General features: G+C 61.6%; 54 protein-coding genes (2 of these 54 running past the window's edge). 37 read left to right on the forward strand and 17 right to left on the reverse strand.

The features are described from left to right. Window positions 1–1,011, forward strand: partial view of an aminotransferase class I/II-fold pyridoxal phosphate-dependent enzyme gene (locus tag IRI77_RS17145; RefSeq protein ID WP_194453257.1) — the 3' portion only. It extends 330 nt beyond the left edge of the window; only the last 1,011 of its 1,341 coding nucleotides appear in the window; its start codon lies beyond the left edge, outside the window; it ends in the stop codon at window positions 1,009–1,011. An 11-nt stretch (window positions 1,012–1,022) separates the two neighbouring features. After that, complete coding sequence (locus IRI77_RS17150; RefSeq protein WP_194453258.1) at window positions 1,023–2,456, forward strand: TIR domain-containing protein; 1,434 nt, start codon at window positions 1,023–1,025, stop codon at window positions 2,454–2,456. A gap of 7 nt (window positions 2,457–2,463) precedes the next feature. Here the strand turns inward: IRI77_RS17150 and IRI77_RS17155 are convergent, their stop codons facing one another. Then, window positions 2,464–2,928 (reverse strand): DUF3291 domain-containing protein, encoded by a 465-nt coding sequence (locus tag IRI77_RS17155; protein WP_194453259.1) that lies wholly within the window; start codon window positions 2,926–2,928, stop codon window positions 2,464–2,466. Window positions 2,929–3,142: 214 nt separating this feature from the next. Here IRI77_RS17155 and rplM point away from each other — a divergent pair, with 214 nt between their 5' ends. The 6 genes from rplM to frr all read left to right on the forward strand — a co-directional run bounded on the left by rplM (window position 3,143) and on the right by frr (window position 7,421). Then, complete coding sequence (rplM, locus tag IRI77_RS17160) at window positions 3,143–3,577, forward strand: 50S ribosomal protein L13 (protein WP_194453260.1); 435 nt, start codon at window positions 3,143–3,145, stop codon at window positions 3,575–3,577. A 26-nt stretch (window positions 3,578–3,603) separates the two neighbouring features. Continuing rightward, entirely contained in the window at window positions 3,604–3,996 is a 393-nt protein-coding gene (rpsI, locus tag IRI77_RS17165; protein ID WP_194453261.1) for a 30S ribosomal protein S9, read from the forward strand. A 188-nt stretch (window positions 3,997–4,184) separates the two neighbouring features. Next, entirely contained in the window at window positions 4,185–5,078 is an 894-nt protein-coding gene (gene rpsB / locus IRI77_RS17170) for a 30S ribosomal protein S2 (RefSeq protein ID WP_194453262.1), read from the forward strand. 87 nt (window positions 5,079–5,165) lie between these two features. After that, window positions 5,166–6,071, forward strand: a complete 906-nt coding sequence (gene tsf / locus IRI77_RS17175) for a translation elongation factor Ts (protein WP_194453263.1) — start codon at window positions 5,166–5,168, stop codon at window positions 6,069–6,071. A 28-nt stretch (window positions 6,072–6,099) separates the two neighbouring features. Then, complete coding sequence (gene pyrH, locus IRI77_RS17180; protein WP_194453688.1) at window positions 6,100–6,819, forward strand: UMP kinase; 720 nt, start codon at window positions 6,100–6,102, stop codon at window positions 6,817–6,819. Further along, on the forward strand, window positions 6,816–7,421 hold the full coding sequence (gene frr / locus IRI77_RS17185) for a ribosome recycling factor (RefSeq protein WP_194453264.1): 606 nt from the start codon (window positions 6,816–6,818) through the stop codon (window positions 7,419–7,421). The genes pyrH and frr overlap by 4 nt, the downstream gene beginning before the upstream one ends. Before the next feature lie 14 nt (window positions 7,422–7,435). On the opposite strand, the gene IRI77_RS17190 is transcribed toward frr, so the two are convergent. Beyond that, window positions 7,436–8,257: a class I SAM-dependent methyltransferase gene (locus IRI77_RS17190; RefSeq protein WP_194453265.1), complete on the reverse strand. Its 822-nt coding sequence runs from the start codon at window positions 8,255–8,257 to the stop codon at window positions 7,436–7,438. Continuing rightward, complete coding sequence (locus IRI77_RS17195; RefSeq protein ID WP_228486780.1) at window positions 8,254–9,825, reverse strand: N-acyl-D-amino-acid deacylase family protein; 1,572 nt, start codon at window positions 9,823–9,825, stop codon at window positions 8,254–8,256. Before IRI77_RS17195 ends, IRI77_RS17190 begins: the two co-directional genes overlap by 4 nt. Window positions 9,826–10,110: 285 nt before the next feature. On the opposite strand from IRI77_RS17195, the gene IRI77_RS17200 reads away from it, so the two are divergent. The 5 genes from IRI77_RS17200 (at window position 10,111) to IRI77_RS17220 (ending at window position 15,263) form a co-directional block, all read left to right on the forward strand. Further along, window positions 10,111–11,406, forward strand: a complete 1,296-nt coding sequence (locus IRI77_RS17200; protein ID WP_194453266.1) for a nickel-dependent lactate racemase family protein — start codon at window positions 10,111–10,113, stop codon at window positions 11,404–11,406. 283 nt (window positions 11,407–11,689) lie between these two features. Then, the gene (locus tag IRI77_RS17205; RefSeq protein ID WP_194453267.1) at window positions 11,690–13,453 is read left to right on the forward strand and encodes a 30S ribosomal protein S1; all 1,764 of its coding nucleotides are present in this window, start codon (window positions 11,690–11,692) and stop codon (window positions 13,451–13,453) included. A 40-nt stretch (window positions 13,454–13,493) separates the two neighbouring features. After that, window positions 13,494–13,811 (forward strand): HU family DNA-binding protein, encoded by a 318-nt coding sequence (locus IRI77_RS17210; protein WP_194453268.1) that lies wholly within the window; start codon window positions 13,494–13,496, stop codon window positions 13,809–13,811. A 54-nt stretch (window positions 13,812–13,865) separates the two neighbouring features. Continuing rightward, on the forward strand, window positions 13,866–14,315 hold the full coding sequence (locus IRI77_RS17215) for an HIT family protein (RefSeq protein ID WP_228486781.1): 450 nt from the start codon (window positions 13,866–13,868) through the stop codon (window positions 14,313–14,315). 30 nt (window positions 14,316–14,345) lie between these two features. Beyond that, window positions 14,346–15,263, forward strand: a complete 918-nt coding sequence (locus IRI77_RS17220) for a DUF1848 domain-containing protein (protein WP_194453270.1) — start codon at window positions 14,346–14,348, stop codon at window positions 15,261–15,263. A gap of 6 nt (window positions 15,264–15,269) precedes the next feature. Here the strand turns inward: IRI77_RS17220 and IRI77_RS17225 are convergent, their stop codons facing one another. Then, window positions 15,270–15,827, reverse strand: coding sequence for an inorganic diphosphatase (locus tag IRI77_RS17225; RefSeq protein WP_228486782.1), 558 nt, complete (start codon window positions 15,825–15,827; stop codon window positions 15,270–15,272). Between the two features lie 286 nt (window positions 15,828–16,113). On the opposite strand from IRI77_RS17225, the gene IRI77_RS17230 reads away from it, so the two are divergent. The 15 genes from IRI77_RS17230 to murA all read left to right on the forward strand — a co-directional run bounded on the left by IRI77_RS17230 (window position 16,114) and on the right by murA (window position 33,820). Next, window positions 16,114–16,509, forward strand: coding sequence for a division/cell wall cluster transcriptional repressor MraZ (locus tag IRI77_RS17230; RefSeq protein ID WP_194453271.1), 396 nt, complete (start codon window positions 16,114–16,116; stop codon window positions 16,507–16,509). Between the two features lie 6 nt (window positions 16,510–16,515). Beyond that, window positions 16,516–17,385 (forward strand): 16S rRNA (cytosine(1402)-N(4))-methyltransferase RsmH, encoded by an 870-nt coding sequence (gene rsmH, locus IRI77_RS17235; protein WP_194453272.1) that lies wholly within the window; start codon window positions 16,516–16,518, stop codon window positions 17,383–17,385. Window positions 17,386–17,419: 34 nt separating this feature from the next. After that, entirely contained in the window at window positions 17,420–17,896 is a 477-nt protein-coding gene (locus IRI77_RS17240; protein ID WP_194453273.1) for a hypothetical protein, read from the forward strand. A gap of 30 nt (window positions 17,897–17,926) precedes the next feature. Then, complete coding sequence (locus tag IRI77_RS17245; protein WP_194453274.1) at window positions 17,927–20,041, forward strand: penicillin-binding protein; 2,115 nt, start codon at window positions 17,927–17,929, stop codon at window positions 20,039–20,041. Then, window positions 20,038–21,534: a UDP-N-acetylmuramoyl-L-alanyl-D-glutamate--2,6-diaminopimelate ligase gene (locus tag IRI77_RS17250; protein WP_194453275.1), complete on the forward strand. Its 1,497-nt coding sequence runs from the start codon at window positions 20,038–20,040 to the stop codon at window positions 21,532–21,534. Before IRI77_RS17245 ends, IRI77_RS17250 begins: the two co-directional genes overlap by 4 nt. After that, window positions 21,531–22,850, forward strand: coding sequence for a UDP-N-acetylmuramoyl-tripeptide--D-alanyl-D-alanine ligase (locus tag IRI77_RS17255; RefSeq protein ID WP_194453276.1), 1,320 nt, complete (start codon window positions 21,531–21,533; stop codon window positions 22,848–22,850). The genes IRI77_RS17250 and IRI77_RS17255 overlap by 4 nt, the downstream gene beginning before the upstream one ends. 2 nt (window positions 22,851–22,852) lie before the next feature. Then, window positions 22,853–23,986: a phospho-N-acetylmuramoyl-pentapeptide-transferase gene (gene mraY / locus IRI77_RS17260; protein ID WP_194453277.1), complete on the forward strand. Its 1,134-nt coding sequence runs from the start codon at window positions 22,853–22,855 to the stop codon at window positions 23,984–23,986. A 6-nt stretch (window positions 23,987–23,992) separates the two neighbouring features. Beyond that, on the forward strand, window positions 23,993–25,306 hold the full coding sequence (gene murD / locus IRI77_RS17265) for a UDP-N-acetylmuramoyl-L-alanine--D-glutamate ligase (protein ID WP_194453278.1): 1,314 nt from the start codon (window positions 23,993–23,995) through the stop codon (window positions 25,304–25,306). 3 nt (window positions 25,307–25,309) lie between these two features. Beyond that, window positions 25,310–26,461 carry an FtsW/RodA/SpoVE family cell cycle protein gene (locus tag IRI77_RS17270; RefSeq protein ID WP_194453279.1) on the forward strand — a complete coding sequence of 384 codons (1,152 nt, stop codon included), beginning with the start codon at window positions 25,310–25,312 and terminating at the stop codon, window positions 26,459–26,461. 25 nt (window positions 26,462–26,486) lie between these two features. After that, entirely contained in the window at window positions 26,487–27,572 is a 1,086-nt protein-coding gene (gene murG, locus IRI77_RS17275) for an undecaprenyldiphospho-muramoylpentapeptide beta-N-acetylglucosaminyltransferase (protein ID WP_194453691.1), read from the forward strand. 74 nt (window positions 27,573–27,646) lie between these two features. Next, window positions 27,647–29,035 (forward strand): UDP-N-acetylmuramate--L-alanine ligase, encoded by a 1,389-nt coding sequence (gene murC, locus IRI77_RS17280; RefSeq protein WP_194453280.1) that lies wholly within the window; start codon window positions 27,647–27,649, stop codon window positions 29,033–29,035. Then, on the forward strand, window positions 29,028–29,921 hold the full coding sequence (locus tag IRI77_RS17285; RefSeq protein WP_194453281.1) for a cell division protein FtsQ/DivIB: 894 nt from the start codon (window positions 29,028–29,030) through the stop codon (window positions 29,919–29,921). The genes murC and IRI77_RS17285 overlap by 8 nt, the downstream gene beginning before the upstream one ends. Beyond that, on the forward strand, window positions 29,922–31,124 hold the full coding sequence (gene ftsA, locus IRI77_RS17290) for a cell division protein FtsA (RefSeq protein WP_194453282.1): 1,203 nt from the start codon (window positions 29,922–29,924) through the stop codon (window positions 31,122–31,124). Window positions 31,125–31,133: 9 nt separating this feature from the next. After that, window positions 31,134–32,486, forward strand: a complete 1,353-nt coding sequence (gene ftsZ / locus IRI77_RS17295) for a cell division protein FtsZ (protein WP_194453283.1) — start codon at window positions 31,134–31,136, stop codon at window positions 32,484–32,486. 35 nt (window positions 32,487–32,521) lie between these two features. Then, on the forward strand, window positions 32,522–33,820 hold the full coding sequence (gene murA, locus IRI77_RS17300) for a UDP-N-acetylglucosamine 1-carboxyvinyltransferase (protein WP_228486783.1): 1,299 nt from the start codon (window positions 32,522–32,524) through the stop codon (window positions 33,818–33,820). On the opposite strand, the gene IRI77_RS17305 is transcribed toward murA, so the two are convergent. The 6 genes from IRI77_RS17305 to purS form a co-directional block, all read right to left on the reverse strand. Then, a complete protein-coding gene (locus IRI77_RS17305) occupies window positions 33,794–34,675 on the reverse strand; it encodes an FkbM family methyltransferase (protein ID WP_194453285.1) in 882 nt (293 codons plus the stop codon). The two genes, murA and IRI77_RS17305, sit on opposite strands and share 27 nt — an antisense overlap. Then, window positions 34,662–35,543, reverse strand: a complete 882-nt coding sequence (locus tag IRI77_RS17310) for an aldo/keto reductase (RefSeq protein WP_228486784.1) — start codon at window positions 35,541–35,543, stop codon at window positions 34,662–34,664. Before IRI77_RS17310 ends, IRI77_RS17305 begins: the two co-directional genes overlap by 14 nt. Window positions 35,544–35,721: 178 nt before the next feature. Beyond that, window positions 35,722–36,585, reverse strand: coding sequence for a hypothetical protein (locus IRI77_RS17315; protein WP_194453287.1), 864 nt, complete (start codon window positions 36,583–36,585; stop codon window positions 35,722–35,724). 31 nt (window positions 36,586–36,616) lie between these two features. Further along, window positions 36,617–37,036 carry a secondary thiamine-phosphate synthase enzyme YjbQ gene (locus IRI77_RS17320; RefSeq protein WP_194453288.1) on the reverse strand — a complete coding sequence of 140 codons (420 nt, stop codon included), beginning with the start codon at window positions 37,034–37,036 and terminating at the stop codon, window positions 36,617–36,619. Between the two features lie 15 nt (window positions 37,037–37,051). Then, the gene (gene glmS / locus IRI77_RS17325; protein WP_194453289.1) at window positions 37,052–38,905 is read right to left on the reverse strand and encodes a glutamine--fructose-6-phosphate transaminase (isomerizing); all 1,854 of its coding nucleotides are present in this window, start codon (window positions 38,903–38,905) and stop codon (window positions 37,052–37,054) included. A gap of 36 nt (window positions 38,906–38,941) precedes the next feature. Further along, window positions 38,942–39,187, reverse strand: a complete 246-nt coding sequence (gene purS / locus IRI77_RS17330) for a phosphoribosylformylglycinamidine synthase subunit PurS (protein WP_194453290.1) — start codon at window positions 39,185–39,187, stop codon at window positions 38,942–38,944. Window positions 39,188–39,343: 156 nt separating this feature from the next. On the opposite strand from purS, the gene IRI77_RS17335 reads away from it, so the two are divergent. Both IRI77_RS17335 and IRI77_RS17340 read left to right on the forward strand, forming a co-directional pair. Next, on the forward strand, window positions 39,344–40,189 hold the full coding sequence (locus tag IRI77_RS17335; RefSeq protein ID WP_194453291.1) for an HpcH/HpaI aldolase family protein: 846 nt from the start codon (window positions 39,344–39,346) through the stop codon (window positions 40,187–40,189). A 228-nt stretch (window positions 40,190–40,417) separates the two neighbouring features. Continuing rightward, a complete protein-coding gene (locus IRI77_RS17340) occupies window positions 40,418–40,972 on the forward strand; it encodes a hypothetical protein (RefSeq protein WP_194453292.1) in 555 nt (184 codons plus the stop codon). Between the two features lie 89 nt (window positions 40,973–41,061). Here the strand turns inward: IRI77_RS17340 and IRI77_RS17345 are convergent, their stop codons facing one another. After that, the gene (locus tag IRI77_RS17345) at window positions 41,062–42,840 is read right to left on the reverse strand and encodes a MutS-related protein (protein ID WP_194453293.1); all 1,779 of its coding nucleotides are present in this window, start codon (window positions 42,838–42,840) and stop codon (window positions 41,062–41,064) included. A 201-nt stretch (window positions 42,841–43,041) separates the two neighbouring features. Between IRI77_RS17345 and IRI77_RS17350 the strand changes: the two genes are divergently transcribed. Genes IRI77_RS17350 through IRI77_RS17360 form a run of 3 tightly spaced genes read left to right on the forward strand, consistent with a single transcriptional unit; the run spans window position 43,042 to window position 49,055 of the window. Continuing rightward, complete coding sequence (locus tag IRI77_RS17350; RefSeq protein ID WP_194453294.1) at window positions 43,042–44,481, forward strand: M20/M25/M40 family metallo-hydrolase; 1,440 nt, start codon at window positions 43,042–43,044, stop codon at window positions 44,479–44,481. Window positions 44,482–44,517: 36 nt separating this feature from the next. Next, on the forward strand, window positions 44,518–47,343 hold the full coding sequence (locus IRI77_RS17355; protein ID WP_228486785.1) for a TonB-dependent receptor: 2,826 nt from the start codon (window positions 44,518–44,520) through the stop codon (window positions 47,341–47,343). Window positions 47,344–47,363: 20 nt separating this feature from the next. Continuing rightward, window positions 47,364–49,055, forward strand: a complete 1,692-nt coding sequence (locus IRI77_RS17360; RefSeq protein ID WP_228486786.1) for a GWxTD domain-containing protein — start codon at window positions 47,364–47,366, stop codon at window positions 49,053–49,055. Window position 49,056: 1 nt separating this feature from the next. On the opposite strand, the gene IRI77_RS17365 is transcribed toward IRI77_RS17360, so the two are convergent. Continuing rightward, complete coding sequence (locus tag IRI77_RS17365) at window positions 49,057–49,821, reverse strand: MBL fold metallo-hydrolase (protein WP_194453297.1); 765 nt, start codon at window positions 49,819–49,821, stop codon at window positions 49,057–49,059. 119 nt (window positions 49,822–49,940) lie between these two features. Here IRI77_RS17365 and IRI77_RS17370 point away from each other — a divergent pair, with 119 nt between their 5' ends. From IRI77_RS17370 to IRI77_RS17385, 4 genes are all read left to right on the forward strand, one after another. After that, window positions 49,941–51,152 carry a PP2C family protein-serine/threonine phosphatase gene (locus IRI77_RS17370; RefSeq protein ID WP_194453298.1) on the forward strand — a complete coding sequence of 404 codons (1,212 nt, stop codon included), beginning with the start codon at window positions 49,941–49,943 and terminating at the stop codon, window positions 51,150–51,152. A 14-nt stretch (window positions 51,153–51,166) separates the two neighbouring features. Next, window positions 51,167–52,003 carry an MBL fold metallo-hydrolase gene (locus tag IRI77_RS17375; protein WP_194453299.1) on the forward strand — a complete coding sequence of 279 codons (837 nt, stop codon included), beginning with the start codon at window positions 51,167–51,169 and terminating at the stop codon, window positions 52,001–52,003. A gap of 8 nt (window positions 52,004–52,011) precedes the next feature. Then, on the forward strand, window positions 52,012–53,325 hold the full coding sequence (gene purB, locus IRI77_RS17380) for an adenylosuccinate lyase (protein WP_194453300.1): 1,314 nt from the start codon (window positions 52,012–52,014) through the stop codon (window positions 53,323–53,325). Window positions 53,326–53,462: 137 nt separating this feature from the next. After that, window positions 53,463–53,882 (forward strand): response regulator, encoded by a 420-nt coding sequence (locus IRI77_RS17385; protein ID WP_194453301.1) that lies wholly within the window; start codon window positions 53,463–53,465, stop codon window positions 53,880–53,882. On the opposite strand, the gene IRI77_RS17390 is transcribed toward IRI77_RS17385, so the two are convergent. The 5 genes in view from IRI77_RS17390 to rpe are tightly spaced (at most 37 nt apart) and all read right to left on the reverse strand, a layout consistent with a single transcriptional unit that may run on beyond the window. Beyond that, a complete protein-coding gene (locus tag IRI77_RS17390; protein WP_194453302.1) occupies window positions 53,875–54,498 on the reverse strand; it encodes an alpha/beta hydrolase in 624 nt (207 codons plus the stop codon). The two genes, IRI77_RS17385 and IRI77_RS17390, sit on opposite strands and share 8 nt — an antisense overlap. A 13-nt stretch (window positions 54,499–54,511) precedes the next feature. After that, on the reverse strand, window positions 54,512–55,012 hold the full coding sequence (locus tag IRI77_RS17395) for a YajQ family cyclic di-GMP-binding protein (protein WP_194453303.1): 501 nt from the start codon (window positions 55,010–55,012) through the stop codon (window positions 54,512–54,514). A gap of 20 nt (window positions 55,013–55,032) precedes the next feature. After that, window positions 55,033–55,608: a response regulator gene (locus IRI77_RS17400; protein ID WP_194453304.1), complete on the reverse strand. Its 576-nt coding sequence runs from the start codon at window positions 55,606–55,608 to the stop codon at window positions 55,033–55,035. A 6-nt stretch (window positions 55,609–55,614) separates the two neighbouring features. After that, a complete protein-coding gene (bamD, locus tag IRI77_RS17405) occupies window positions 55,615–56,895 on the reverse strand; it encodes an outer membrane protein assembly factor BamD (protein ID WP_194453305.1) in 1,281 nt (426 codons plus the stop codon). A gap of 37 nt (window positions 56,896–56,932) precedes the next feature. Then, window positions 56,933–57,451, reverse strand: partial view of a ribulose-phosphate 3-epimerase gene (gene rpe / locus IRI77_RS17410; protein ID WP_194453306.1) — the 3' portion only. Its footprint extends 156 nt past the window's final position; only the last 519 of its 675 coding nucleotides appear in the window; its start codon lies beyond the right edge, outside the window; its stop codon occupies window positions 56,933–56,935.

The following is a 57,451-nucleotide window of genomic DNA, read 5'->3' on the forward strand; positions in this document are numbered from 1 at the left end:
GGAGCCACCAGCATCCTGGATGCCCTTGGCGATGTGCTGCCGCAAGGGATCGTCATCACCTCGGACCCGATGTACTACATCTACGCCGAAGCGATGGAGCGGCGCGGGTTTGAGATCCTCGCTGTGCCGGAAGATGCGGAAGGACCGTCGCTGGAGGTGCTCCGCGAGAAGCTGAACGGCTTGGGCCCCAGGGCGGACCGGATCTCGTTCTTTTACTTTGTTACGGTCAACAACCCGTCGTGCACTCTACTCTCCAACCGCAGGCGGCGCGCCCTGCTGGAAGTCGCGGAGGAGGTATCGCAGGCACAGCACCGCAAAATTCCGATCATCTACGACCTGGCGTATGAACTGCTGCTGCACGATCCGGCAGTGGAACCCTTCAAGTCCGTTTTGCCGTTGGACAGCTCCGGCATCGCCTTCGAGATAGGGACGTTGTCGAAGATCCTGGCTCCCGCCCTGAGGATCGGCTACATCCTGGGTCCGGATGGGCCTCTGATGAATGCGCTCGTGCAGAAAACGAGTGACACCGGCTTCAGCGCTCCGTTGTTTGTACAGGAGATGGCGAGCTACCTGTTGGGTCATAAGATCGAAGAGCAGTTGAGCCAGGTGAACGCGGGCTATCGCCAGAAGGCGCGGGCAGTTCTGGCGGGCATCGCGGAGCACCTGGGCCCCTCGATCGAGGAGTGCCGCGGCGGCAGCGCCGGCTTCTACTTTTACCTCACGTTCCACGAGGTGGAGACTCATCCGAAGTCCGCCTTCTTCCAGTTCCTCACCAGGACGACGGGTGAGCCGGAGGTGGATCAACTCGCGGGCTCGAAACGGCCGCGCGTCCTGTACATTCCGGGCGAGTATTGTGTACACTCCCGCGGCGATCTCGCCGTGAAGGGACGGCGGCAGCTGAGGCTGTCGTATGGTTTCGAGGACGCCCCTCGGATCGTGGAAGCGCTGAGCCTGATGCGGGCAGCAGTGGAGTATGCGAAGAGCTCGCGGCAGGTGGTTTGCCCCGGTTAGGATAGGAAACTGTGCTCAATTTATTCCTGTGTTGCGCCCCCGGGGATCGGGCGATTGCGCAGACGCTTGCGCGTAGGCTGGAAGGCGGAGCGGAGTGCCGGATCACCCTGGAAGAACTGGGGCCGGCCGTTGGATCAACCGTCGCGGAGGCATGGGATGGCGGCGTCGGAAACGACGCGATTCTGCTGCTGCTTTCGAAGGAAGCTGTACCCGAGCGAGCCTCCCGTTCCGACTGGGCCGCTCTGCTGGCGCACGTCGAGAGTAACGAAGATCCGCCGGTGGCTTGCGTCATCGTCGAAGACTGCCCTCATCCGGCAATCCTGGAGCGGAGGCGCTTCTTCCGCTGGAGCGAGGACCCCCTGGAGATGCTGCGCGCCCTGGAGCGATGGGTGGTCAGCCTGCACCCGCGCGACGCGGCGACCCCGTTCTCGCTGGCGCCGCTGCCCGGGTTCAGCGGCCAGGATGAAGAACTGGAAAAGCTCCGGCATGCGCTGGTGGATTGTCGCGGAACAACGGTCATTGGCGGCAAGGCGGCCGGCAGTGGGAAGACCTGGCTGGCGCACGAGTTCGCCCGGCGCCACGGAGCGCACTTCCGCGATGTCCTGTGGATCAACTGCGGAGACCGGCCGTCGTCGATGATTGCCGGGGAAATCGCATGGCAGTTAGGGATCGCCGCGGAAGGAACTCCGGAGAGCCTGCTGGCCACAGTCGGAGTGACCGTGCGGTCGCACCGCGTCTTGGTCGTTCTGGACGACGTGCGTGGCCCTGCACCCTTCGACGCTCCGCCGGAAGGACTGGGTTCCTTGCTGATCACAACCCGGATTAGCGGTCCGTGCCTGGTTGATTTAAAGGCCCGCAAAGATGCCAAACGGGCACCTTTGATGGAAGAAGAGGCGGAGAGGCTGTGGAGGGCGATCTCGCTGTGCCGGGGCGACGGTTTTTCGCTGGAATTGGCCGGCAGAGTGGCGGGCTTGCCGGGTCCGGTTGCGCTGGAATCGGCCGGATGGCTGGTGAAACAGGGCCTGCTCGACTCGCTGGATTCCGGTGGGACCGTGTTCCGCCTCGCCGGCGGAGTGTCGTTGCAACCGGAAGAGGCGTTGCGCTGGCGGCACGCTGAGGCGCTGAACGAGTTCTTCCTCGATTGGCGGGACCAACCGCTGCTGGTTCGCAAAATGATCGCTGAACTCGAGGCAGCACTCAATTGGGCGGTGCTGCAGGACTGGGCCGTGGCGGTCCAGCTCACACGGCGCGCATTTCTGTTCCTCTCGTCAGAACGGCGAAGGATGGAGTCCGCGCTCTTGATGAACCGGTTGTTGGGAATCGCCAGGGAGCGGCGTGACCAGCAAGTGGTGAAGGACTGCGAATGGGAGTTGTCCTGGTTTCAGGACGGCCGGGGCGACATCTACCGGCCGGCCGAGGGCGGAGAGCAGATGTCGCTGTTCTGACAACAACTTAGGCCGGGGATTGCTCGGGGGCCGGTGCGGGGAAACGCTGCGAGAACCAGAAGGAGTGCTGGGTGGCGCCAAGGCGCTGGTAGTGTTCCAGGCGCGCCCTGCCCTCGGCGACGCCGGGCACTTGTCCTGCCGGAACCCACCATAGGCAGTAATGCGGCAACTCCATTCTTTCGAACCACTTGGCGCGGTCGCGAAAGACCTCCACGTGGCGTGAAGAGTAGGTATAGTCACGCAATGCTTCGACTGAGGTCCAAACGGACATGTTGACGATGAGGAACGGGTCGTCGGAGTAGGCAATGTCTGTGGCATTGCCGGAGTCCGATTTCAGCCGCCAGACAAATCTGGGCGAAGATTCGGCGAGGGCGTTGATTTCGTCCAACTGGCGAACGAAACCGGAGATACGGGGATCATCGATCGGGGCGACCAGACGAGCGATGTTGATCTGCGCGAGGTGGAAGTCCATCCAGGGATTATGGGGGCAACCCGGGGAAATCCGTCCTCCTGAGGTAAGGATTTACCGTTCCGCCACTGTCCTGCTATACTAGTTTGGTCTGACTGCGCCTGCCCGGTCATCGTGTGCGCCCGGTCTGTATAGGCTTGGCCTGTCCGGATTGACACACTTCTACTGGGATCCGTAGACTAAAGTTTTGTAGTTCGCAAACGGAGATCGTCTGTCTATGAAGACCGAATTTCCGTCCAAGAGCGAAATCATGCGCTGCTGGTTCGTGCTCGATGCCAGCGAGGCAGCTCTGGGACGGGTCGCCAGCAAGGCCGCCAAAATCCTGATGGGGAAGCATAAGCCGACTTATGTTCCATTCCTGGACACTGGCGACCACGTCATTGTTATCAACGCCGATAAGGCCATCCTGACCGGCAACAAGGAATCACAGAAGCTCTACCGTCGTCACTCGGGCTACCCGGGCGGTCTGACGGAGACCCGCGCCGACAAGGTGCGCGCCACACGGCCAATCCGGCTGGTGGAAGATGCCATCAAGGGCATGCTGCCGAAGACGAAGATGGGCAAGCAGATGTACCGCAAGCTCAAGGTCTATGCCGGCGAAAAGCACCCCCATGAGGCTCAGCAGCCCACCGCACTTGCCGCCGGCAAGTAGGCTCAACCGACGGAGAACAGATTAGAATGGCACTGCTTCAGTATCTTGGAACCGGCCGGCGGAAACGCGCCGTGGCCCGCGTCTTCCTGCGTCCCGGCACGGGCAAAATGACCGTGAATGGCAAGCCTTTGGACGAGTACTTCACCACCTACACCAGCCGCTCGCTGGTGCGCCAGCCGATGGCAACCACTGAGACCGCCGACAAGTTCGACGTTCTCGTGAATGCGACCGGCGGCGGTGTGATCGGCCAGGCGGGCGCGGTCCGTTTGGGCATCGCGCGCGCTTTGATCGAATTCAACCTCGAACTGCGCGGCAAGCTCAAGGGTGCTGGCTACCTCACCCGCGATGCTCGCGAGCACGAGCGTGGCAAGTACGGTTTGAAGGGCGCCCGGGCCCGCTTCCAGTTCTCCAAACGCTAATCCGCTCATTCTTTGGGCGGCTGCGTTCGGACTGCTGTACGAATTTCTGTCATCTGGCCAGCCGCTCCTCCACCGGCAAATTTCGCTTTGGGCGCCGGTGGGTAAGGAGCGGCTGGTCTTGCGTCAACCCCCCGGAAACCCGACCGGATAGCACGGTTCATTTCGGATGAACCTATGAAGGAGCAACCTTGCCCTCAATTTCAATGAAAGAATTGCTCGAAGCGGGCGTTCACTTCGGGCACCAGACCAAGCGCTGGAATCCGAAGATGAAAGAATATATCTTCGGCGAACGCAACGGGATCTACATCATCGACCTCCAGAAGACCTTGAAGCTGTTCAAAGACGCGATGCGCTTTGTCGGCGAGCAGGCGGCCATGGGGAAGACGATCCTTTTCGTCGGAACCAAGCGTCAGGCGCAGGAAGCAATTCTGGAAGAAGCCACCCGCTGTGGCATGTATTACGTGAACAACCGCTGGCTGGGCGGCCTGCTGACGAACTTCGTCACGGTCAAGCAGTCGATTAAGCGGCTCAAGGAACTCGAAGCGATCCTCGACGAAGGCAGCGGAGAGCGGCGCACCAAGAAGGAACTCATCCAGATGGAGCGCGAGCGCAAGAACCTGATGTCGAACCTCGCCGGCATCAAGGACATGGACGGCCTGCCGGACATGCTCTTCGTCATCGACTCGAACAAAGAAGACATCGCCGTCAAGGAAGCCCGCAAGCTCGGCATTCCCGTCGTCGCCGTTGTGGACACGAATTGCGATCCCGACATGGTGGATCACCCGATTCCCGGCAATGACGATGCCCTGCGCGCGATCCGCCTGTTCGCGAACAAGATCGCGGATGCGATGGTGGAAGGCCGGTCCCTGGCCAGCGAACAGGACTTCACGCCGAAGGAAATCGTGACCGAGGACGGCCCGGTGGAAGATATGTCGCAGTTTGCGCACTATGTCGACCCCAGGCTGAACGAGGATGTGCTCACGGAAGGCATCTCGGATTTGGATCTGCCCAGCACTTCCCTTCCGAAGAAGTCGGCCGAGCCCGCCGCCGAAGTCGCAGCCGAAACTCCGGCCGCCAACTAACCCATTCATTCCGGACGTGGCCCGCATCAGCCGGGCCGCGTCCAATCATCCGTCCCCAGCCTGAACTGATCTGAAAGATATATCCCCATGGCAGAAATCACTGCGCAACTAGTCAAACAGCTCCGCGAAATGACCGGCGCGGGCATGATGGAATGCAAGAAGGCCCTGGTCGAAGCCAACGGCGACTTTAACGAGGCACAGGTGATCCTGCGCAAGCGCGGCCTAGCCACCGCCGCCAAGAAGGCGTCGCGCACGGCGAAGGAAGGCCTGATTGGCCTCCATATCAGCCCCGAAGTGAATCTCGGACTGCTGGTGGAAGTGAACTGCGAAACCGACTTCGTTGCCAAAACCGACGATTTCAAGAGCCTGGTTGAGGAAGTCAAGCAGATCATCCTCACGCACAAACCGGTGGACGCGGAAGCCCTGAAGGGGCTGCCTTCGGTTTCGAGCCCCGCCCTGAACGTCGAATCGCTGTTGAAGGAAAAGATCGCCAAGGTCGGCGAGAACATGAACGTTCCGCGCTTCGTGCTGCATCCGGCAGCAGGCGCGCTGGGCAGCTACACTCACCCCGGCTCAAAGCTGGTGGTGCTGGTGGACGTGACGGCGAAGAACCCCGCCACGCTGGAGCGCCCCGAGTTCAAGGAACTGATTCAGGATGTAGCCATGCAGGTGGCAGCCGCCGATCCGAAGTTCCTGACCCGTGACGATGTAACCGCAGAGTACATCGCCAAGGAGAAGGAAATTCAACGTGCGCGCGCCCTGGCGGAAGGCAAACCGGAAAAGATCGTCGACAAGGTGGTCGAAGGCCGCATGTCGAAGTTCTACGAGGAAGTCTGCCTGCTCGATCAGCCCTTCATCAAGGAAAACTCAGTCACCATCTCACAACTGCTCGCCGACAAGGGCAAGCAACTGGGTGACGAGATCGGCGTGGCCTCTTATGTCCGGTTCAAGGTAGGCGAAACCGCTGCGGCGGAAGAGCCTGCCGCCGAATAAGCCCGCCGGCATCATGGAGCAAACAAAGATGGCGCCCCGGTATAAGCGAATCCTGCTCAAATTAAGCGGAGAGGTGCTGGCCGGCGGCGCCAGCTTTGGTATAGACGCCGAGCGCGTACGCGCGCTGGCTGCAGAAGTAGCGGAAGTGGCACATACCGGCGTTCAGCTGGGCATCGTGTTGGGTGGCGGCAACTTCTTCCGCGGGGTCGCCGCCGCGGCCCGCCAGATGGACCGTGTCACGGCGGACTCCATGGGCATGCTGGCCACTGTCATCAATTGCCTCGCGCTGCAGGACGCCCTGGAGAAGCAAGGCATGCCCACCCGGGTGATGACCGCGATCCAGATGCCGCAGGTGGCCGAGCCCTACATCCGGCGCCGGGCGATCCGCCATATGGAGAAGGGGCGCATCGTCGTGTTCGGCGGCGGCACCTCAAATCCTTTCTTTTCCACAGATTCCGCAGGCTCACTGCGGGCATTGGAGATTGGGGCGGAGATTCTCGCCAAGGCGACAGGTGTGGATGGGGTCTACGACAAGGATCCCCGCAAGCACCCGGATGCGGTGCGATACGACCGCGTCACCTACAGTGAAATGCTGGCGAAGAACCTGGCGGTGATGGATGCGTCGGCTGTGGCCATGTGCCGGGACAACAACATGCCGATTGTGGTCTTCAACCTGACCACGCATGGCAATATAATGCGAATGTCGATGGGAGAGCCCGTCGGCACTATTATTGGGAACGCTCTATGAAACCTGGACAACAAACCTCAGTTCCGTCTGGCCAGTTCCAGAACGTGAAAGAAGTGGAAGCTTCCGCCAAGGCGAAGATGGAGAAAGTCATCGCCGGCCTGCAGCACGAGATGACGAGCATGCGCACCGGGCGAGCCTCGGTGAACCTGTTCGACGGCATCACGGTGGAAGCCTATGGCTCGCAAATGCCCATCAACCACGTGGCGACGTTGCACGTGCCCGAGCCCACTCTCATCACGATCCAACCGTATGACGTTTCTCAGATGGGCCTCATCGAAAAGGCCATCCGAAGCTCGGACCTCGGCCTCAACCCGTCTAACGACGGCAAGCAGATCCGCGTGCCCATTCCAACGCTGACGGAAGAGCGCCGGAAGGATATGGTGAAGCATCTTCATCATGTCGCAGAGGAACATCGCGTCCGCCTGCGCAACGTTCGCCGCGATTCCAACGAAGCCATCAAGAAGCTGGTCAAGGACAAGCTGATCAGCGAGGACGAAGACCGCCGCGGCCATGAAGAAACACAGAAGTTGACCGACGCCTACATCACCAAGATCGATCAACTCGCCAAGGGCAAGGAAAAAGACATCCTCGAAGTCAAGTAGCGGCCGGCAGGCTGCTAACGCCGGGCGGTGATCACCGCCTCCCCGCACCAGTCTTTCAGGGGCGGGCAGATGGTGATCACCGCCCGGTCTGTTTTTTCCAGCACGGACACCGCGGCCCTCGCCCAGGATTTCTCGAACTTACCGCGCAGTAGCCGCTTGCCCATCGCCAGCAGGTTCAGATGCTGCACCCGGATGTCGCCGAAGTGCGCCTCCAGCAGCTTCAATTCTTTACTCGAGAGAATGATATCTTCGCCTTGCTCCTCGAGTTCGCCTTCCACGCGTGCCCGCCATTGCCGGGCCGCCTCCAGCAAGGGATTCCCGCCCCACGTCTCACAGAGCACCAGGCGCGCACCCGGCCGCATGATCCGGGCCAACTCCTCCATCGCGCCCGGGTACTTCAGCGTGTGATGGAGCGAGGCACAGGCGAACACCAGGTCGAAGGCATTATCGGCGAACATGTCGAGCGAGGAGGCGTCGGCGGCCACGCCTTTCACCCTACGCGCCGCCCCGCTCGCCCTTGCCCGCTTAAGGCCAAGTTCCACAGCCAGGGGCGAGAGGTCCAGCAGGGTGACTTCGGCGCTCTCCGTAGCCATCCAAACCCCGAAATCGGCCGGTCCGCAGCCGTAATCCAACACGCGTTTGCCTGGAAACGGCTCCGTCTCCAGGGCTTGCATCGACGCCAGGTAGAGGCGGCGGCGCTCATAGAACGGATGCGCGGGGTTGTTGCAATTCCCCACCAGAATCGACCGGTCGATGCGCAAAGCGTGATCGGGCAACTCGAGAAACTGGCGATATTGACGGTCGTAAAACTCGCGTTCCTGATCGGCCGTGATCATTGCTTCACCGCCGGCCCGTACAAAGGCCGCCCCCCCAGTGCACCGGTCATCTTTCCTTGCCGCATGGCTGCCACTCCATTCACCCAGACCGAGTCTACCCCCACTGAGTACTGGTGCGGGTGGAGGTAGTCTGACCTGTCCGAGACCAACGCGGGGTCAAACAGAACCAGATCGGCCTTCATCCCAGGCCCAATCAATCCTCGATCCTGCAAACCAAAACGCCGGGCGGGGAGTCCGCTCATGCGATGGACCGCGTCCTCCAGTGTCAAGACCTTCTTCTCCCTGACGTAGCGGCCCAGCACACGGGCAAAGGTGCCGTAGTTACGCGGATGCGGCATCTCCTTGCCATACGCGGGAATACCTCCATCTGAGACGATCATCGTAAACGGATAGCGGAGGATGCGCTCGACGTCCTCCTCGCTGATGGCATGGTAGATCGCCGAGCAACTGCCCTTCTGCTGCAACTCGATGGCAACTTCAGCAGCGGATTCGGGAGTGGCGTCGCGGCCTTGGGCCCGGGCGATGTCAGCCAGGCTCTTGCCCGCCAGTGACGAATCGAACCCACAACTGGCGATTACTACATTCGCGGGATCTCCGGCCCCGCGATCGTTCAGGATCCTGTCCACAATTTCGGCTTTGATCCTGGCGTGCGATTCGGGAGCGGCCAGTCGCTCCACTAGTGCTTTGCTGCCGCCGGCGAGGGACCACTGGGGAAAGAGCGCTCCGATTCCAGTGGAGGAGGCGGTGTAGGGATAGGCATCGACCGTGACATCCACTCCCCTGCTGCGCGCCTCTTCGACCAGGCGGAGCGTATCCCGGCTCAGCCCCCAATTCTGTTTGCCGATGATCTTGTGGTGAGTGACCTGGGTGGGGAGGTGTCCGTCCTCACCGATGCGGATTGTTTCCCTGACACTGTCGAGAACGAGGGCCCCCTCGTTCCGCATGTGGGAGGTGTGCAGGCCGCCCAGCCTTCCGACGACTTTGCCCAACTCTATGACTTCTTCGGTAGAGGCATAATTCCCGGGGACGTAAAAAAGACCGGTGGACAGTCCGAACGCGCCGTCAAGCATGGCTTGGCGCGCCAAGGCTTTCATCTGGTCCAGTTCGGCCGGTGTCGCCTTTCGGTTCTGGCTGCCCATCACCTTGGACCGGATGGTACCGTGCCCTACCAGCAGACCGAAGTTCACGCCCACATGGCCGGTGATCCCATCCAGAAACGAGCGAATAGGTAACGGCGAGCTGCCGTCGGGACCTTCGATGATGGTGGTCACACCCTGGCGAATCAGATTTTCGGCGGTGGGCGTGGCTTGAATCCCGCGCAGTCCGTGGCTGTGCGTGTCGATAAAACCAGGCGCGAGCGTCAACCCCGTGGCATCAACTGTAAACTTCGCGGACACATCCCGAAGCTGGCCCACCGCTGCGATGCGGTCTCCCTCCACCCCAACGTCACCCAGAAACCAGGGATCTCCGGCGCCGTCCACGATATGGGCGTTCCGTATCAGCAGATCGTACGTCTGTGCGAACGAAGGGAAAGCGAGAAGGTACCAAAGGATGAGCCCGCGAACCATGCAGGCTATTGTAGCGGGACTTTGTGTCCCAAACGGTCACTGGGTGTTTCTTAAACGGCCAACCGGCGACAGAACAGGACTAGCGCTCGCTGCGTGGCGACGAACCAAGCATTGAGAAGAACAGCCCCAGAATCAGCAACGCTGTGATCACTCCTCCGACCAACATAGGCACCCCCGATAAATTGATCATGACGCTTACAGTGCAATTGACGAGCCAAACCGGATTCGGTTCCAGGAATCGGCACTCAAAGGGGAAGTGAATCCATGTTGTGATACGTTGCACATATGCGAACGGATTTCGCCTTCGGCAAGACGGGCCTCAGCGTGGACCTGCCGGAAGGCCCTCAATACCGTGTATTGGAGACCCGCTGGGCAGAGGCCTCAACTGACGAAGCCTCGATGCTGGCAGACGCGCTGGATCATCCGATCGGCTGTCCGCCGCTCGTGGAATTGGCGGCCGGCCGGCACAGCGCGGCGATTTCCGTCTGTGATATCACCAGGCCGGCGCCGAACAGGCGCACACTGCCGCCACTGCTGGCGCGTTTGGAGCAAGCAGGTATCCCCAAGATCCGGACGACCATTCTGATTGCGACCGGCCTGCACCGTCAGGCGACGGAATCAGAGATCGTCGAGATCCTCGGGGCTGAGATCGCGGCCAATTATCCGATCGTGAATCACAATGCGCGCGAACTCGCGGATCACCGCGAGCTGGGCGTGACGAAGTCCGGCACGCCAGTCTTCGTCGATCGTCGTTTCGTGGACGCCGAGTTGCGCATCACGTTGGGCTTCATCGAGCAGCACCTGATGGCCGGTTTCTCCGGCGGCCGGAAGCTGATCGCCCCGGGGTTGGCCTACCAGGAGACGATCAAGAACCTGCATAGTCCCCGGTTCATGCGAGACGCGAGAGCCGTCGAGGGGTCGGTCGAGCAGAACCCTCTGCACCAGGAACTTCTGGAAATCGCTCAAATGGCGGGGCATGATTTCGTGTTCGACGTAGTGCTTTCCGAGGGACGGAAGATCGCAGCGGCCTTTGCCGGCGAACCGCGGCAGGCCCACGCCGAGGGCATCGCCTTCGTCAGGGCAAGTACCACTCAGTGGATTCCAGGGAGGGTCGACGCGGCTATTACTTCGGCGGCCGGTTATCCGCTGGATCTGACCTTTTACCAGGGTGTGAAAGGGGTGACGGCAGCGTCGCATATTGTGAAACCAGGCGGGATCATCCTATTGATGGCAGCCTGTGACGAGGGTGCCGGTGCTCCTGAGTTCTCCCGTCTAATGAAGGAGTTCCCCGACCCGCAGGCGTTTCTCGAAACAATTTCGAATACTCCTGTGACTATCGACCAGTGGCAGTTGGAGAAACTAGCCATGGTAGTGGCCTCTCACCGGGTCTGGTGGTACACGCCTGGATTGCCGCCGGAATACCACGCAAACATCTGGGGCAAACTGTTCCCCAGCGCTGCCAGCGCGTTTCAGGCGCTCCGTTCCGAAGTAGGTTCCGGAGCAGAGGTCGCCGTCCTGCCGGAGGGTCCGTATGTCCTCGCCCGGCCGCAGTCCACGCTGCCGGAACCGGCGCTCGTCTGAATCCTGGACGGCCAAAGCGGTGAGAGAAATAGAAAATCGACGGCCGGAGCGCGGTTGACAAGCATTCCAGGCTCGGCTATAGTTCTGAAGTGTCGCACTTTCAACGGTTTGTGTGGAAGCCGGGGGGTGCACACGCACCTGTGGCGAGTTCGATCCGGAAGATTCGCCGAAATCCGAGGGGCCAACACGCTGACTGCGCGGTTGGACTATCGAATTGCGGCTCGCTTCCCTGGACGATGATCGTCGCAGACTGCGGAATTGAGGCGGTTTTGGAGACTGGGGCATGACCAGCAACCAGGACGACCGTCCGGCGGAGATTCCCGCCGGCGGCGAGGAAAGCTACGAGCAACTGCTCGACGACTACAGCCATCTCGCACCACCCGCCGAGGGTGAGGTACTGATGGGGCACGTCCTGCAGATCACCCCTCAGGGCGTCATCGTTGACGTCGGGCTGAAGCAGGAGGGGTGTGTCCCGCTTGAGCAGGTTTCCACACCAGACGGCCAGATTGTGGTTCAACCGGGTGACACCATCGAAGTGATGGTGGATCGCCGCCGTGAGATGGAAGGCTATATAGCCCTCTCCCACGAGCGAGCCAGCCGGATTCGAGCCTGGGACACACTGGAGAAGGCATTCCGCGAGAGTCTCATGATGTCCGGCCGCGTACTCGGCCGGGTCAAAGGCGGACTTAGCGTGGATGTCGGCGTAGTGGCCTTCATGCCCAGCACCCAGGTGGATGTGCGTCCAATGCACAATCTGGATGCGTTCATCGGACAGGACATTGTCGTCAAGGTCGTCAAGTTAAACCGTCGCCGAAACAATGTGGTGGTTTCGCGCAAGGCGGCAATGGAAGACGAGCTCACCGTCCGCAAGACCTCCCTGCTCGACCACATCCATGAGGGAGACCTGATCACGGGCGTCGTCAAGAATCTCACGGATTACGGCGCTTTCGTCGATCTGGGTGGTATTGACGGGCTGCTGCACGTCAGCGACATGTCCCACGGCCGCGTGGCCCATCCTTCCAGCGTGCTGCAGGTAGGCCAGGAGATCACTGTCAAGGTCCTGAAGTTCGACAACGACAAGGAACGGATCTCACTCGGGCTAAAACAGGTTCAGCCGGACCCCTGGGAGACCATTCACGACCGCTATGCCGATGGCATGAAAGTGGTTGGGCGCGTCGTGAGCGTCACCGACTACGGCTCGTTCGTGGAACTGGAACCGGGCGTGGAAGGGTTGATCCACATCTCTGAGATGACCTGGTCGCGGCGCATGAAGCACCCGTCCAAGGTAGTCCGGGTTGGAGATAACGTTGAGAGCGTCGTCCTGGAGGTGAAGCCCAAGGAACGGCGCATCTCACTGGGCATCAAACAACTGGAACCCGACCCCTGGACCACTGTCGATACACGCTATGCGATCGGCAGCGTGGTCGAAGGACGTGTCCGGAAGCTATCAGATTTTGGCGCTTTTATTGAGATTGAGGAAGGCATCGACGGGCTGGTGCATATCTCCGACCTGTCTTGGACGAAGCGTGTACAACACCCGTCCGAACTGTTGAAGAAGGGCCAGGTGGTGCAGGCGGTGATCCTGAACATCGATTCAGGCAATCGGCGGCTCTCCCTGGGTATCAAGCAGTTGCAGCCCGATGCTTGGGAAACGTTCTTCCAATCTCACGTGGTTGGCGATATCGTGAAAGGTAAGCCTTCGCGCGCGGTCAACTTCGGAGTGTTCGTCGAGTTGGCACCAGGCGTGGAAGGACTTTGCCACAATACAGAGATTCCCCCCGAATTGCGGGAACAGAATCCGCCGCTTCCTTTGAATGAGGAACTCAGCTTCAAGATCATCAAGATGAATGAGGCGGAGAAGCGGATTGGGCTGACTGTGGTCAGTCTGGAAGCAGAGAAGGAACGCCAGCGGCTGGAAGATTACCAGCGGCAAGCGACCGAGGCGACGCACCAGATTGAAGAGGCCCTCACTCCGGCCGAGCCGGAAGTGGAAGCTCCGGCGGAGTCCGAGACGACGCCCAAGAGCGAGGGCGCGTCACAGGAATAGGAGCGATTTGAGCGCGGGAAGAGGACAGGATCACTGACACATGACGAAAGCGGATCTCATTGAAGAAGTTTCCAGGGTGGTGGAATTCACCCGCAAGGAATCAGAAGTAATTGTCGAGGCGATTTTCGACAGCGTGGTGAAGGCTTTGCGCGAAGGCGACAAAATCGAGATCCGGGGATTTGGCAGTTTTCGCACTCGGCAACGCCAGTCGCGGGTAGGCCGCAACCCGAAGACCGGTGCCCGGGTGGATGTGCCGGCCAAGCGGATTCCGTATTTTAAGCCCAGCAAAGAGCTGAAAGACCTGGTGAACGACGAGGGCACGGAAACGCCCGCCGCCACGCCGGCTCCGGAACTGTAGAGCCGGGTCCCCTAGGCGATGGATCGTTTGTGGAGTCCCTGGCGTTATCGCTACGTGAGTAAGGCTTCTCAATCCGACGCTTGCATCTTCTGTGTGAAGTCCGGCGAGCAGCGTGACGAAGAGAATCTCATCCTCCATCGTGGACTGCACAACTTCGTACTGTTGAATCTTTACCCTTACACAACGGGCCACCTGATGGTGGCCCCTTATGCTCATATTGCCAGCCTGGAGGACCTCCCCGAGGAGACTTCCGCCGAGTTGATGCAACTCACCCGTGCGGCCGTGCACCATTTGCGTGCTGTCTACAGGCCACAGGGTCTCAACGCGGGCATGAATCTCGGTGAGTGCGCCGGAGCAGGCGTGGCTGGCCATCTGCATATGCACGTCCTGCCAAGATGGGCAGGCGACGCCAACTTTATGACCACCATCGGGGAAACGCGGATCATGCCGGAAGAGCTCCCGGAAACCTGGCGGAAGCTGACTGCCGCGTTTCGCGGCGAGTAGCCATTCCGGTGGACCGGCGGTCCCATTGGCATGATCATCTCCGCCAGCTATCGCACCGACATTCCAGCGTTCTATAGTGACTGGTTCTTCGCCAGGCTGGAAGCAGGATACTGCCGCGTCAAGAATCCTTACTCGGGCCGTGCGCAGCGGATCGACCTTCGTCCCGAGAGAGTCACTGGCTTCGTTTTCTGGACGCGGAACTTCGGGCCTTGCCTGAACAGGCTGGCCGAGATCCAAAGCTTTGGCCGTCCGTTTGTGGTCCAGTTCACCGTAACGAACTACCCGAAATCACTAGAAGCCGCGGTGATTGACCCACGCAAGGCAGTTGAGCAGATCCGCCGCCTGAGCGCGGAGGTCCACCCGAAGTGCCCGGTCTGGCGGTACGACCCGATTGTGTGCACGGATGTGACCTCGTTGGAGTTCCACCGCAGGAACTTCGCTGAACTCGCATCATCGCTCCAGGGGGCCGTCGATGAAGTCACCGTGAGCTTCGCCACGATCTACAAGAAGAGCGAGAGGAATCTGGACGCCGCGGGCGAGCGACATGGGTTCGAATGGTCCGATCCGGACCATTCCAGGAAGACGGAATTGCTGGAAGAACTCGCCGGCACCGCCCGGGCCCATGGCATGTCGCTAACTATTTGTACACAGCCTCAGTTTTTGTCCAGCAGTGTGGAGGAGGCACGGTGTGTGGATGCCCGGCGTCTGAGTGCGATCGCGGGACTGAATCTGGACATTCCTCTAAAGGGCAACCGCCCGGGTTGCGCCTGCCACGAATCCAGGGATATCGGCGCGTATGACACCTGCCCGCACGGCTGCGCCTACTGCTACGCGGTGCGCCGCCGGGACATCGCTCTGGCCAGATACAAAGCTCATGACCCGAACGCCGACGCACTGATCCCGCTGGAACCGGAACAACCGCCGATCCTGCCGCTCTTCGGTGAATAGTACGGACTAGATACCCTCGGCCAAAGGCTCGGGAGTGGCCTTGGAGTCGAGATACCGCTGGCGCGCCTCGACGATGCAGCGGCGGGCTTCGCGCGGACCGCCCCAGCCGTGAGTGGTCGCGACTCTCCCCTCCAACTCCTTGTAAATACTAAAGAAGTGCTCAAGCTCGCGACGCACGTGCGGGAAAACCTGGTCCATCGTATGGATCTGGTCGTAGCGCGGATTCCTGGTCGGGACCGCAATGATCTTCTGGTCCTGCTCCTCCCGGTCGACCATATCCAGGACGCCGACGGGCCGGACCTCAATCAGGCAACCGGTGAAGCTTGGCTCATTGACGAGGGTCAGAACGTCCAGCGGGTCACCGTCCTCGGCCAGCGTTCCGGGGATGAACCCGTAATCGCCGGGATAGTGCATGGGGGAGTAGAGGGTCCGGTCCAACCGGAACAGCCCGAGGTTCCCGTCATACTCCACCTTGTTAGCGGAGTTCTTCGGGATTTCAACGATCATTCGGACCAGTTCGGGCGTTTCCGGACCGGGGTCGAGGTCGTAGAGCTTTATTGACACAAGAGTCAGACTAGCAAATCCGGGAGGCCCCCTCCAACAACACCACCTATATGAGGAGGTGGGATTCACACACAGGCCCTTAAAGCGAAGAAAAGGAGAAGCTTAAAGTTCCGCTTGAAGGTTCAAAAAGGGCTTGCGCGGCACAGTACGAGGGTTTAGGATACGTCTATGGTCCGATTCGGACCAGAAAAGTCGTATTCGGACCAAAATGGCTCAAGCCGAAGCAGTTTTGACACCTCGCAACCCTCGTGGCTTCCACGCCGCCCGGGTAGACGGGGCGGGGCGCTTGAAGCTGCCAGCGAAGTACCAGGAATACCTGAAAGCGCTGATAGATAAGACGTTGTTCGCCACGATGTACGAGGGCATGGCTCGAATTTACTGCAATGGCAGCTTTGAACGCAATCTCGAACTGCTGAGTGAGGAACCCGCCCTGCTGGAAACGATGGCGAAGTACGGGGACATGTTCGGCGCCGATGTGGACCTGGATCCGCAGGGCCGCATCACGATTCCCCAGTCGTTGAGGAAGTTGTTGGGCCTGGAAGACAAGTCGGTTTACCTGCGGTTTGACGGAGACGTGATCAGTATCTACTCCGAAGAGCAGCACAAGACCGAGCAGGCTCGCCTGATGGCGGAGATCGAAGAAAGCTTGAAGGCGGCGAAGGCGAAAGGTTTCCGGTTGTGAGACGGCATGGGACATTTTCCAGTCATGCTTGGCGAATCGCTGGAGTTCCTGGCGATACGCCCCGAGGGAACCTATGCGGATTTGACATGCGGTTTGGGCGGGCATACCGGGGCGATCGCGCGCCAGTTGACCACCGGCCGGGTGATTTCGCTGGATCGCGACGCGGAGTCGCTGGAGCTGGCGAAACAGAACTGCGAAGACTGCCTGGACAGGATTACCTTCCGGCAGAGCGCATTCTCGCAGTTGACGGAGACGCTCCGCGCAATAGGGATAGAGAAGGTGGATGGAATTCTTGCGGACCTTGGTGTGAGCCGTATGCAGCTGACTTCCCCGCACAGGGGATTCACCTTTATGCAGGCAGCTCCCTTGGATATGCGCATGGACAGGCAGCAGGAAATCACAGCTGCCGACGTGTTGAACCGGACTTCCGAACGAGAACTTGCCCAGCTGTTCATGAGCCTGGGCGAAGAAAGGAGGCACCCGGCAGAGAGAATTGCCAGAGCTCTGGTCCGAGCACGGCCGATCAGGGACACCGGCCAGTTGGCGGATGTCGTTCAATCGGTCGTGCCACGGTCCGGAAAACTGCATCCGGCCACGCGGGTGTTTCAAGCGTTACGGATGGCTGTCAACGACGAACCGGGCGAGTTGGACGCGATGCTGCAGCAGGCGCCTGGGTGTTTGGCGCCAGGCGGGCGTTGGGTAGTGATTGCCTTCCAGTCAATTGATGACCGAAAGGTAAAGACCGTATTTCGGGATCTAGGCCGACAGAGCCGGGCCCGAATCCTGACCAAGCACGTGGTCAGGCCGAGTGATGCAGAGACAAGAAAGAATTCAGCTTCACGGAGTGCTGTCCTCCGGGCGCTGGAAATGAACTAGCTGTTTTTGGTTTAGGAGAGGGAGATTCAATTCCATGACAAGCCTCGCGGCATTGTTTGATTGGCTGGCGGCGGGGAAGGCTATGAGCAGCGCCGCTGCCCGGAGGGGAAACGCAACGGACTTTCGGCTGCGCCGACTGCCGAAAGAAGAGATCCACCTGTACGTAAAGTCGATCGATAACACGACGGTTGTCCGTCTGGTGGACAAAAAGGACTGGTTGGCGAGTGTCGGGATGGCCGGTGGTGTGCTCACCGCAAGCCTGCTGCTGATTGCCATGCTGCTGCCCGGGGGATACACGCTGCTGGCAAGCCACCGAATGGAACAGTTGAAGCACGACCGTGACCGGATGACGAACGAATTGCGCGTGCTGCGCAGCCGCCAGGCGGCGCTCGTCAGCCCCAGCCAACTGGAGCAGTATGCCGGACACAATTTCACGACCCCCGCGGCGGCGGCGGTAATCTTCGCACCTCCATCGAAAGGCGCTGTTGCGTCACTGGGCACCCGCCATTAAGCGGCCTGCCCCCACCCGCACGAGGCAGCTATGGAGAATCCGGTAGGCGACCGCGCGTCCAAACGTGTCATCCTGGTTGGCCGAATTGTGTTCATCTGGGCCGTGTTCATTGTGGGGCGCCTCGGCTACCTGCAGGTCCTGAAGCACGACGAGTTCGTCAGAGCGGCCAAAGCCCAACACCAGCATAGGATCCAGATCCCGGCGGATCGAGGCGAGATCCTCGACCGTACGGGCATTCCCCTGGCCATCAGCGTCAGGACGGAATCGGTAGTGGTCAACCCGCAGCGGGTGGCCGATCCTCAGTTTTTCAGCGCGATCGTAGCCCCGGCCCTGAACCTGAACTCCACGGAATTGGCGAATAAGATTGCGGAATACCAGGACAGAGGCGCGAAGAAGGCCCGTGGACGCGGGTTCCTCGTCATCAAACGGCATTTGACGGAAGACGAGAAGTACCGACTGCAGCCGTTGCGCCGCACGCTGCCCATCGAGATTCTGCCGGACCACCAGCGGGAATACCCCAACGGCCTCACCGGCGCCCATGTGATCGGAAGTTTGGATTCGGAAGGCAACGGCAACGCCGGCCTGGAGCAGAAACTGAACAACGAGATGCAGGGCAAGCCCGGCAAGATGATGGTGCTGACCGGCTCGCGCCAGGACAGCTATGTCAGCTGGGTGAGTGAAGAGAGCGTCCAGGGGACGAACTTGACCCTCTCCATCGACCGCGTCATCCAGCACGATGCCGAGGAGTTCCTGGCCGAAGGCGTCAAAGAGGCGGCGGCGTCCAGCGGAACGGTCATCGTGATGGATCCTCAAACCGGTGAAGTGCTGGCACTGGCCAACTACCCGACATTTGACCCCAGGCACGAGCAGCCCACGCCGGAGGAAGCCGAGGCGCGCCACAAGAACATCGCCGTACAGATCCCCTGTGAGCCCGGCAGCGTGATGAAGATGATCACGGTCACCATGGGCATCGATTCGGGGCGGTTCACGCCGTCATCGGGCATCTTCTGTGAGAACGGTTCGTTCGCACGCCCGGGGCGCCGGGCGATTCACGACTTGCACCGCATGGGCAACATGGACGTGGCTGGGATTCTGATCAAGAGCTCGAACATCGGTGTCGCCAAGATCTCAATCGCCTCCGGCCCAAAGACGCTCTACGACTATCTGAAGCGCTTCGGAATCGGGGAAAAGACCGGCATCGAACTCCCGGCGGAATCGCGCGGCCTGCTGCGCCATCTGGAGTGCAAAGACTCGAAGGACCGCTGGTGCTGGTCACCGGCTTCCCACGAGTACATTGCATTTGGACACGAAGTAGGCGCCACGGCAATCCAGCTTGCGCGCGCGGTTTCCGTCATTGCCAACGGCGGCTTGCTGGTGAATCCGCACATTGTCCTGAAGAAGTCGCGACCGACCGATGATGGCCATATCCAGAACGTCCCGATTGAGTTCAAGAACCCGATTCGTGTGATTCGCCCTGAGACGGCCTTCACAATCCGCCGCATCATGGAGAGCGTCGTGGAAGAAGGCACTGGCCGGCGCGCAGCAATCCCCGGCTACTCGTCGGGCGGCAAGACGGGCTCGGCCGAGATCTTCGAGAATGGCGCCTGGCAGAACCGCCACAACTCATCGTTCATTGGATTCGCACCTGTCACGAATCCCAGGGTGGTCGTAGTTGTCACCTTGAACCGGACGCCGAAACAGGGCGGCATCGCGGCCGCGCCAATCTTCTCGAAGGTGACGGAAACCGCACTGCGAGTGCTCCAGGTCCCCAAGGACCGCCCCGAATCCGATATTCAGCCCAAGCCCCTGACCCCGGCGGAAACAGACGAATTGCCTGAGAACCGCGTGGCCAAGGCCGAGGCGCTCAAGAAGGAAAAGGAGAAGGAGAAGGAAGAGCTGGAGAAGAAGAAGCTCCAGGCTGCTGACCAGGAACCCGAAGCCAAGCCGTTCTCCCCCTTGCTGGTGGGCCCCAAGGTCCCAGATTTTCGCGGTATGGCAGTGGTTGCGGTCCTACGGCAATCAGCAACGCTCGGACTGCCGGTGGAGATTGTAGGCCGGGGCAAGGCCCGAGTCCAGAAGCCGGCACCCGGGACGATTTTGTCCAGCGGTGAACGCATCCAGGTTGAATTCTCGGCCGCGCAATGAAGCTATCTGACCTCATCTCTGGTGTTCCGCTTGGCGCCGCCCTCGCACTCGAAGCCTACGGGCTTGACGTTGCCGGGCTGGAGTACGACTCCCGCCGGGTGAAGCCCGGCTACCTCTTCTTCGCCTTTCCCGGCGCCAAGGCAGACGGCCGTGCGTTCGCAGCGCAAGCGCTGCTGGCAGGAGCATTGGGGGTTGTTTCGGAACTGGCGAAGCCGGACGATTTCGACGGGCTCTGGATCCAAGTCCAACACGGCCGAGCCGCCCTGGCGGCGATGAGCCGGCGCTTCTATGGCGCTCCGGACGAGAGCCTCGCGCTGGTTGGAGTGACGGGCACGAATGGCAAGACAACGACGGTCTACTGCGTTGATGCCATGCTGCGACACGCAGGCCGGACAACAGGAATGGTTGGGACCATCCTGTACCGGGTTGCAGGGGAAGAGCGGCCCGCCGTTAATACAACACCTGATTCGCTCGATCTGATGCGCCTCATGGACGAGGTAAGACGGGCCGGCGGCACCAACTTCACTTTCGAGGTTTCGTCCCACGCACTGGCCCTCCGGCGCGTCGCCGGCCTGACATTCCACACGGTTCTGTTCACCAACCTGACCCGGGACCACCTGGACTTCCACGGCACGATGGAAGAGTACTTCGCGGCGAAGGTACTACTGTTCCAGGGCAGCGGTGGCCCGGCTCCCAAATTCGCGGTCATCAACGCGGACGACTCCTGGGGCAAGCAAATCCCCCTGCAGCCGGAGACCAAGCGGCTGACCTATGGCCTCAAGAACAATGCCGATGTGAAGGCCGAGAACATTGACGCGGGCTTCCACGGTCTGCGGTTCGACGTGCGCTTTCCCGGTGGCCGGCAGCATATCGCGTCCAAGCTTTGCGGGCTGATCAACGTCTACAACCTGCTGGGCGCATTTGCCGTGGGGCTGAGCCTGGGCCTGACGGCGCAGCAGATCGCCGAGGGCCTGGAGTCCTGCACGGCGGTGCCCGGACGATTTGAGCGCGTGGATGCCGGGCAGCCGTTCCTGGTCGTAGTGGACTACGCCCACACCGACGATGCCCTGCGAAACACTATCGCCACCGCGCGGGCGCTGAATCCCAAGCGCGTAATCACGCTGTTCGGCTGCGGCGGCGACAGGGACCGGGCCAAGCGTCCACTGATGGGCCAGGCCGCGGCTGAGATGAGCGACTATGTGGTGGTCACAAGCGACAACCCGCGGAGCGAGGATCCTCTCAGCATCATCAACGACGCCCTGGTCGGCGTACGGCGCTTTGACACCAAACACGTCGTGGAACCCGACCGCGAGAAAGCGATCCGGCTGGCCATTTCCGAGGCCCGCCCGGGTGATATTGTCCTGCTGGCCGGCAAGGGACACGAAACCTACCAGGTGCTGCGCGACCGGACGATCGATTTTGACGACCGCGTGGCAGCCCGCCGGGTGTTGGAAGGCTTTGGGTATGTACCGAAGAGCGAGGCGCGCGCATGAACCTCCTCGTCGCCGGCGCACACTGTACTTCCGTCAGTACCGATACTCGCGCGATTGAGCCTGGAGCCCTGTTTGTTGCCCTCCAAGGCCCCAATCACGACGGCCACGATCACGTTTTGACCGCTTTCGAACGCGGCGCCGCGGCAGCCGTGGTAGAGCGCTTCATTGAGGGCGGCGGACCGCAGCTAGTTGTTTCCGACTCGTTGGCCTGGCTTCAACAGACGGCCGCAACGGAGCGCGAACGCTGGGGTGGCGTGGTGGTGGCGATCACCGGCAGCGCAGGGAAGACGACCACGAAGGACGCGACGGCCGCAGTGGTGTCCACCCTGTACCGCGTAGGCAAGACGGCGGGCAATTACAACAACCACATCGGGTTGCCGCTCTCCATCCTGAATCTCGCCGGCGATACAGAAGTCGCCGTGCTGGAGATCGGCATGAACCACGCGGGCGAGATCGCGGAACTGGCCCGCATCGCCAAGCCGGATATCGCGGTGGTGATCAATGTGGGCTCCGCTCACATCGAGAATTTGGGTTCGATTGAGCAGATTGCGCTGGCCAAGCGCGAGCTTATTGAGAGTCTCGGCCCGGATGGCATTGCCGTGTTGAATGGCGATGACGAGCGCGTGCGCGCTTTCGCCGCACAGCACCCCGGCCGGACGATCTTCTACGGCACCAGTGAGTTTTCTTCCATCGAGGCAGCCCACGTCCGGGCCTCAAACCTTGAGTTCCTCCCTGAGGGCTCGAAGTTTGATGTCGCGGACGTGGGCTCATTTTTTTGTCCCCTGCCTGCACGCGGCGGCCTGATGGCTGCGCTGGCGGCATTGGCTGCGGCAAAAGCACTCAAGATGGATCTGACCGGATTGAAGGATGCCATCGCCTCGCTGCAGGCTCCGAAGATGCGCCTGGCGCGCATCGAGAGCCGCGGCATGGTGATCTGGGACGACTGTTATAACTCGAATCCAGAGGCCGCCAAAATGATGCTGGACCTGCTGGCCGATACTCCGGCCAAACGGCGCATCGCGGTTCTGGGCGAGATGCTGGAGCTTGGACGCTGGTCCGAGGACCTGCACCGGGAAGTTGGTACGTACGCGGCCCGGCGCGGGATTTCTGTGCTTGTAGGGATTCGCGGCGCCGCAAGGCATCTGGTCGACGCAGGACTTGACGCCGGGTTAGCGCCCGGCGCCGCGCATTTTTTCCCGGAGCCCTCGGCAGCGGGCCGTTTCGTCAAGACGCTGGCGGAGAGCGGTGATGCTCTCTTGTTCAAAGGCTCACGCGGCACCCGCGTCGAGCTGGCGTTACAGGAGTTTCTCAACTAAAAATGCTGTACTGGCTGCTGTACGAGCAACTGTTTCCGCAGTTCACGCCGTTTCGCATCTTCGGATACGTGACGTTTCGTACACTTGCGGCCAGCATTACGGCCCTGCTGCTCTCGATTCTGCTTGGGCCATGGTTCATCCGGCGCCTGCAGTCGCTTCAGATCGGCCAGCACATTCGGGAAGAGGGGCCTGAGAGCCATCAGAAGAAGGCAGGCACTCCGACCATGGGCGGGCTGCTGATTCTGACCTCGGTCATCATCCCAACCTTACTTTTCACGAATCTGCGAAACCCATACGTGTGGGTGGCTTTGTTCGGATTGGTCAGCTACGGGATCATCGGTTTCCTCGACGACTACGCAAAGGTGAAAAAGGCCCGCAACCTGGGATTAACGGCAAGGCAGAAGCTGCTGCTGCAGATTCTCATGATGGTCTGCCTTGGGGTCTGGCTGCTGGTCCTGCATTCCAAGGGGCTGTACGACACAGCCATGAACGTGCCGTTTCTCAAGAACGTGAAGCCCAATCTGCTGATTCCAGGGCTGCTGGGCAATCCCTGGACCTATCCGCTGGCGTTCATCTTCTTCTTCGGCTTCCTATTCTTCGTCATTGTGGGCTCGTCGAACGCCGTGAACCTCACGGATGGGCTGGACGGGCTGGCGGCGGGCCTGATGATTGTAGCCAGCGGGGCAATGACAATCCTGAGCTATGTCAGCGGCCATGCTCAGTTCGCGCACTATCTCGGCCTGACACGGCTTTCGGGCACGGCCGAGTTGACTATCTTCTGCGCTTCTCTGACAGGTGCGTCGCTCGGCTTCCTTTGGTACAACGCTCATCCAGCGGAAGTATTCATGGGGGACGTCGGCTCCCTTGCCCTGGGCGGCAGCCTGGGCATCGTTTCGGTGCTGATCAAGCAGGAGATTCTCCTGATCTTCATCGGCGGTGTGTATGTCATTGAGTTGTTGAGCGTGGTCATCCAGGTAGTGAGCTTCAAGACCAGAGGGAAGCGAGTGTTCCTGATGGCACCGATCCATCACCATTTTGAGAAGAAGGGTTGGGACGAAACGAAGGTGGTCGTCCGTTTCTGGATCGCCGGGCTCGTGATGGCCTTGTTCGCACTCACGACACTGAAACTGCGGTAAGGAATCATGAACATTGAAGGAGCTCGCGTAACAGTCTTCGGCATGGGCAAGTCCGGTCTGGCGACGATCGGATTACTGCACGCCCACGGAGCCGTGGTGCGGGCATCAGATGTGAAGGCTCCGGCGGACCTGCCGGACCTCGGAGTGGAGTTTGTCCCCCAGGGACCCGAAGCCCTCGCCGGCTGCGATCTGGCCGTGCTCTCTCCGGGTGTAACGCCCAATCGTCCGCTATTTGAAGAAGCAGCAGCTCGTGGCGTCAAGGTGGTTGGCGACGTCGAGGCGGCATCCTGGTTTCTGCGCGGCCCGATCATCGGCATCACCGGCGCCAATGGCAAGACTACGACTACGGCGCTGGTCGGACATCTCCTCGAAACGGCCGGTATTCCCTGCCAGGTAGGCGGCAACATCGGCACCCCGCTGGCGTCCATGGTGAACGATTCCAGCGACGGAAAGTGGAACGTCCTGGAACTCTCCAGCTTCCAGTTGGAGACGACGGACACGCTGCATGTGAAGATCGCCGCTGCATTGAACGTGACGCCGGACCACCTGGACCGGCACGGGTCCTTTGAGAACTACGCCGCGGCCAAGGCACGGATCTTCCGCAATCAAACCGGCTCTGATTTCGCCGTCCTCAATGCGGAGAACGAACCCACCGTAGCCTACGCGAAGCTGACGGCGGCTCAGGTTCGCTGGTTCCACGCGGGTGGGGCCGTGAAGCCAGGCTTCTATCGCGAGGGTGACCAGTTGACGGCTGACGGAGTTCCCTTCATGGCGGTCTCTGAAGTGAAGCTGCGTGGACGCCACAACCTCGAAAACGTTCTGGCCGGCGCGTGCGCGGCCCATCTGGCAGGAGCACCACTGGCCTCGATCCGCGAAGGGGTCATGACGTTTCCAGGTGTCGAACACCGGATTGAGTATGTCCGGACCGTCAACGGCGCCGCCTATTTCAACGACTCCAAGGCGACCAATGTGGATGCCACGGTGAAGGCGCTGGAATCGTTCGACCACGGCCTGTGGGTCATTCTCGGCGGCAAAGACAAGAACAGCGACTACACTACGCTACGCGACCTCCTACACAACCGGGCAAAGGCAGCGCTCTTGATTGGGGCCGCGGCTGAGAAAATCGCGGCACACCTGGGCGATGCGGTACGTCTGGAGCGCTGTGGGGATCTTGCCCATGCCGTGGCGCTCGCACATCGGGAAGCCCAACCGGGCGACACAGTTTTACTGGCGCCGGCCTGTGCCAGCTTTGATCAGTTTTCTGGCTATGAAGAACGAGGCAGAGTCTTCAAACACTTAGTAAAAGAGTTGGAGAACTAGACGATGTCCACCTGCATCCGAACCGATTGGAAGTTGTTTGGCGCAACGATGCTGATTCTGCTGTTCGGCCTCATGATGGTCTACAGTGCATCTTCGGTAGTGGCCGAGGTGAACTACAACAAGCAGACCTGGGAGTTTGCGGCACGGCAACTGGTGGCCGCGCTCATCGGCGTGTCGGCCATGCTGGTGTTGAAGCGGATGGATTACCGGAAACTGCAGCACCCTCTCTGGATCCTGATTCCCCTGGGCATCACCATCATGCTGCTGGTTGGAGTAATTGTCGCCGATCCGAGGGCGCACCGCTGGTACAGGCTTCCCGGGCTGGGCCAGTTCCAGCCAAGTGAGATCGCGAAGCCGGTGCTGATCCTGTTTCTCGCCTGGTTTGTCTCGCGTCAAGGCGACATCATCAATAGCCGCTACACGATCATCCCAACGGCTCTCGTAGTCGGCGGGCTGACACTTCTGATCGGCTACGGCGACCTAGGCACAGCGGCCATCATCCTGGCGCCGGCTGTGATCATCTTCTACGTAGCCGGCATCGAGCGCCGCTACTTCTACCTCACACTTTGCCTTGTGGCCCTGCTGGGCGTCGGCTTCATCATCCAGAAGCCTTACCGGCTGATTCGCGTGACCTCCTTCTTCGGCCTGACGGAAGAGGTGATCAACACCAATCCGCGTTACCACTGGCTGGCGGTAAGGCTGGCCTCCACGAAGGCGGCTCGCGATGCGGATCACCAGCCCCGGCAGTCCAAGCTTGCGGTCGGCAGCGGCGGTCTGACCGGAGTAGGGCTGGGTCAATCGAATCAGAAGCTCGGCTTCCTTCCCGAAGCGCACACTGACTTCATCTTTGGTGTAGTGGGCGAGGAAACGGGGCTGGTGGGCTGCCTGTTGCTCTTATCCGGTTACCTATACGTCTTCTGGCGCGGCCTGCGTCTTTTCTGGCTCACACCGGATCCCTTCGGGCGCTACATCGCCCTCGGTTGTGTGTCGGTGTTGACGGTGCAGGCCCTGTGCAACATGAGTGTGGTCCTGGACATGGCGCCGACAAAGGGCATCCCGCTGCCGTTGATCAGTTACGGCGGCACGGCGCTGATCTGCACGCTGGCCACCATCGGCCTGTTGATGAGCGTGGGCGACCGAGCGACGGCGGAATAGGGAGGATTCGAACCTGCTGTTCGTGATGACAGGCGGAGGTACGGGCGGCCACGTGATTCCAGCCGTGGCAGTAGCGTCCGAACTGCGCCGCCTGGGCCACGACGCGATGTTTATCGGGACGAGGCGTGGCCTGGAAGCGACAATTGTGCCGCGGGCGGGCTTCGACATTGAGTGGATCGAGATCGGCGGCCTGCAGCGTGTCGGCGTTTGGCAGACGCTTAAGACCATCGCGCAACTGCCGCTCAGCATCTGGAAGAGCTGGCGGATTCTAAAATCGCGCCGCGCGGCAGCGGTCTTCTCGATGGGCGGCTATGTGGCCGCACCGGTCATGCTCGCGGCAAGCCTGAGTGGGACGCCAGTGGTCGTGATGGAGCCGAATGCCATGCCGGGCCTGGTCTCGCGCAAGCTGGCCGGCACCGTGCACCGGGCGTTGATCGGCTTCGAGGAATCGAAGAAGTACTTCCCCCAGGGGCGGACGGAAATCACGGGCCTGCCAGTGCGGCAGGAGTTCTTCGACATCCAGCCACGCGAACCGGGCGAGGTCTTCAGCGTATTGGTGACAGGCGGCAGCCGCGGATCCCGCGCGCTGAACCGAGCAGCGAGGGAGAGCTGGCCTCTGTTTCGGAACAGCGGCCGCAGGGTGCGATTCGTGTTGCAGTGCGGCGCGGACGAGCACCACGCACTCGCCAAAGAGTTCAATGAATATGGCTTGGAGGGCGAGGTGATCCCCTTCATTCACGACATGGCGGCAGCGTACTCCGCGGCCGACCTGGTAGTCAGCCGCTCAGGAGCAGGCGCTGTGAATGAATTGACTGCGGCTGGCAGGCCGGCGGTGCTGGTTCCCTTCCCTGCCGCGGCCGACGACCACCAGAGGCACAACGCAGAAGCGTTGGAACGGGCCTGCGCCGCTCGTGTGGTGCTTGAGAATGCGTGGACAGGCAAGTGCCTGTTCGAAACGGTAATCGGGCTGATGGATCATCCCGAGGATCTGTCGGCGCTGTCGCGGGCTGCCCGCGGGCTTCGACGGCCGGGCGCGGCATTGCGGGCCGCGGAAGTCTTGGTGGAAGCCGGCCGCAAACGGCAAAAGGACGGGGAAAGCCACTCAAATTAGTGGTTCCGGCGGCTAACCGCCGGCTCTCCGCGCATTGACACAGCGCGGGAGGCCCGAAACAATAGGGTATCCGGATGTTTTCTGAATCTCAGCCCCTGCATTTTGCGGGTATCGGCGGCATCGGCATGAGCGGGCTGGCCGAGATCTATCACGCCCGCGGGTGCACAGTCACCGGGTCGGACGTGAAGCTCTCCGCCATCACAGCGCGGCTGGAGCGGCTGGGGATTCGTGTGTGTGAAGGGCATGCGGCGGCGAACCTGCCCAGCAACACAGCGGCCCTGATCGTGACGTCCGCCCTGCGCCCGGACAATCCCGAGATGGTGGAAGCACGCAGGCGCGGCCTGCCCGTGGTATTGCGCGGAGAATTGCTGGCGGACCTGATGTCGGGCCGCAAGGGCGTGGCCGTCGGCGGGAGCCACGGCAAGACGACCACCACGTCGATGCTGGCCTGCATTGCCCTGGAAGCGGGGGTCGATCCCACGGTATTCATCGGAACACTCGTCCCCTTCCTCGACGGCTCCAATGTCCGCCTCGGCGGCGATCTCATGATCACCGAGTGTGATGAGAGTGACGGATCGTTTCTGGAACTGGCACCGGCCTACAGCATCGTCACCAACATCGACAGGGAGCATCTCGACCACTACGGCACGTTTGAGAATGCCAAACAGGCGTTCGTCCGGTTCGCCAACCGGGTTTCGTTCCGGGGCGCGGCGATCCTGTGCGTGGACGACCCCGAAGTACGCAGCGTGCTGCCGGCGATCCGGCGCAGGGTCGTTACGTATGGCATATCTTCCGACGCGCATCTCAGGCTATCAGAGGTGATCACCGGCACGGCCGGCAGCCACTTCCACCTCACAGTCGGCGGCGAAGCCCTCGGTACATTCGAGTTGAACGTCCTTGGCCGCCACAATGTACTCAATGCCACAGCGGCCATCGCCGCGGCATTGGAACTGGGCATTCCGCTGGAACAGATTCGAGCCGGCCTGGCGGCCTACCGGGGCACCGGACGGCGCATGGAGCTCAAAGGCACCGAGCGCGGCATTACTGTGATGGATGACTATGGCCACCATCCCACCGAAGTGCGGGCCACGCTGGCAGCCTTGCGGCTCACACAGCCGGGCCGCTTAGTCGTCTTGTTCCAGCCGCACCGGTACACGCGCACCAAGGCGTTGATGCCCGAGTTCGCTTCGGCTTTCGGCGATGCGGACGTGGTGCGGATCGTTGAGCTGTACGAGGCGAGCGAGTCGCCGATCGAGGGCGTGAATTCGGAGGCGCTGGCGAAAGCAGTACGGCAGCAGGGCCATCCGGATTGCCGGTTCGCAGGCTCGTTGGCGCAGTCTGTGGAGGCGATCGCAGGCGAGTTGAGAGCAGGTGATCTCGTGTTGACATTGGGCGCGGGCAGCGTCACACAGGCAGGGCCAATGCTCCTGGCCAAGCTGAGAAAGGAATCTTCCGATGGCTAGACGGAAGAAACAGGAAGAAGAGATTGAGGAGCAGAAGCCTGCTTCCGAACGCAACGTCGTCTCGCGAGATACGATTCGTACCGCCCTGCGGTTTACGTTTTGGACCTTGTCGCTGGTCGTCAGCGTCTTTGCTGTCGCGTGGATTACCTTGCAGGGGGAGCAGTTCCTCACCAACGACCCGCGTTTCCACCTTCCAGCGCGCGGCGCCAGCGCCCGCGATGAAGGCGTGGAAGTGCGCGGATTGAAAAATGCATCCAAGAGCGCCGTCATGCGTGTCTTTGAAAACGACCGGGGCCGCAGTCTGGCCGACGTCGACCCGGATCGCCGCCGGATGCAGTTGCGGGCAGTGGACTGGGTGCGGGACGCCAGCGTGCGCCGCATCTGGCCGAACCACCTCGATGTGGAAGTGACCGAACGGGAACCGGTGGCCTTCGTGCAGGTCGCCTCCGGATTCACCGGCAATTTCGAAAATCCGGTCACCTACAAGCCCATGCTGATCGATGCCGACGGCGTCATCCTGCGCCTGCGCGGCAGCGTCCCCGCCAATCTGCCGCTGTTGACGGGCGTGCGCGTTAGCGAGGACGTGGAAGTGCGCCGGGCGCGGGTATTGCGGATGATGCGCATGCTGGATGAGCTTCGCGACTTCCGCGACCGCATCCCGGAGATCGACGTGAGCGACCCGGAGAGCATCCGCATCACCTACCAGATGCAGGACCAGCAGGTGATCCTGATTCTCGGCAACGAGCGGTTCCTGGAACGGCTGAACATCTTTATCCGCCACTATGACGGGATTCGCGACCGCTTGCCCCCCAGGGCAATTCTCGATGTGAGCCTGGAAGGCCGCATCACGGCGATCGAACCCGCGGACGGGGCCCACAAGAAATAAGTGTCAAAGAAACCACAACTCGCCGTCGGACTCGACATTGGCAGCGCCTGGACGCGCGTCGTCGTGCTGTCTCTCGTCGACAATTGCCTGCACTACCGCGGGCATTCGGCGGTCATTTCGCGCGGCTGGCATCGCGGCCAGATTGCCGATCAGTCGGCCGTAGCGGAAACAGTTCGGCAGGCGGTGCAGCAGGCCGAACTCAGTTCCGGAGAGCAGATCGGCTCCGTCGTGGTGGGCGTCGGCGGCCCGTCGACCCGCTCGCAGCAGGGCCGCGGGTTGTACGAATTCGGCCACCGCAGGCCAATTGAAAGAGGAGATCTCGTTTACGCCGTGGAACTGGCGGCCCGGGCGCGTCTCGACGAGGACCGCTTCCTGTTGCAGGTGATGCCGCAGGACTTCACCGTGGACGGACGACCGCCCATCCCCCATCCGCTCAACATTGAGTGCCAACGGCTGGAAGCCCACGCGTTGCTGATCACCACCTCGATGCAGGAACACCAGGCACTGATCAGTGCTGTGCATCAGGCGCATCTGCGGGTGGAAGAGACTGTATTCGAGGCAATGGCGGCCTCCTACGCCAGCATCCTGCCCGAAGAGCGCGCGGGCGGGGTTGCCCTGGTGGATATCGGGGCCCACTCCACACACATCGTGTACTATGATGGCGATGCCCTGCTGTACGCGATGGGCATTCCGATCTCGGGCGATCATTTCACACGCGACCTGGGCGAACTCAAGGCCCTATCGTTTGATGAGGCGGAGCGGGTGAAGTTCGCGCACGGCTGTGCCCTGCTAGGGCTGACGGCGGATAATATTGTCATAGAGCTGCCCGCCGAAACGGGCCGTCCTGGCCGGGAGATCAATCGCCGCGACCTGATCGAGATTCTGGAAGCGCGTGCCGTCCAGTTGTTCGATATCGTGGAACGTTGCCGCATACGCTATGCGCGGGAAACGCCGCTGCGCGAAGGGGTTGTCCTTTGCGGAGGCGGATCGCAGTTGGAAGGAATGGTAGAGGTGACCGAAAAGGTTCTGGGGTGCCCGGCGCGACTGGGATTCCCCCGGGGCATCATCGACTGGCCCGAAGATTTGTCCAGTTCAGTCTGGACTACTTCGGCCGGATTGGCCATGTACTCCGCCCGTTTGCAGACCCGCAAAGACAAAAAAGGCGGCGGGCCGAGCATCTGGAGCCTGTTTACGGGAAAATGAAAGGAACTCATGCCTGACCTCGACGCTTTAAAATTCGAAATCCAAGACGAGACGCTCGGCGGCACGCGCATCAAAGTGGTCGGCGTGGGCGGCGGCGGGTCCAATGCCGTGAACCGTATGGTGGCCTCAGGTGTGGGCGGCGTCGAGTTCTTTGTCATGAACACAGACGCGCAGGCACTGCGTACATCCAAGATCGTCAACAAGATAGCGCTCGGCACACGCATCACCCACGGCCTGGGCGCGGGCTCCGATCCCGAGATCGGCCGTCAGGCTGCTCTGGAAGATACCGACAGAATCATCGAGGTTCTCGAAGGCGCCGACATGGTTTTTGTGGCGGCCGGACTGGGCGGCGGCACCGGCACCGGGGCGGCTCCTGTCATCGCAGCGCTCGCTAAAGAGTTGAATGCATTGACGATCGCCGTCGTCACCAAGCCGTTCAGTTTTGAAGGTCCACGGCGCATGAACCAGGCCGAACGCGGCCTGGCGGAACTCCACGCGACTGTCGACTGCGTCATCTCGATCCCCAACGACCGGCTGGTGGACCTTGTCCCGGCGGGAACCAGCTTCTTCGAAGCCTTCCGCATGGCCGACGACGTACTCCGCCAGGGCGTTCAGGGCATCAGCGATATCATCACGACACCCGGCCTGATCAACCGCGACTTTGCCGACGTCCGGGCCATCATGCTGGGCATGGGCTTTGCCATGATGGGCACGGCCTCGGCCAAAGGCCCGAACGCGGCCGTCGAAGCCGCCAAAGCCGCCATCCAGTGCCCGCTGCTGGAAGAGGGCGGACTCAAGGGCGCCCGCGCCATCCTGCTCAACATCACGTCTTCCGGCAACCTGTCGCTGCACGAGATGCACGACGCCTGCAAACTCATCCGGGAGGCCACCGGCAACCCAGACGTCCAGATTAACTTCGGGCTGGTTCCTGACGACACCCTGGATGATGAAGTGAAGATCACGGTGATCGCCACCGGCTTCCAGCGCGAGAATATGCAGCACGTGGAACCGCCGCATGTGTCCGCGGTCCGCAGCGGTGCCCCCAAGGTGCTCACCCCCGCGGCAGTGCCCAGCAGCACCCTGATGCCGGTCACGCAGCAGCCGTTCCCTTCCATGCAGTTCCCGCCCGGGACTGAGCCGATGTTCACTTCGGTGGAAATGCCGGGCCAGGAACAGTATTCCGACGTGACGCTCGATGTGGAAGCCGAGCCAGAGACCGAGGCGCAGCCTCAGGCCGCTGAAGCGGAACTGCCGCCCCAGTTGCCTCCGAAGCCGGCTCCGCAGGGCGACGACGACGCGTTTTCCCTGGATGATCTCGACACCCCCGCGTTCCTGAGGCGGGAGCGGAAGCTGTTCCAATAATGTCGGCCTCGGCGACTGCACGTGGGACGGATCAGATGATACTACGCGGAGGCAAGCCTCTCTCGGGAGAGGTGGCTCTCAAAGGCGCCAAGAACGCCTTGCCCAAGATCATGGTTGCGGCTTTGCTGACGGCAGAGCGGTGCACCTTGAGAAACGTCTCGCGCATCGTGGATGTGGCGATCGTCAGTGACCTCATCACCGCCCTGGGCGGCGAGGTCACCTACACTTCCCCCGATGTCCTCGAGATCTGCGCTGCCAACCTCCATCCCATGGAGCGCAGTGTCCTCAAGGAATTCACCGGCAAGAGCCGCATTCCCATCCTGACCTGCGGGCCCCTGCTGGCCCGTTTTGGCGAGGCGCCCGTTCCCTCTCTCGGCGGCTGCCGCATCGGGACCCGCCCGGTGGACTTCCACATCCGCGCCCTGCAGGACATGGGCGCCCAACTGCACGACGAGTCGGGCAACGCGCTGCTGACCTGCGAGCGGCTCTATGGCAACAAGATCCGCCTGGACTACCCCAGTGTCGGCGCGACGGAGCAGGTGATTCTCGCCGCCGTGCGGGCCGAAGGCGTCACGGAGCTCTCCAACGCCGCCATGGAGCCCGAGATCATGGACCTGATCATGGTGCTCCAAAAGATGGGCGCTGTCATCAGCGTGGACGTCGACCGGGTCATAACCATCATCGGCGTGAAAGTTCTGCGGGGTTTTGACCACACCCCCATCCCCGACCGGCTTGAGGCCGCCTCCTGGGCTTCCGCCGCCATCGCCACCAACGGCCGAATCTTCGTCCGCAACGCGCGCCAGGTGGACATGATGACCTTCCTCAACCGCTACAGGCAAATCGGCGGTGATTTCCGGGTAACCAACGAGGGCATAGAATTCTGGCGAGCTGGCGCGAAACTGCGCTCTTCCGCCTTGGAGACCGACGTTCACCCCGGGTTCACGACCGATTATCAGCAGCCGTTCGTCATCGCTCTCACCCAGGCCGAAGGCGTTTCCATCGTTCATGAGACCGTCTACGAACAGCGCTTCGGCTATATTGATGCGCTCAACCGCATGGGCGCCCAGATCCAACTCTATCGGGAATGCCTGGGAGGCCTCCGCTGCCGCTTTGGGCAGCGCAACTACAAGCACAGCGCGGTGATCGTGGGGCCAACGCCGCTGCGCGGCGCCGAGATCAATATTCCTGACCTGCGCGCCGGTTTCAGCTATGTGATTGCGGCCTTGGTGGCGGAAGGCGAGTCGACGCTCTCCAATACGGGCCTGATCGAACGCGGCTACGAGGACCTCGTGGGCAAGCTGCTGCGGCTAGGAGCCCAGATCGTCGACGCCTGAGGCATCCCGGCGTACGCCGTGGACGTGGTAAGGAACGTAATAGCGTGGGTCCTCGTCCCTGGTAATGAGTTCAAATCCGCAGTCCGTCAGGAACTCCCGCACAAAGCCCAGCGTGCGGAAATCTTCGCCCTCGCCTCGCCCCGCCCGGAAATCGTGAGCGGCGATACACACGTGGGCGGTTCGCATCATGGCGTTCCGGCAACCAGGTAACGCCTGACGCTCCGCGCCCTCGATGTTCATTTTGAGGAAGTCGATGTGGTCGAGCCCCATCTCGGCGGCTAGGCTGTCAAACGTCACCCCCTCCACCGGGAAACTCGTGGGCGTCGCGTCGCCGCTCCGCACAAAGTTGGACTCCCACACGGGCAGGGTCTCAATATGCAGCCGCGCGGGCACATCCACGCAGGCTACATTGAGCGTCTGAACGTTAGCCAACCCATTCAGCTCACAGAACCGGTTCAGAACACGGTAGTTCGTCGGATGCGCCTCGATGGCCCAAACATGCCCTTCTGAACCCACTTTCTGGGAAAAGGCGAAGACATCCTCACCGCGGCCGGCGCCGATGTCGACGATCACATCGCCAAGCTTCGGCTTGTAGACGTGAAACCAATAGTCGTCAGCATCGCACACGTATTTCGTCGCCATGTGACACCAGCGGTCCCAGCGAGGCTGTGCGGTCTGGAATAGCTCGGGATCCGGGAATGAAATCCCTTCCGCCCGCCGAATCCACATTCCGTCCCAAAGGATCTCTATCGGCTCGCCGCTGGCGGCGCGTGCGGCCCTGGTCGCCACACGTGCCAATTCGTCTCTCGACCCCGGCCGGTCCAGTTCGCGGACCGTCTCTTCAGCAATCCACATGATCTGCAAAGAAATGATCGATGGATGCCCTCATCTGGGCTGAGACGCTCTTCGGCAGGGAGTTCATCTCCTCGGAGCTGAGCGGCTTGAAGTTCTTCGCCACGTTCGTATTAAAGTCGATGTGCTCCAATTGGGGCATGCCCACCGTGGTGGCGGTTACCGGCAGCGACATCGCATACCGCAACAGCATCTCGGGTGCCGCCTTACCCAGCAGCTTCTCCTGGGCGAACACTTTCATCGCCGTGAGGCCCATCTTCTTTTTCAGGGCCACCGGCATCGCTACGGATTCGAATCCGGAGGCGCCGGTCTGCCCCTGTCCCGCTTTGTCCGAGGGCGCCGCGTTCCCGATCTGGGCGATATTCAATGCCATCTGCGTCGAATCGAAATCGTTGTGCTCCAGCGCAGCCTTCAGCACCTGAGGATTCTGGTGGCAGGTGATACCGATGAAGCGCGCAACCTTCTGCTCGCGCAGCTGATACATCGCCTTCAGCTGGCCGTTCGGCCCTTCGATCTTTGCCAGGTCGTCTTCATTGCCCAATGCGTGAATGTGCATGAGGTCCACCTGGCTGACTCCAAAATTCTTCAGCGAGCGATCGACAATGCGCATTGTGTCGTCGAAAGACCGGTCGCCGCCGATCTTGGTGACCAGGAAGAAGTTCTTCTTGTGGGACTTGAGATACTCACCCACCCATTGCTCGCTCTGCCCGTCGCCATAGCTGGCAGCCGAGTCGACGTATGTCACTCCGGCCTTAAGCGCACGATCGAGGGCGGGCAGGCCTTTGTCTGGAGTCTTGTAAGCCAGCCAGCGGCTGCCGGCCCCGAACGCCAACAAACTGACCTTCTCGCCGGTGCGGCCTAGAGTTCGCATCGGCATTCCGGTTTGGGCGTCAATTTCAGTGGCGAGCGCCGCAAGCGCGGCGGTTGTCAAAAAGGACCTTCGGGAAATGCTCATGGTGACTCCTTCTCGCAAATGGCATTGTATCAGTTAGGGTGTAGGCGAGAGGGGCCGCGGATCACTCGATCCGCCGCGCGGCTCGCACATGCTCCTAATTGTCGCGCTGGGAAACTGCCCCGTCCGGGCAGCTCAACGCATCGAGCAACTTGGGTGCGCTGGGACACGTTTTGTGGACGGCCACGGCCAGGCCAATTGTCGTCACCAGGATGAGAAGCAGGGGAATCCAGGTCACGCCAAGAACGCTGCGGAGCCAGCCCTTGGCTTCCGCCTTTTTCGCCGCACCCGTCAGGCACGAGGCCAGCAGGGCATTCAATGCGATGTCGGGCAGAATTTGCGGGGCGGCGTAGATCAGATAGCCGCCGGCGCCGAAAAGCACCAGAACGAGAAGCGCCAGGAGCGCGAGAATCCAGATTCCATCGTCCAGATCGATGTCGAGGTCTAGGCTGGGAAAGCTGAATCCATGCCCGCCGCCTCCTCCACCGGAGCTCACCGGTGCCACCCTGGTGTCTGCCACGCCCCAGACATCCGAAGCACCTCCGCCGCCGGAGTCGCCGCCCCCAAACGACATGGCCGATCCACCACCCAACGAGGGGCCGCCGCCGCTGGAGGACCCGCCCCAGAATGGGAAGTCGATGTTACCTGGATCCAGCCCGGACCCTAACCCGGAGCCGGTTGGTTTCCGCGATGGTACATCCAGCAGCACGTAAGCCACCCAGATACGCATCAACCCCACAAAAACGAAATAGGCGAGGAGCACCGCCAGCGGGTACCGCACCAGCACCGAGGTGAGGCCGGCCATCAGCAGCAACTTGCTGGCCAGCACTCCGCTCGACGTTGTGGCAAGCAGCAGCAGGCTCATGTGGAACCGCACGAAATACTGGCGCAATACGCGCTGCCGGAACTTCTGGCCCAGCGTCGCGCTGTCCAGCCGCCGGAAACCCTGCCTCGCCTTCAAAGGACCCTCCTCCTGAAACTGCTCACAGCGCTTACTCACCCAGAAGGTGAGCGGCCACGCTGCGGTGGTGGGACGACGTGCGGTGTTCGAAAAGGTAAATCCCCTGCCAGGTGCCCAAAGCCAGGCGGCCACCGATCAGGGGAATTGTGAGCTGGCCCCCCGTCAGCACACTTCGGATGTGGGCCGGCATATCGTCGGCCCCCTCCATGGTGTGTACATACAGGCGGTTGTCTTCAGGAACAATCCGCTCGAAATAGCGGATCAAGTCTGCCTGCACATCCGGATCGGCGTTCTCCTGAATGATCAGGGACGCCGAAGTATGGCGGCAGAACAAAGTCAGCACGCCGGTTCGGAGCGAGCAGCTCCGCACCCAGGCTTCCACATCCGATGTGAATTCGTACAGACCCTTGCCACGCGTGCGGACGATGAACTCCTGTACAGCCTGCCGCATCTCGTGACCCGGGGACTACTCGACGGTGACGCTCTTCGCCAGGTTGCGAGGCTGGTCCACGTCGCAACCACGCCGAACGGCGATGTGATACGCCAGCAACTGCAGCGGAACCACCTCCAGAATAGGCAATAGCAACTCGCGCGTGGGAGGCACCCATATCACGTGATCGGCCGACCGCGTCACGTCGGTCATACCTTCCGTCGCCACCGCGACCACCTTCCCCCCGCGCGCCTTCACTTCCTGGATGTTCGAGAGCGTCTTCTCATACCGCAGCACGCTCGCTTCGTCCTCGGGATCCGCCGTCGCCAGCACCACTGTAGGTAGCGACTCGTCAATCAGCGCATTCGGCCCATGCTTCATCTCCCCGGCGGGATAGCCTTCCGCGTGGATGTAGGATATCTCCTTCAGCTTCAGTGCGCCTTCCAGGGCGATAGGATAGTGAATGCCACGGCCCAGGTACAGGAAGTCGGTGGCTTTGAACAACCACTTCACCAGATCTTCATAGTGCGCGTCGGCCGAAAGCACATGCTCCAGTTTGGCGGGAATCCGAAGCAACTCCTGCGCCAGATCCTGAGACTGCTCAGGAGTCTGCCGGCCCCGCGCCTGCCCTAGGTACATGGCCAGGATGAACAACGCCGTCAACTGGGCTGTGAACGCCTTGGTGGAGGCCACGCCGATCTCGGGTCCGGCATGCGTCAACAGGGTGCCCGCCGCCTCACGCGAGATCATGGATCCCATTACATTGCAGATCGAAAGCGTCCGCGAGCCCTTGCTCTTCGCTTCCCGCTGAGCCGCCAGCGTGTCGGCAGTTTCGCCGGACTGCGAAATCAGCACGGTGAGCGAGTTCGGATTGACGATCGGATCCCGGTAGCGGAATTCACTGCCGTAATCCACCTCAACCGGAATGCGCGCCAGCCGTTCGATCATGAACTTGCCGGCCAGTGCCGCGTGCCACGACGTACCGCAAGCCACAATCCGCACGTTCTGGAACTCCGCGAACTCCTTGGGCTGGATCTGCATCTCATCCAGGAAGACCCGGCCGCTCTCCTGGCCTACACGGCCCAGAATCGTGTCGCGGACGGCGCGCGGCTGCTCATAGATCTCCTTGAGCATGAAGTGCTTGTAGCCGCCCTTTTCCGCCATGATCGGATCCCACAGGATGTGCGATACCTGCCGCTTCACCGGCCGGCCATCCAGATCCATCAGGCGGACTCCGTCAGCAGTCAGCACGGCGATGTCGCCGTCGTGCAGGAAGAAGACGTCGCGGGTGTGGCTGAGAATTGCGGGCACATCGGAAGCAACGAAATACTCGCCTTCCCCCAAACCCACCACCACGGGAGGACCATTTCGCGCGGCGACAATCTTCCCCGGATCCAATCGCGAAATCGCGGCAATGGCGAACACACCCCGCAAGCGGCCTACCGCCAGGCGCACTGCCTCTTCCAGGCTGCCCTGGAAGTACTTCTCCACCAGGTGAGGGATGATCTCGGTGTCTGTTTCCGTCTGGAACGCGTGGCCCTCAGCTTCGAGTTCCTGCTTCAGCGCCAGGTAGTTTTCCACGATGCCGTTGTGAACCACCACGATGTCGCCCTTGGAGTCGCGGTGAGGATGTGCGTTCTCTTCGGTCGGGCGTCCGTGCGTGGCCCAGCGGGTGTGGCCGATGCCATACCAGCCGTCCACGGGAGATAGGCGCACAGCTTCTTCCAGGTTGTGGAGTTTGCCCGACACGCGCCGCAAATGGAGGTTCAGGTCTTCGTCGACCACGGCCAGGCCGGCCGAATCATACCCTCGATATTCCAGCCGCCGCAACCCTTCCAGCAGGATGGGTACAGGTTTCTTATTGCCGACGTAACCGATGATTCCGCACATAGCTATCCTCCGAGTTTCGCCGCGCGGAGCGGCGGTCTAGCTGATTAACTCCAACCGGTACTCTTCGATGACGGGGTTCGACAGTACCTCTGAGGCAATCTGATCGAGCTCCGCCTTGGCCGCTTCCAGGCTGATTCCTTCGGCGAGTTCGATCTCAAAATACTTACCTTGGCGCACTGCGGCAATGCCGGTGTGGCCCATGCCGTTGAGGGCGCGAGCGATCGTCTGACCCTGCGGATCGAGAACGGTCTTCTTCATGGTGACGTAGACGTGGGCTTTCATTGGGCTTCTCTAGAGTTTAGCGGACATGGCAAGTCCTGTGGAGGAATCCCCCGAAAGTACCAGGACTTTGACCTGACCCGCGATTCTCGCTATATTGCGCTGAGTCCGATCAAGTCTGGGGACGGACGACACTTCTATTCCACTGGAGGAACCTCTATGTCCAACAACGTGCCCACTGGGGCTGAATTCAAAGAACAATTGCGGGCCGGCGCCCCCAAGATGGGGCTTTTTCTCAATTCACACAGTCCGACGGTAGCCGAACAACTCGCCCACAGCGGCTACGACTGGCTTCTCGTCGATACCCAACACGGTCCGATGGACCACGAAAAGCTCTCCAACATGCTGTGTGCCATCGCCAGCGGCGGAGCCAAGTCGATGGTTCGCGTGGCCGGCTATCACGACCGCGGCGGCATCCAGCAGGCCCTCGACCTGGGCGCCGATGGCGTGCTCGTCCCCTACATCAATACGGCGGAGGAGGCCCGGCAGGCGGTAAGCTGCACCCGGTACCCCACGGCCGGGACCCGCTCAGTCTACTTCCCCCAGCGCAGCATGAACAAGGCCGGCCTGCTGGGCTACGCGGGTAATGCGAATAAGAATGTCATCGTCGCCCTCCAGGTGGAAACGGCGGCCTGCATCGAGAACATGGCGGAAATCGCCGCGGTGCCGGGCGTCGATATGCTCTTCCTCGGCCAGAACGACCTGTGCATGTCCATGGGGCTCTATGAGAAGTACGAATTCCCCCACATGTACACGTCCCCGGAACTCCAGGCGGCCACCGAGACCCTCATCTCCGAAGCGCGTAAGAATAACGTGATCCTCGGCTTGTTCCTCTTCGGAACCACCCGTGTCGCGGAGTTCCTTGCCAAGGGCTTCAGCTTCATCAGCGTCGGCAACGACCTGCATCACGTCCTCACCCAGTCCGCCGCCTACGTGCAGGATCTGGAGAAGATCGCCGCCACCGAAGGCAAACTCTGGACCCGCCGGCCCACTGCGCTGTTCTAAACCTTCCGCAGCGCCGGCTCGGCCGCCAAAATTAGGCACAACCCACGGAATTTCGCAAGTGATTTAACCGTTAGACAGGGGCGGCCCATCTCCAATCAGGAGAAGGGCCGCCTTCGTTTTTCTGAAACCCAAACAAGAGCCGGATAGTCTATAATAATAAGTAAGTCGGCCAAGTAGTCCTTCCTTATTTCTCCCTCACGTTCGGGAAAAACCAAACGGAGAAACCAATTGATCAATCTAAACGCTACTCGTGTGTCCCTGCTGGCCATCCTCGCGTTGGCCCCGGCATCCCTGCTTTCCGCTGCGAACGCCAAAGAGGCATCGCTCAAGGAGAGCATCGCGCTCATGCAGGACATTGCGGGCGCGACGATGGGTATTCGGGAAACGGCCGCCCGCATCGAGTCCTTCAACCGGACTCCGATGCAGCTCAGCCGTATGTCCCATTCTTATCAGCTAAATGAACTGCGTGAACAGGTGAATGCCATCGCTCCGGCAGTCAACCGCCTGGAAGAACTGAGCGCCTCCCTCGGGGCGCCGGAACAGCAGACCATCGCACGCGCCGGCATCGCGGCCCGCGCGCTGGCTGCCGAGGTCAACGCCACGATCCTCAAACAGAATGAGGTCGATGGCAACCCCAGCCTGAATGTCGATTACTGCCGTCTCATCAAGGCTGTATACAGCAAGGCGAGTGCGCTCAACAAGAGCCTCGACGCCGCCGCGGATTACTCCAAGGCACGCGGCCGGGCAGAGCAGAATGGCATCATTCCGGCTCCTGCCGAATAGACCCGCCAACAAACTGGGACAAATGCGGAAAGTCAAAAACCCGCATTTGTCCCAGGACTTTTACTTAGTTAATTTGAAAGCACCATCGATCAGACTTCCAGTCCGATCGATCGCATCAATTCAAGCGCATTGCTCTTGGCGACAACACCCGGCCGAATCGTATAGTCGAACCGCATCTGTCCGTCTTCCATACGGTCTTCGAAGTGCATATTGATGCCCCGCGGCTCCACCTGCTCCGCGATCTGCGTCAACGCCAAGTCGTGCGTCGTCACCAGCCCGATCGCCCCACGCTTCACCAGCCCCTGAATCACCCCCGCCGCGCCAATGCGCCGGTCGTGTGAGTTCGTGCCGCTCAACACCTCATCCAACAGGAACAACAGCGGCGGACCCTGCTTGGTCAGCTCCACGATGCGCCGCAGCAGTACGATCTCAGCGAAAAACCGCGAATTCCCCTCCTGCAGCGAATCCACCACCCGGATCGACGCCCCTATGGCAACCGGCGACAACGCCATACGCTTAGCCCGGACCGGCGCCCCCGCCAAGGCCATCACCACGCTGGTGCCCACCGTCCGCAGCATTGTACTCTTGCCGGACATGTTCGATCCGCTGATCACAATCAGGGGCTGTGTCCCGTCCAGCCGGATGCTATTCGCCACCACGCGGTCCGGAGGCAGCAACGGGTGCGCAAGATCCTCTCCGTCGAGGACTGGCCCGCCTTCCACGACCTCTGGAAAGCGATCGTCCGGATGTTCCCAGGCGTACCCGGCCAAGGCCAGCAGCGCTTCCATTTCGCCCAACGTTCGGAGCCATTCCGGAATGGACGGACCGTGCACCCGGCGCCACCACTCTATCGCCCACGAGCAGTTCAGCCCCCACATCAGGATCAACCCGATCGGCGCAAACAGCTGATTGCGGCGCAGGTCCAACAGGCCTACCAGCCGAGCCAGGCCCGCCACCTGCTTCGAAGGCCTGACTCCGCCCTCCTCCAGGCTGCCCCTCAGCTCCAACAGCTTCGCCGAGGAAAAGTCCTCCTGCTCCAATCGGGCCAGCAGTGACGCAATCAGGCCAAGCTCCCGCGAAGGCTCTTCCAGGCCGTTCAACACCGCGAATACCTTCGGCCGCATGAGGAAGGAACAGGTGATCTGCGCGATCAGAGCCAGTAGGAACGGGATCCGAATGCCTGTCACGGCCATTACCCCGAATGAGGCCAAAGTACACGCGGGCAACAGCAAGGCGGCGGCACGATGCCCCGCTGTCAACCCCACCGGCGGAGCGGTCCCCCAGCGCATCAGCGTATCTGGATGCACGGCCGCGCGCACATCCTCGCCCATCAGCGCCAACTGTTCCCGCAACTCCAATCGGGGCTGCAGATCCCTAACGGCGCCCTGCCGCGCCTCGACATCGGACTTGCGAGCTCCGCGCAATAGCCATTGCGCCAGCGTCTCCTCCCCGCCCCGGGTACGCGCCGTGCAAAGCAATTCAAACAGCGAACCCCGTCCGAAGAGATCCAGCGAAGCCGCGTAGGGATGATCCGCCGGTTCGAACTCCGCGCCACTTACCCCTCGGCCCGGCCACGAGCCATCCAGGCGCGCCAGCCCGTCCTGATAGAGCTTCATTGCCCGCTGCGCCACCCTCTGGGCTCGCAAGGCCGCGTCGTGCCGGATCATTAGCACCACGAACACAACAATCGGCAACGGCAGCCACCAGGGCGAAGCTCCGCGATGCACAAACACCAGCCAAAAGAGGAAGACACCCGCCAAAGCAACGGCCAACCGGGCATTCCCGATCCCGCTCGCCAGTGCCGAATGACGTTGCGCTGCCGCCTGGTATTCGTCCAGCCGGCGTTGATATTCAGACAGTGGAGTCACGCTTGCTTCATTGTAGGCAATGCGGCCTTCTCCCCCAGGCCCATTGCAATTTCGTTGACAATTCGTTTACCTATCCGTAAAGTAATTCAAAGTCGTTGTGGGACTTGTACTCACTCCGCGCTGAGTCGCTAAAAGGCGAGATCCCTCTATGCCGAGGCGTGCGTCACGTCGCACGGGAAGTCCACTTGCATAGGGGTCACAATGCGCCTGCGCTCGCTTCTTCTGCCTCTCTTCACAACTTGCCTGTTCGCTGCCGATACGGCCGCACCGCTGCCGGAAGTTGCACAACTCCTCGTCGACATCATCCGCGTCGACACCAGCAATCCGCCGGGCAATGAGGACAAGCTGGCGCAACTCCTGGCCGCGAAGTTCAAGCCCTACGGCTTTGAGATCGACATCATCCCCACCCCTCAACCCGGCAAGAGCCACTTCATCGCGAGACTCCGAGGCAATGGCAGCCGCAAGCCGGTCCTCCTCGCTGCTCATGCCGACGTCGTAGGTGTAGAGCGCGAAAAATGGACCGTTGACCCCTTTGAAGGCGTAGTGAAAGACGGAGCCGTCTGGGGCCGTGGCGCCATCGACTTCAAAGGCGGCCTGGCCGTCTTTGCGCAGGCAGCCATCGACATCGCCCGCCGCAAGATCCCCCTCGACCGCGACATCATCTTCCTCTCCGAAGCCGACGAGGAAGGTGGCCAGTACAACACCCGCTACCTCTCCACGAAGGCCTGGGACAAGATCGACTGCGAATTCGCCCTGAACGAAGGCGGCTGGATCATCAAGGACGACAAGGGCAAAGTCCTCTATGTCAGCATCTCCACCGCCGACAAATCCGGCGTCAGCCTGAAGCTCACCGCGCGCGGCACCTCCACCCATTCCTCCATGCCGCGGCCCGACAACGCCATCTACACCCTCGCCCGCGCCTTGGCCAAAGTCTCTGAGTACGACACGAAACCCAAACTCACCAGTTCCACCCGCGAGTTCTTCATGGCCCTCTCCCAGGTCAGCGCGGAGCCGATGAAATCGCACTTCCGCAATCTCTCCGAAGGCAAGGACCCTCAGCTCGTCGCCGCCGCCGACAAGGCCATCAGCGAGAACACCCTCCTGCACGCCATCATGCGCGACACCATTGCGCCCGTCCTCATGAACGCCGGCTTCCGCGGCAACGTCATTCCAGGCTCGGCCGAAGTCACGCTCAACTTCCGCACCATCCCCGGCACCTCCAACCAGGAACTCATCGATGAGATGACCAGGGTGATCAACGACCCCCGAGTCGAAATCACCGTCGCCCAACCCGGCATCGGCCGCACTCCGCTTACGCCCGAGCAGTTGAAGGACTACGAGCGGCTCCGCAACATGCCCGAGTCTTCGAAGGAGACCGACCTCTATCGCGCGCTCGTCGCCAGTTCAAAAAAGACCTACCCCGGAGCCGTCGTCACGCCCTACCTCTTCCAGGCCGGCACCGATGCCTTCGCCTGGCGCTCGCGCAATATTCCCGTGTACGGCATCTACCCTTACCCCATCGATGCCGCCGACCTCAGCCGTATGCACGGCAACGATGAACGTGTGCCCATCTCCTCGCTGCAGACGGGCGTTGCTTTGATCACCGACACCTTGCTGGATGTCGCCGCCGCCAAAAAGTAGTCGCTCTGGATAGTCGAGACAGAGGGGAGTACAAGCATGAAGTGTGTCTGGACACTCGTAGTGTCTCTATTCATACTGCCGGCACTGTGGGCACAGCAAACCGGCATTCAGGGGGCCGTCACGGATTCGACAGGAGCCGTGGTCCCAAACGCAATCGTCCGCTTGCTTCCGGCCGGAGGCGGAGCAGCCTCCACTACACTGACGGGGAACGAAGGACAATTCATCTTTCCCGCCCTGCAGGCCGCCGAGTACAAGGTGCGCGTCGAAGCAGCCGGATTCACGCCGGCCGAACGCACCATCAATCTGCTCGTTGGCCAAAGCCTGGTCGCCGAGTTCCAGCTCAAACCCGCGGCCCAGGCCAGCACAGTCGACGTGCTGGCTGACGCTGTCACCATCGACGTCTCTTCCTCGCAGGTCGGCGGCAACGTGGACACCAGCCGCATGAAGGACACTCCTTTGAATGGCCGCAACTGGATGGAGCTCTCGCTGCTCGTCCCGGGCGTCACCGTCAACGCAGTCTCCAATACGCCTCTTGGCACGGTCAGCGGCGGACGCTTCCAGATCAATGTCGACGGCCAGCAGGTGACTCAGAATGCGGCGGGCGCCGGCTTCGGCCAGCCCCAGTTCAGCCGCGAAACCATGTCCCAGTTCCAGGTCATCACCAACCGCTTCGACGCCACAATGGGCCGCTCCGCCCAGATCCAGGTGAACGCTCAGACGAAGTCCGGCAGCAACGAGTTCCATGGCTCCGCCTATGGCTACTTCCGAAGCGACAAATTCAACGCCGCCGATCCCATCGGCCAGCGCGTTCTCCCTTTCTCCAACAAGCAGTTCGGCGTCACCGGCGGCGGCCGCATCCTCCGCGACAAACTCTTCTTCTTCGGAGCTTATGAGGGCGAATCCCAGCCCTCCACGGTGCTCGTCACCCCCCAGGGCTTCGGCGGGCAGAGCTTCAGCTTCGCCAACGACTTCCAGACCAAAACCTGGATCGGCCGCGTCGATTGGGTAGTCAATGAGAAACATCGCCTCAGCGGCCGCTACAACGGCTCCCAGTGGCGCAATCCCTTCGGCAACGTATCCGGCACCAGCCATCCTTCCCAGGCGGCACAACAGACCCGCGATGGCGAAACGACGATGCTCGATTGGACGTGGGTCATCAGCCCCACCACCACCAACGACGTCCGCTATGGCTTCAACTACTTCCAGTGGAAGAACAACCCTTACGTGCTCAGCCAGGAGTACCGCCTGCCCGGCGGCATCACCGTCGGCGGCCCGTACAACTACCCCCAGGAGTTCAACCAGTTCACCAACCAGGTGCGCGATGATCTCTACTTGCTGAAGGGCGCCCACAGCATCAAGCTTGGCGGCGAGTACCTCTCCAACAACCACACCGGGTTGTTCCCGCAGAACTCACGCGGCACCGTCAATCCGTTCACCGCCGCCCCCGCCAACCTGCCGTCGATCTTCCCTGTCTGGAACGACCCCACCTCGTGGAACATCGACGCCCTCTCACCCCTGGCCTCCACCTATACGCAGGGCTTCGGCAACTTCAACATCGACATCCCCCGCAACGTCATCGCTGGCTGGGTCCAGGACGATTGGAAGATCAACAAACGCCTCACCGTGAATCTGGGCCTGCGCTACGACAACGACATCGGCATCTGGAGCACCCCCACCCTCAAGAGCAATGTCGTGCCTCCTCGCGGCGGTCAGAACCTGAACTTCTCGCCCCGCGTCGGCTTCGCCTACGACCTGCTGGGTGACCGCAAGACCGTCATCCGCGGTGGCGGCGGCCTCTACTTCGCCGACATCCAGGCCAATCAGGTCATCAACCAGTCCATCTTCAACGGCGAATCGTCGCTCCAGGTCGGCGCCAGCCGCACCTCCACTACATCCATCAATCTCCGCGATCCCTTCAACGGCGTCACTGGAGCCGACTTCCTCTCCGGCAAGGTCCCCGTACCCGCCCAGAATGTCCAGCTGTTGAATACCAATGCCGTCACACCCTACTCCGCGCAAGCCTCCATCGGCGCTGAACGGCAACTCGGCCAGTCCTGGACCGTCTCCGGCGACTTCGTCTACTGGCGCGTCTACCACGAGTGGATCCGCCAGGATCGCAACATCGGCTTCAACCCCGTCACCGGCTTCGGCACCAACCCCTCCGTCAGCGGCCGCCCCGACACCCGCTTCGGCCAGATCCTCGAATTCACGACGCCCAATGCCTCCGGAGCCATCTACTACGGCGGCCAGTTCCAGGTCACCCGGCGCTTCGCCAAACGCTTCTCCGCTGGAGCCGCCTACACGGTCTCCAAATTGAAAGACTCCTCCTCCGGCCCCTTCGGCTACCCCAACAATCAGTTCGACCTCGCCGACGAATGGGGACCCTCCGTCGACGACCAGCGTCACACGTTGAACTTCGACGGCAGCATCCAACTCCCCTGGGGCTTCCAGAGCAGCATGTTCTACCACTACGGCTCCGGCGCGGCCTTCGCCTCCATCGGGCCAGGCAACCCCTTCAACTACGCCGGCACCTCCAACCGCACGTTCCTCACCGGTACGGCGACCTTCATCGATCCGTCGTACCTCTATCCCTCCCTCGCCCCCGGCTACACCAACGTGAAGCGCAACTCTCTCCGCGGCCAACCCATCAACCGCATCGACTGGCGCCTCACCAAGACAGTCGCCATCAAGGATCGCTGGCGCGCCACGGGCATCTTCGAAGTCTTCAACGTCATCAACGCCCAGAACTACGGCACCTACCAGTCCAACATCGGCCTCGCGACCTTCGGACGCCCGGCCTACAACTCCAACCTGGCCTACGCGGCCCGCATGCTGCAGTTCGCCGTACGCTTCGACTACTAAGCCCCATGCGACTCCCCCCCATGCGACTCCCTTGGATACTCCTCTTCGTCCCAGCATTGGCTCTCGCAGCCGACCCCTGGCTGCAGCGCGTGGAACCCATCATGAACTCCGCCGAGCGCAGGCTCTATGTCGGACTACATGACGACTCCGCCCGGCAGGCCTTCCGTCACAGCTTCTGGGACGGCAAGGCGGTGAGCGAAGAGGAGTACCTCCAGCGGATCGAATGGGCCGACGCTCAATTCGGCGGCGCCAAACCGGGCTCAGGCGCGAACACGGATCAGGGCCGTGTCTACCTGAGCCTCGGCGCCCCCACTTCCATCAGCCGGCTGCCCTCCAGCCGCGTCTTTGTCCAATGTGAGATCTGGTACTACAACAGCCTGCCCCGGCTCGGCCTCGGCACCCAGGCCCGCTTCCTCTTCTACCGCAAGGAAGGCGCCGGCCCCCTGCAACTCTACTCGCCCCAACTGAACAGCCTGCGGACCCTGCTCATCCCGAACAGCGGCACCCGCGGCCTCTTCGCCGTCAACGACATCATCCGCGCCTCCGACGTGCCCAACTCGCTCAACCTCCCGCCCGCCGAAGCCGAAGTCGTCGACGCCGCCTCCTCAGTAGCCCGCGGCATCACCGGTTCCGGCAACAGCGACATCGTGAACATGGCCGCTGCCCCGGCCTGGGCACTCCGCCGCGACCCCAAGGAACGCGTCCAGTCCCGCCTGCTCCTCTCAGAACGGCCAGTGCTCGAATCTTTCCAAAGCTGGACCCCTGACCGCCTGCCGGTCATCGACATCCAGGTCAAAGCCTCCGTCCGCGCCAGCATCGGTCTCTCTGTCCAGGTCTCCGGCGTGCCGCTCGACGAGTGGCAGACCCAGCTCGAATTCATAACCTGGACACCCGTTGCCTACGTCCACCGCCTCTTCCTGCTACCCGGCGACTACACACTCGTTGTCGATACGGACGGCGTCAGGACCCCCTATCCCCTTCAGGTCACGAAACCCTCCGCCGCCACGCAGATCCTGCTAGGGTCCACAGGGGAAACAGCAGGCTCCGCCCCGTTCCAGTTCGGCGCGCTCCGCCTCTTACCCTCTGCGGCTCCTCGCATGGCCATGCTCCAGTTCGCCGCGCCCGGCCGTGTCCAGTGGCGCATCGTCCGCGGTGTCGAGATCCTCTCTGTCGCCTCCACGGAAACAGAGACGACCGGCTTTGCGGGCTATACTCTCCCGGCGCAGTTACCGGCCGGCCCGCTCACCCTCCAGGCTCGCTCCACCAATGAGGTCGTCGACCTGAAGCTCCCCACGCCTGAACCCGAGCGCCTCGACAGCCGTGTCGTCATCTCTCACAATGCGAACCTCGGACCGGCGGCGGCGCTACTCTCCATCGGCCGCCAGTTCCTGCTCAATGGGAATCGTCCGCAGGCCAGGCTCTGCTTCACCCGCGCTCTGGGGCAGAGCCGGACGGCGAACACGCTCAGCGCCCTGGGCCGCCTGGAGGCCCTGGATGCCCATCTGGACCAGGCCCGGACGCTCTTGCAGGAAGCCTTAATCCTCGACTCGCATCACTTCGACGCACTCACCGCCATGGGTTTCGTCGAGACGGAATTCCAGGATTATACGGTCGCCGCCGCCTACCTGGAGCGCGCCCTGCAGGTGCGCAGTCTGCCAGCCTTGGAACAGGCGCTCTCCGAGGTGAAAGGCAAACTCCGGGCTGGACGCTGACCTACAGCTCGTACGTCGCTTCGCCGCCCGTGATCCGCAAATCCGGCAACCCCAGGGCCCTCAGCTCCTCCGCCACCCGGTCCCGGAATCGATGCTTCAAATGGACAGCCAGGATACTCGTCTCCGGTGGCATCTTGGCCACCTCCACCCCAAAGCTCTCCGGAGTCAGGTGCGCGCTGATGCCCGCCAGCCCGGTCAGCTCATCCGGAAACGTGCACTCCAGGAATACCGAACGCGGAGCAGGCATGTCCATCATCAGCGCCCACATCCGCTCGGTGGGGCCGGAATCCGCTCCAAACGCGACGGTCGACCGCCCGTCGGTCACCAGATACCCCGCCGTGGGCACGATATGATTCATCGCCACCGGCACGACCCGCAAACCCTCCACCTCAATCGGCTCCTCCAACCGAACCCGGTTGGGCAGGAAAAACGGCCGCCCCGGAGGCGAGAGGTGGATGAAATCCGGCCAGATTTCGCCATTGAAGATATGCCGCTGCAGTGTCTCCATCGTCTCCGGCAGGGCATGAACGGTCACCGCCGGAACCTCAGGATCGTAAGCGTTCTCGAGAAACACCGGCAGGCTGGAAATATGATCCATGTGCGAGTGGGTCAGGAAGACGTGCCGCACCTCCGCCTGCTCTTCCGGAGTCCCGGAAAACCCCAATGTGCCCGCGTCGATCGCCACTCGATCGTTAATCAGGTAAGAACTGGCGTAGTGCCTGTCGCGAGGCGCGTCAGGCGAGGAACCGATCAGGCGGACTTTCATGTCATTTTCCCAGCGGCTGGCGCTCCCAAGGCTTCGACCAATATTGCATGGACAGCCGCACCAGACAAGCAACTAGCGGTACACTCTACCAGATGACCCAGGCCGATAGGATCTCCCGCGTGATCTTTGAATACGCGGCCCAGATCGGTGGAGCACCCGATACAGACGCTCTTCTGGAACTCAACGCAAACATGGCGCGCGACCTCGCCGGCGCCGATCGCTGCAGCATTTGGCTGGTCGATTCCGCCAGTCGGGAGATCTGGACCAAGGTCGCACACGGCACCTCTGAAATTCGCATCCCCTTCGGCCACGGCCTTGTCGGCGCCTGCATCGCCGCCAACGAACCCATCGTCGTCAACGACACATCTTCCGATCCCCGCTTCCTGGGCCGCGTCGACGAGAAAAGCGGTTATGCCACCCGCTCGGTGTTAGTCCTCCCTCTCCGTGGCTCCGACAATCGCGTGATCGGCGCGCTCCAGGCCCTCAACAAACCCGGCGGCTTCGACACCTCCGACGTCGATCTCCTCTCCCTCGCCGCCAGCTATTCCGCCTCCGCCCTGGAAGGCCAGCAACTGCGCGCCGAGGCCGAGAAGGCCCGCCTCCTCCTCAAAGAACTCGAGATCGCCCGCAGCGTCCAGCAACGACTTCTCCCCCAGACCCTCCCCGCCCTGCCCGGTCTCGAATTCGACGCCTACTGCCGTCCCGCCAAATTTGTCGGCGGCGACTACTACGACTTCATCGCCCTCCCCGGTGACCGGCTCTTCTTCACCCTCGGCGACGTCTCCGGCAAAGGCATAGCCGCCGCCGTCCTCATGGCCAGCATCCAGGCCGCGATCCGTTCCCAGATGCTGCACCCGCCGGATTCCCTCTCCGAACTCGTCAACGACTTCAACAAGGCCGTCTACTCCTTCTCCACCTCCGACAAGTACTCCACCCTGTTCTGCGCAATGCTCGACGCCAAGACCCGCCGCATGGTCTTTGTGAATGCCGGCGGCTGCCCGCCCATGCTCCTTCGCGCCGCCACCGGCCAGGTCGAACGCCTCGATGCCGGCGGTTGCCCCATCGGCCTCCTGGGCTTCTCTCGCTACCAACAGGCGGAGGTTCAGTTGGAGCCAGGCGACGTCCTGTTCGCCTTCTCCGACGGCATCAGCGAGGCCACCAACTCCGCCGAGGAGATCTGGGAGGAGGCCGACCTCGAGAAAGTTCTCCGCTCCGCCGGCCGCAGCCCCGCCGCCCGGATTGTCGAGACCGCCGTGGCCGCCGCCGACGCCTTCACGGGCGACGCCGAACAGGCCGACGACATGACCGTGGTCGCCATGAAGGCCCTCTAGAAGACCTCTCCGGGATGGCGCCTGCGCCCCGCTTCCTTTACGATAAAAAGGCAGGGAGGCTCCGCATCGTCAAGGCTTGTGTGCTCGCATCGTCCAGTGCGGGCAATTCCACCTTCATCGGGACCGACACCACGCGCATCCTGATCGACGCGGGGCTCAATCGTAAAGAAACTTTCGCCAGGCTGGCCGCCATCGGTGAGGATCCGGCCAGGCTCGACGCAATCTTCATTACCCACGAGCACTCTGATCACATTCTTGGCCTTCCTGTGATGATTCGCGCGCTGGCCAGCATGGGCCGCCGCATCCCGGTCTTCCTCACTCATCTCACTGCGCCCACTATCGACTGGGGCAACGCAGTCCCCGTGGTCGAAACCTTCCAGGCCGGCTCCGGCATCGAGATCGGCGACCTTTCCATCTCTTCCTTCACCATCCCGCACGACGCGGTCGATCCAGTCGGCTACACCATCAAATCGCAGGGCATCAAGATCTCCATCGCCACGGATTTGGGTTATATGCCCGATAGTGTGAAGGTCCACCTGCAGCGGTCGCATTTTCTACTACTAGAGTCGAACCACCACCCGGAACTGCTCAAGCTCGGCCCCTACCCCTGGCACGTCAAACAGCGTATTCTGTCTCGCAAAGGCCATCTCTCCAACGACGCGGCTTGCGAGTACATCGCCAACGATCTGCCCTCCGAGGTCCAAACCCTCATCCTCGGCCACTTGAGCGAACACAACAACACGATTTGGGAAACTGAGCTTAGCGCCAAACAGGCGCTGGAAACCCGCGGCTTATCGCCCCGCCTGATCGTGGCGGAACCGCGCAAGCTCAGCGATATTTTTCAATTGTAGGAGCAAGTATGATCCAGCGTTACACCCGCCCTGAAATGGGCCGCATCTGGAGCGACGAGAACAAATATGCCCAGTGGCTCGCTGTCGAACTCGCCAACTGCGACGTTCAAGCTGAGCGCGGCCACATTCCCGTCGAGTCCGCGAAGTTCCTCCGCGAGTACGCCGCCATCTCCGTCGACCGCATCCTCGAAATCGAAGCCGAGATCCGCCACGACGTGATTGCTTTCACTACATGCGTAGCAGAATCCATGGCTTCCGCCGGCCACAGCGACGCCTCCCGCTGGTTTCACTATGGACTTACTTCAAATGACGTAGTTGATACCGCGCAGGCACTCCAACTCAAAGAATCCGCGGAGTTGATCCTCAAGCGGGTGGACATCCTTATCGAGGTCCTCAAGACCCGTGCCCATGAGTTCAAACACGCCATCGCCATCGGACGCACTCACGGCGTCCATGCTGAGCCCATCACCTTCGGTTTGAAGATCGCCAACTGGTACGACGAAGCCCTCCGCGCCAAACGCCGCCTCAAAGAAGCAGCCGAGGATCTCCGCTACGGCAAACTCTCCGGGGCCGTCGGTACGCTCGCCCACATGGAGCCCGCCACCGAGGCCGCCATCTGCGAAAAGCTCGGGCTGAAGGTCGCGCCCATCGCCAGCCAGGTGATCGCCCGCGACCGCCACGCCGCCTTCGTCTCCGCCCTCGCGCTCATCTGCGCGCTCTGCGAAAAGTGCGCTCTGGAAGTTCGCCACCTGCAGCGGACCGAAGTCCGCGAAGCCGAGGAGCCGTTCGCTGAGGGCGCGCAAAAGGGCTCCAGCGCCATGCCCCACAAGCGCAACCCCATCGTCAGCGAGCAGATCTGCGGTCTCGCCCGCGTGGTCCGCTCCAACGTCCAGGCGGCCTTCGAGGACATCGCCCTCTGGCATGAACGGGATATCTCCCACTCCAGCGTCGAGCGCGTCATCCTGCCCGACTCCTGCATTCTCACCGACTATCTTCTGGCGAAGACCATCTGGCTCATCGGCGGCATGCGCGTCTACCCCGAACGCATGAAGCGTAATCTGGAGTCAACCAAGGGCTTAGTCTTCTCAGGACAGGTCCTGCTCGATCTCGCGGCCGCCGGAATGCTGCGCGAGCAGGCATACAAAATTGTGCAGTCTGAAGCGATGCGCGCCTGGCACGAAGAGGGTGACTTCCGGGCCGTGATCGAGCACCATCCCGAGATCCGCAAACACCTTTCCCCTGAGCAGATTAGCCACTGCTTCTCGGTCGAGCGGCAGCTCCGCAGCGTCGACGCAATTTTTGACCGCGTGTTCGGGGAATGAAACGCCCAGTTCATTCCTTGATGTTAGTAGTCATTAAATTGAGGGGTCGAAACTGACGTGTTTCGGGTTACACTGATCGCGGAACAGGATTCATCTCGGACCTGTGAGCAGACCTCGTGATCCGGTATTCAGATACATTGTCGAAGAAGCGGCGGGGGCGTAACCTCCGCATGGCAAGGGTCTTACTTGCCGATGACAACCCAACCTCGCGGCTCACCCTGCAAACCGTCCTCGAAGCGGGCGGCTACCGGGTAGATTCTGCGGCTTCAGCGGCCGAGGCCGTTGGCTTGCTCGATCAGGCCGAGTATCAGTTGGTCTTGTCTGAACTGGCGATGGAATCCCCGGAAGCCGGGCTCAAAGTGCTGGCGCATGCCCGCATGAAGGACTACCGTCCGGCCACCGCTCTGGTGACCGCCTGGCACGCCGGCCCGGAAAGCAAGCCCAGCCAGGAAACGGACGTGCTCATTGAGCCGGAAGACCTGCCGGAATTGCTCGGTAAGATCGCCATGCTCATCAGCACCCGCGCTTCCCGCCGGGCAACCCGTCCGGTCAAGTAGCCAACGGCCCAATTCCTACAACTGTCTTTTCAAACTCCGCAAGCGCGCCCGCGAAAAAGTGGTCCTGCGCCTCCACCCAGTGCAGAGCTTTGGCGCCCCACAACCGGTCGAACACCGGCTGCAGCTCGTGGCGTGGTCCATATTCGTCATTTGTAGATTGAATGAAGATCCGCTCGACTGGGCAGCGCTCCAGGATCTCAAACTGCCGGTACACCGTCGGAAATCCAACCAGGACCACCCGCCGGACCCCGGGGTAGACCTGCACCGCCACCCTCGACCCGAAGCTGAACCCGCTCACCGTGAGCGGCAACTGCGGATAGCGGGCGCGCAAAACGGCCAGAACCGCCCGTGCATCCTCCACCTCGCCCACTCCGTTGTCGTGGGTACCCTCGCTGAGGTTGACACCCCGGAAGTTGAACCGCAGCGTCACGGCGCCAATCTGGCGCAGGCCGCGGGCCAGCCTGTGAACGACTTTGTTGTGCATCGTCCCGCCGCCCAGTGGGTGGGGGTGGCAGACAAGCGCTGCCTCGGTGGGCGCGCCGGAGTCCGGCTCTTCCAGCATCGCTTCCAGCCGCCCGGCCGGACCGTCGATGAACAGCGTTTCGATGCGCCGCATGAGCTGGAAGGGATCAGTTCGAACGGTAGTTCGTGAACTGCATGTCGATGCCGAAGTCCTTTGACTTCAACAACGCAATGACTTCCTGCAGCGTGTCGCGATCTTTTGCGGAGACGCGCACCAAATCCCCCTGGATGGCCGCCTGCGCCTTCTTCTTCGAGTCCTTGATCACCTTCACGATCTCTTTGGCCTTTTCCGAGGCGATCCCCTGCTGCATGGTGATCTCCTGCCGCACGCGCGTGCCGGCCGTCGGCTGGATGTTGCCGTAAGTAAAGGCCTTCAACGGCACCTGCCGCTTCACCAGCTTCGACTGCAGAATCTCCAGGACAGCTTTGATCTGGAAGTCGCCGGAGGACGTCAGCGTGATCGTGAGCTCTTTCTCGTTGAGCTCGATCGTGCTCTTCGAATCCTTCAGGTCATACCGCTGGATCACTTCCTTGGTCGCCTGCTGGATCGCGTTCATAACCTCGGGAATCTCCACTTTGGAGACGATGTCAAATGAATTGTCGGGCATAGGGCTTTGGATTCGCTGGCCTAGTGTCCCAGAGCGATCAGGATTTTTCCAGTGATTTCTTCCACGATCGCCGGGAGACTACGGTCCAATGCAATTGTAACAGCGGCGCGAATCGCTTCGGGATCCAGCTCCGGACGCGGTGGCATCACCACCACGGCCGCGGGCTCTTCCGGCGGCGGAGGCGGCGGCACCGTGTCGCTGAACAGCCCTCGCGCAAACCGCGCCTTGTCGATCAGCGGTTTGATCGTCTCCAGCACCACGGAAGCCTCAAACGGCTTCTTCAGCACGGCGTCGCACCCGGCCCGCCGTGCCTCTTCCTCGTCCACCGGCTCCAACAGGCCGGCGATCAGTACAACACCGGCATGCCGGTGCTTCTCGCTGCTCTTAATATACCGGCAAATCTCGTACCCCGACTTTTGCGGCAGGAATACGTCCGCCAGCACCAGATCCGGGTCCACATCCGCCAGGCGCACCAGCACCGTGTCGCCCTCTGTAATGGTGACGACCTCGTACCCTTCCTCGCGGAGAATCCGCTCCCCCATGCGCTGGGCATGCGGGCTGTCGTCAGCGAGTAGAACGCGAACTGGTGAAGACAAAGGGGGTTACTTCTTTTCCTCGGTGGCCGCCGGAGTCGTCGTCGCGGCGGCCTTCTTCTTGTCCTGCTTCGGAGCCTTCTTAGCCTTCCCCTTCTTCTGGGCCGGCATCTGATGGTTCGTCGGAATCATCTCGTTCGGATTCGCGGCGGCAGGAGCAGCCGCCTGCGGCGTAGTCGGCGTCTGCGCAGCCGCTGGCTGAGTCGCACGGGCATCCGGCTGCGTATCCAGTTGCGAAGTGCCGCCCGTCGGATTCGTGCTGATGGTGATGTCGGTATTGCCGCCGACTGCACCCGCGGGCACCGGCACGCTGGCCGGGATCGAGGGCCGCAGGTTGGTCATGGCGGGCTGGCCCGACTTGGCGGCCATCGTCACGTCAGGATCCTTCGAGAAAGGAGCCCACGCCTTGCTCATCATGCCCTTCTTGGCCTGATTCTCCAACTCGTACTTCATCCGGGCGTAAGCCACCGGATCCGGCTCGGGAATCTCCGCTTCCATCTCCTTGAGCTTGTCCTTGGCTTGATCCGCCATCGGGCTCAGGGGGTAATCGCGGACAATCTTCTGGTACGACGCGATGCTCTTCTGCTTGAAGCGCGGCCCCATGTGGCTGTAGCTGTCGCCCGAGAGCCAAAGTGCCTGGTCCGACCCGCTGTAGAGCGGGTAGTGGTCCGTCACCGTCTGCAGGCGGTTGGCCGCCGCCGGGAACGACCCCTTGTGATGGTAGAACGCGCCCACCCGGAACTCACCCTCGCTCGACACTTCCTGGATGTCGCGCAGCCGCTGCGCCGCTTCCGGCGCGTAGCGCGAATTCGGGAAGTTCGTCAGCAGCGTCCGGCACTCTTCCTCGGCCCGCATCACGTGCGTCGGATCGCGGTCCGGCTTCTCCATCTGTTTGTAGTGGATGTCGCAGACCTTCATCTGCGCTTCGGCCGACTCTTCCAGGGTCGGGTAGAACAGAATGAAGTCCTTGTACTCAGCTTCCGCCTGGGCAAAAGCGTGCGTACCGCCTTCCCTCATCCACGAATCGGCGATCGCCAGCTTGGACTTGGCCAGAAACTCGCTGGTGTCGTACGTATTCATCAACGTGTTCAGGGTCAGGCGGGCCACTTCATAACGGCCCCGCTCAATGTCCTTCACGGCCTTGTCGAACAAAACCTTATCGGGTTGCTCGGTGTCTTTCGTGATCGGGTTTTCGTACTTCTTCCCACGGCAGCCTGCGCCAAACACGGCAAACAGGCAGACGAGTACGGCGGCGATCCATTGCGCCGAGCGGTTCCTGGAGAAGATCATCAGTCGCATCACCTTATTTGCGGGGTTCCGTAGGGAGTCACACCCTGCGGGCCACGGCGTCCATGGCCGCCTGCCGCATGGCAGTAACGGCATGGGCCGGATTCGGAGCGCCAAAAACACTGGAACCGGCAACAACCCAGTCCACTCCTGCTTCGGCGACCCTACCTACATTGTCCACTGAGACACCTCCGTCGATCTCAATGGAAAAACTCAGTCCCAGCCGTTCCCGTTGCTCGCGCAGCGCGCGAACCTTCTCCAGAACGTAGGGGATAAACGATTGCCCCCCAAACCCGGGATTCACACTCATCAGCAGAATGTAGTCCACCAGGGGCAGGACATTCTCCACTGTCACGAGCGGAGTCGCCGGATTCAGCACCACCCCGGCGCGCGCCCCTTCGCTTTGGATCATCCGGATCGTTCTGTCCAGATGTGGGCACGCTTCCTGGTGAACCGATACGCAGTCCGCGCCGGCCGCAACGAACATCGGCGCGTAAGTATCTGCGTCTTCAATCATTAAGTGGACATCAATGGCCAGCTTCGTGCTCTTCCGCAACGA

The organism is Paludibaculum fermentans (genome assembly GCF_015277775.1).
In the GTDB taxonomy this organism is placed as follows: Bacteria; Acidobacteriota; Terriglobia; order Bryobacterales; family Bryobacteraceae; genus Paludibaculum; species Paludibaculum fermentans.

Excerpts from the sequence above, each read along its gene's own strand:
- IRI77_RS17200 (WP_194453266.1), top strand. The coding sequence starts at position 10,111 with ATGCGAACGGATTTCGCCTTCGGCAAGACGGGCCTCAGCGTGGACCTG.
- frr (WP_194453264.1), top strand. The coding sequence starts at position 6,816 with ATGAAACCTGGACAACAAACCTCAGTTCCGTCTGGCCAGTTCCAGAAC.
- IRI77_RS17220 (WP_194453270.1), top strand. The coding sequence starts at position 14,346 with ATGATCATCTCCGCCAGCTATCGCACCGACATTCCAGCGTTCTATAGT.
- IRI77_RS17350 (WP_194453294.1), top strand. The coding sequence starts at position 43,042 with ATGCGCCTGCGCTCGCTTCTTCTGCCTCTCTTCACAACTTGCCTGTTC.
- pyrH (WP_194453688.1), top strand. The coding sequence starts at position 6,100 with ATGGCGCCCCGGTATAAGCGAATCCTGCTCAAATTAAGCGGAGAGGTG.
- IRI77_RS17270 (WP_194453279.1), top strand. The coding sequence starts at position 25,310 with ATGTCCACCTGCATCCGAACCGATTGGAAGTTGTTTGGCGCAACGATG.
- IRI77_RS17360 (WP_228486786.1), top strand. The coding sequence starts at position 47,364 with ATGCGACTCCCTTGGATACTCCTCTTCGTCCCAGCATTGGCTCTCGCA.
- IRI77_RS17245 (WP_194453274.1), top strand. The coding sequence starts at position 17,927 with ATGGAGAATCCGGTAGGCGACCGCGCGTCCAAACGTGTCATCCTGGTT.
- IRI77_RS17375 (WP_194453299.1), top strand. The coding sequence starts at position 51,167 with ATGGCGCCTGCGCCCCGCTTCCTTTACGATAAAAAGGCAGGGAGGCTC.
- ftsZ (WP_194453283.1), top strand. The coding sequence starts at position 31,134 with ATGCCTGACCTCGACGCTTTAAAATTCGAAATCCAAGACGAGACGCTC.
- glmS (WP_194453289.1), bottom strand. The coding sequence starts at position 38,905 with ATGTGCGGAATCATCGGTTACGTCGGCAATAAGAAACCTGTACCCATC.
- IRI77_RS17195 (WP_228486780.1), bottom strand. The coding sequence starts at position 9,825 with ATGGTTCGCGGGCTCATCCTTTGGTACCTTCTCGCTTTCCCTTCGTTC.
- IRI77_RS17155 (WP_194453259.1), bottom strand. The coding sequence starts at position 2,928 with ATGGACTTCCACCTCGCGCAGATCAACATCGCTCGTCTGGTCGCCCCG.
- mraY (WP_194453277.1), top strand. The coding sequence starts at position 22,853 with ATGCTGTACTGGCTGCTGTACGAGCAACTGTTTCCGCAGTTCACGCCG.
- IRI77_RS17395 (WP_194453303.1), bottom strand. The coding sequence starts at position 55,012 with ATGCCCGACAATTCATTTGACATCGTCTCCAAAGTGGAGATTCCCGAG.
- rsmH (WP_194453272.1), top strand. The coding sequence starts at position 16,516 with ATGGGACATTTTCCAGTCATGCTTGGCGAATCGCTGGAGTTCCTGGCG.
- rplM (WP_194453260.1), top strand. The coding sequence starts at position 3,143 with ATGAAGACCGAATTTCCGTCCAAGAGCGAAATCATGCGCTGCTGGTTC.
- IRI77_RS17320 (WP_194453288.1), bottom strand. The coding sequence starts at position 37,036 with ATGCGGCAGGCTGTACAGGAGTTCATCGTCCGCACGCGTGGCAAGGGT.
- IRI77_RS17390 (WP_194453302.1), bottom strand. The coding sequence starts at position 54,498 with ATGCGGCGCATCGAAACGCTGTTCATCGACGGTCCGGCCGGGCGGCTG.
- IRI77_RS17335 (WP_194453291.1), top strand. The coding sequence starts at position 39,344 with ATGTCCAACAACGTGCCCACTGGGGCTGAATTCAAAGAACAATTGCGG.
- murC (WP_194453280.1), top strand. The coding sequence starts at position 27,647 with ATGTTTTCTGAATCTCAGCCCCTGCATTTTGCGGGTATCGGCGGCATC.
- IRI77_RS17205 (WP_194453267.1), top strand. The coding sequence starts at position 11,690 with ATGACCAGCAACCAGGACGACCGTCCGGCGGAGATTCCCGCCGGCGGC.
- rpsI (WP_194453261.1), top strand. The coding sequence starts at position 3,604 with ATGGCACTGCTTCAGTATCTTGGAACCGGCCGGCGGAAACGCGCCGTG.
- purS (WP_194453290.1), bottom strand. The coding sequence starts at position 39,187 with ATGAAAGCCCACGTCTACGTCACCATGAAGAAGACCGTTCTCGATCCG.
- bamD (WP_194453305.1), bottom strand. The coding sequence starts at position 56,895 with ATGATCTTCTCCAGGAACCGCTCGGCGCAATGGATCGCCGCCGTACTC.
- IRI77_RS17310 (WP_228486784.1), bottom strand. The coding sequence starts at position 35,543 with ATGCGAACTCTAGGCCGCACCGGCGAGAAGGTCAGTTTGTTGGCGTTC.
- murA (WP_228486783.1), top strand. The coding sequence starts at position 32,522 with ATGATACTACGCGGAGGCAAGCCTCTCTCGGGAGAGGTGGCTCTCAAA.
- IRI77_RS17210 (WP_194453268.1), top strand. The coding sequence starts at position 13,494 with ATGACGAAAGCGGATCTCATTGAAGAAGTTTCCAGGGTGGTGGAATTC.
- IRI77_RS17190 (WP_194453265.1), bottom strand. The coding sequence starts at position 8,257 with ATGATCACGGCCGATCAGGAACGCGAGTTTTACGACCGTCAATATCGC.
- IRI77_RS17255 (WP_194453276.1), top strand. The coding sequence starts at position 21,531 with ATGAACCTCCTCGTCGCCGGCGCACACTGTACTTCCGTCAGTACCGAT.
- murG (WP_194453691.1), top strand. The coding sequence starts at position 26,487 with ATGACAGGCGGAGGTACGGGCGGCCACGTGATTCCAGCCGTGGCAGTA.
- IRI77_RS17250 (WP_194453275.1), top strand. The coding sequence starts at position 20,038 with ATGAAGCTATCTGACCTCATCTCTGGTGTTCCGCTTGGCGCCGCCCTC.
- IRI77_RS17305 (WP_194453285.1), bottom strand. The coding sequence starts at position 34,675 with ATGTGGATTGCTGAAGAGACGGTCCGCGAACTGGACCGGCCGGGGTCG.
- purB (WP_194453300.1), top strand. The coding sequence starts at position 52,012 with ATGATCCAGCGTTACACCCGCCCTGAAATGGGCCGCATCTGGAGCGAC.
- murD (WP_194453278.1), top strand. The coding sequence starts at position 23,993 with ATGAACATTGAAGGAGCTCGCGTAACAGTCTTCGGCATGGGCAAGTCC.
- IRI77_RS17365 (WP_194453297.1), bottom strand. The coding sequence starts at position 49,821 with ATGAAAGTCCGCCTGATCGGTTCCTCGCCTGACGCGCCTCGCGACAGG.
- IRI77_RS17285 (WP_194453281.1), top strand. The coding sequence starts at position 29,028 with ATGGCTAGACGGAAGAAACAGGAAGAAGAGATTGAGGAGCAGAAGCCT.
- IRI77_RS17355 (WP_228486785.1), top strand. The coding sequence starts at position 44,518 with ATGAAGTGTGTCTGGACACTCGTAGTGTCTCTATTCATACTGCCGGCA.
- tsf (WP_194453263.1), top strand. The coding sequence starts at position 5,166 with ATGGCAGAAATCACTGCGCAACTAGTCAAACAGCTCCGCGAAATGACC.
- IRI77_RS17240 (WP_194453273.1), top strand. The coding sequence starts at position 17,420 with ATGACAAGCCTCGCGGCATTGTTTGATTGGCTGGCGGCGGGGAAGGCT.